The organism is Amycolatopsis sp. NPDC041971 (genome assembly GCF_055588925.1).
In genome coordinates, this window is record NZ_JBVJCE010000008.1 from 164,896 (window position 1) to 221,429 (window position 56,534).

Below are 56,534 nucleotides of genomic sequence, written 5' to 3' on the forward strand. Positions count from 1 at the left end.
GACCCGTCGGGGCGGACGTTGCTGCAGCTTTCGGGTTATCCGCGCAACATCATCCCGTCGACGATCGTGCTGGACAAACAGCACCGCGTCGCGGCCGTGTTCCTGCGGGACCTGCTCGCGTCGGACCTGCTGCCCGTCGTCGAACGCCTGGTCGCCGAACCCGCCTGACCCCTCCCGCGTTTCGTCCTCTGAATGCGGTAGTTGCGTGGGCAACTACCGCATTCAGAGGACGAAACGCAGTGAAGCGGGACGGGACCAAGGTCCTGACCGGGTGCGACGTAGGTCCCGTTGAGGGCGCCCCGGCGTTTTCACCTCGACCACACTGCCTACGCTCCTTTGCGTGAACGGTGTTACCGAGCTGGCGCTTTCCGGGCCGCTGCTGCTCGCCGCGGCTGTCGCGCTGCTGGCCGGGACGATCTCCTTCGCGTCACCCTGCGTCGTGCCGCTGGTGCCCGGGTATCTCGCGTACCTGGCGGCGCTGGTCGGCGCGGACGCTCCCGCGGTCAGCGCGGACGAGGAGCGCAAGAAGGGCCGGTACGCCGTCGTCGGCGCGGCGGCGTTGTTCGTGCTCGGGTTCACCGTCGTCTTCGTGGTGACACTGGGGACGCTGGTGTGGATCGCCGACGCCGTCCAGCTCAACATGGACCTCCTCCAGCGCCTCGGCGGCGTGCTGACCATCGCGATGGCGATGGTCTTCCTCGGCTGGATCCCGGGGCTTCAGCGCGAGTTCCGTTCGCATCACGTGCCGCGCGGCGGTCTGTGGGGCGCGCCGGTGCTCGGCGCGGTGTTCGGGCTCGGCTGGACGCCGTGCATCGGCCCGACGCTGTCCGCGGTCACCACCCTGGCCAGTGCCACCGGGGGCGCCGCCGTCCGCGGGTACGCGCTGATCCTCGTGTACTGCCTCGGCCTCGGCGTCCCGTTCCTGCTCATCGCGGTCGGCGCCCGCTGGGCCGTCCGCGCGACGGACTGGCTGCGCCGCCACGGCCGTCAGGTGCAGATCTTCGGCGGCGTCCTGCTGATGATCGTCGGCATCCTGCTGGTGACCGGGCTGTGGGGCGACATGATCGGCTGGATCCGGAACACCCTCGTGAACGACCTCAGGCTGCCCTTGTGACCACCCGATACCGTCCGACGCCGCTCAAGCGCGTCCTCGCCTTCCTGCGCAACACCTGGCGCGGGTTGACGTCGATGCGCACCGCGCTGGTGCTGCTGTTCCTGCTCGCGCTCGCCGCGATGCCCGGCGCGCTGCTGCCGCAGCGGAACCTCAACGTCGCCAAGACCGACGAGTACATCGCCGCGCACGGCTGGTGGGGTGAACTGCTCGACCGCACGCAGTTCTTCGAGGTCTACGGCAGCGTCTGGTTCTCCGCGATCTACATCCTGCTGATGATCTCGCTCATCGGGTGTCTCGCGCCGCGCAGCTTCGAGTACGCGAAGGCGATGCGCGCGAAGCCGGTCCTCACGCCGCGCAGGCTCTCGCGGATGCCGCATCACGTGTCCACCACGACCGACCGGACTCCTGAGACGGTCATGAAGGACACGCACGCGCTGCTCAAAGGCTGGCGCCGTGTCGAGCACGAAGACGCCGACGGAACCCGAAGCATCTCCGCCGAACGCGGGTACCTCCGCGAGACCGGCAACCTCGTCTTCCACTTCGGCATGCTGGGCCTGATCATCTTCTTCGCGCTGGGCAAGCTGTTCGGTTACGAAGGCCAGGTCATCGTCCAGGCCGACAGCAGCCCGTGGTGCAACTCCGGCATCCTCGGCTTCGACACCTTCAACGCCGGGCTGCGTGTCGACGGCACCGACCTCAACGCCTTCTGCATCCGGCTGAAGGACTTCGAGGCGCGCTACACCGAGAGCGGGCAGGCGAATTACTACCACTCGAACATGGAGTACCAGTCCGGCGAAGACCTGAAGACCGGCGCGTGGAAGCCGTACGGGCTCGAGGTCAACTCGCCGCTGCGCACCGCGGGCGACCGCGTCTACCTGCTGAACTTCGGTTACTCCCCGAAGTTCACGGTGACCTTCCCCGACGGCACCGTGCGCACCAACATCACTCCGTGGCGGCCCGCCGACGAGCCCACGAAGCTCTCCGAAGGCGCGACGAAGATCGACCAGCCGGGTATCGCGGATCCGATCGAACGCCGCACCCGGCAACTCGCGATCACCGGTCTGCTCGCGCCGACCGCGTTCCTGCACGGCAATGTGCTGACGTCGTCGCGGCCCGAGGCGAACAAGCCCGCCGTGGCCGTGGACATCTACCGCGGCGACCTCGGCCTCGACGCGGGCCGGGGCCAGTCGATCTTCCAGATCGACCAGTCGCTCGTCGCGGACGGCAGGCTCAAGAAGCTCACCCGGCAGAACCTGGACCAAGGCCAGGAGACCGTGCTGGACGACGGAACGAAGGTCCGCTTCGACGGCGTCCAGGAATGGGTGGCGATCCAGGTCTCCCACGATCCCGTGCAGGGCTGGGTGCTGGTCTGCGCGGTCGTGATGCTGCTCGGGCTGGCGGGATCGTTGCTGGTCAAACGGCGCCGGGTGTGGGTGCGGGTGAGCCCGGCGCGTGAAGGTGAGACGGGTACCGTGATCGAGGTCGCCGGGCTGGCGCGCACCGACCAGGCGGGCTACGGCGAAGAGTTCCAGCGGATCAGCGCCAAGCTGGTCCAGGAGCAGAGAGGCAACTAGAGGTCATGCCGATCAACGAGACGCTGTCCCAGTACAGCGACTACTCCTATACCACCGCGACGGCGATCTACGTCATCGCGTTGATGTTCGCCCTCATCGAGCAGGGTTTCGGCGCGAAGGGCCGCCTCGCGGCGGAGCGCAGCATCCAGCGTTCCCGTGACCTGGTCGGCGCGGGTGGTCCGCCGTCGACGCCGCCGGCTTACGGGACGCCCATCGAGCCCTCGCGCGAGATCGGCCGCCCCGAGCGCATCGGCCGCATGGGCGCCGCGCTGCTGGTGCTGGCCGCGCTGCTCCACCTGGCCGCGATCGTGCTGCGCGGGCTCGCCGTGCACCGCGCGCCGTGGGGCAACCTCTACGAATACGGCATGGCCACGACCTTCGTCGCCGTCGTGACCTGGCTCGTCATCATGCGGAAGTTCCCGGTCCGCCACCTCACCGGCTTCCTGCTGCTGCCGGTCGTGATCCTGATGTTCGTCAACGGCACCATGTTGTACACGACGGCCGCGCCGGTGCAGCCCGCGCTCCAGTCCTACTGGGTGATCATCCACGTTTCCGCGGCGATCATCGGTTCGGGTGTCTTCCTGGTGCCGGGTGTCGCGAGCGTCCTTTACCTCTTCCGCGCCGCCCACGACGACAACCCGGCGAAATTCGCCAAGTTCGGCCCGAAGCTGCCCGCCGCGGACGTCCTCGACCGCATCGCCTATCGCACCACCATCTTCGCCTTCCCGATCTTCACCTTCGGCGTGCTCTGCGGCGCGGTGTGGGCCGAGGCGGCGTGGGGCCGGTTCTGGGGCTGGGACCCGAAGGAGACCGTCGCTTTCGTGGCGTGGGTCGTCTACGCGGCGTACCTCCACTCCCGTGCCACGGCGGGCTGGCGCGGGCAGCGAGCCGCGATCATCAACATCGTCGGGTTCTCCGCGACGATCTTCAACATGTTCTTCGTGAACCTGGTCACGTCGGGTCTGCACTCCTACGCCGGGGGCTGACCGTCACCACTGCACGCGAGCCGACTACCGTCAATACTGAGGTAATGGGGGAAGACGTGCGCGGAGGAGGAATTCAGCGGTGACCGGACCCAGCGAAGAATCGGCTCCTGGCCACCCCGAACCCACCGAGAGCGTCCAGCCCTCGGAGTTGTTCTCCGAGGACAGGACGGATTCGGCGCCGCATCCGAACGCGGGTGGTTTCGAGGCCGAGCCGACCCAGGTCGTCCAGCCGCACTATCCGCCGCAGGGGCAGTACCCGCAGCAGCCTGCTCAACAGCAGCAGCCGCAGCCGCCTCAACAGCAGCCGCCGCTGCCGCAGCCTTCGCAGGGGCAGTACCCGCAGCCCTATGACCAGAACCTGCCTCCGCTGCACCCTCAGCAGGCGCAGCCGCAGCAGGCCGCCCAGTACCCGCCTCAGCAGCAGTACGTGCCGCCGCAGCAGCCCATCCAGCAGCCCGCGGTGCCGGGGCTCCCGCAGCCGCAGGGCAGGCACGCGCTCCCGGACGAACTCGCCACCGCGAGCCTGGTGAAGCCGCAGAAGCGCAAGCCGCAGTCGGGCTGGCGCAAGGCGCTCTACGTGGGCACCGGCAAACTCGTCAACCCGGGGGAGAGCCCCAGGGACACGCGCAAGCGTGAACTGATCGCGCAGATCAACCAGCCGCTGCGCGGGTGCTACAAGATCGCGATGCTGAGCCTCAAGGGCGGCGTCGGCAAGACCACCACGACCACCACGCTGGGCTCGACGTTCGCTTCGCTGCGCGGTGACCGGGTCGTCGCCGTCGACGCGAACCCGGACCGCGGGACGCTGTCGCAGAAAATCCCGATCGAGACCACCGCGACCGTCCGGCACCTCCTGCGGGACGCGGACAAGATCACCAGGTACAGCGACGTCCGTTCGTACACCTCGCAGGGCGGGAGCCGGCTGGAGATCCTCGCCAGCGAGCAGGACCCGGCGGTATCGGAAGCCTTCTCCGAGGAGGACTACCGGCGCACGGTGAACCTGCTGGAGCACTTCTACAACATCGTGCTCACCGACTGCGGGACCGGTTTGATGCACTCGGCGATGAAGGGCGTCCTGGACGTCGCGGACGCGCTGGTGGTGGTCTCCTCCGGCTCCGTCGACGGGGCGCGCAGTGCGTCGGCCACGCTCGACTGGCTGGAGGCGCACGGCTACGGCGACCTGGTCAAACGGTCCGTCGCGGTGATCAACTCGGTGCGGCCGAAGGGCGGCTCCGTCGACCTGGACAAGCTCTCCGCGCACTTCGGCGCACGGGTCCGCTCGGTCTGCCGCATCCCGTTCGATCCGCACCTGGAAGAAGGCGCCGAGATCGAGCTGGACCGGCTCGACGAGGACACGCGACTGGCGTTGCTGGAACTGGCGGCCACCGTCGCCGACGGCTTCGGCGGCCAGCAGTACCAGCCGATTCAGCCCTAGTCTTTGCCTTTGTCCTCGTCTTTACCTTTGCGCTGCTGCTCACCGAGCTTGCGCAGGAAGTCGGGGTCGTCGTCCGGGGCCAGCGTCGGCCGCGACGAGGGCACCCCGACGCGCTCGATCCCGAACGCGCGCCACAACACCACGGCGACGGTGAGCGCTCCGATGGCCGCGAGCAGATAGATCATGCTCGGCCCCTTTCCGCGTGGAGGACGTTGCTCAGTCCCACGAGGCTAGCCCCTTTGCCGCGCGCGGGGGGACTCATGGATACCCCAATGTGACGAAGGGCGATTTCCTGCCCTTCGTCACCGGAGTCCTTTTTAAGGGAAGTACCAGGTCAGACCTTGCGAGCGGGCTCGCTGGCGTCGGTGGTCAGCTCGGCGAGGAGCTCGTTCACCTCGGCCTCGCGGAACCGGCGGTGTCCACCGGGAGTGCGGATCGAGCCGATCCGGCCCGCGGTCGCCCAGCGGGTCACGGTCTTCGGGTCGACCCGGAACAGGGCCGCCACTTCACCGGGGGTGAGCAACCTACCGCCCATGGTCGCGGTCATTTCCGCCTCCTTCACGGTTCCAGTGCTAAACCGGAGGCGGGCCCAATGCCCGTCGTGCCGGGTAGCCAACGCGGCAATCGTTGCATCTCACCCGTCAGGTACTCGAACGGTTGTCCAACAGTAAAGAGCCCTTAAAGGTCAAAACCGACAAGCGAGACATGCGCACGCGGCTACCGTGGTCTTGTCACCGAGGTACGAAAAACGCGCCCTGGTCATGCGAATGGACGTATGCCGCCTAAGGTGTAGCGGTGGATCAGGTGGATCGGAAGATCATCGCGGCATTACGGGAAAACGGGCGGGCTACCTACGCCGACCTCGGCCGGTCTGTCGGGCTCTCGGCTTCATCGGTGCACGAGCGGGTCGGTAAACTCGAGGCCGCCGGCGTGATCACCGGCTACCACGCCATGGTCGACCCCAGCACGGTCGGCCTCGGGGTGACGGCGCTGGTCGGCATCCACCCCACCGACACCGCGACCGAAGACGACGTCGCGGAGGCCCTCGGAGCCCTGGACGAGGTCGAAAGCTGCTACGCCGTCGCGGGTGACGAGGCTTTTGTCGTCAAGGTGCGGGTCTCGACCGTGGACGATCTGGAGCGGACGCTCGGCAGGTTGCGGCGGATCCCCGGCGTCGGCCGTACGAACACCACCGTCGTGCTCTCCACCCGCTTCGAAGGGCGGCCCAACAACGCGGGCCTGGAGGACGGCCGCAACGGCAACGCGTAGCCTGCGTTGATGTGAGCGATAATCAGCTTCCCCGTGACCTGACGCTGTACGTACTGGCCAGGTTTCTCCTGGTCGGAGTCATCGCAGGCGGGTTACTGCTGGTCAACGTCCCGTTGCTGGTCGCGCTGCTGATCGGCCTGGTCGTGGGGCTGCCGCTGGGTCTGCTGCTGTTCCGCCCGCTGAACGCGCGGGTGACCGCCGGACTCGCCCGCCGCAACGAAAAGCGCGCTCGCGCCCGTGCCGAACTGCGCTCCCAGCTGCGCGGCGACCGAGCGGACGGCACCGCGTGAGCCGTCTGCACAGCCGCAGCTGGGTCCGCGAAGCCGTCCGCATCATCGAGGCCGACGCGAACCGCAGCGCCGACACGCATCTGCACGTCTTCCCGCTGCCCGTCGAATGGGGCATCGACCTGTACTTGAAGGACGAGTCCGTCCACCCGACCGGCTCGCTCAAGCACCGGCTCGCGCGTTCGCTGTTCCTGTACGGCCTGGTGAACGGCCAGATCGGGCAGGACACCGTGCTCGTCGAGGCGTCCAGCGGCTCGACGGCGGTCTCGGAGGCGTACTTCGCGCGGATGCTCGGCCTGCGGTTCGTCACCGTGGTGCCACGCAGCACCTCGCCGGAGAAGATCGCGCTCATCGAGTTCTACGGCGGCGAATGCCACTACGTCGACCGCGCGCCGGACATGTACCCGGAGGCCGAGCGGCTCGCTTCGGAGTGCAACGGCCACTACCTCGACCAGTTCACCTACGCCGAGCGCGCGACGGACTGGCGCGGGAACAACAACATCGCCGAATCGGTGTACGCGCAGATGCAGTCCGAGCGGCACCCTGTGCCGACCTGGATCGTGGTCGGCGCCGGAACCGGCGGCACGAGCGCGACCTTCGGCCGCTACGTGCGCTACAAGCGGCACACCACGAAGATCGCCGTCGTCGACCCGGAGAACTCGTCGTTCTTCGGCGCCTGGCAGACCGGGGCGCTCGACTACAGCACCGGCATGCCTTCACGGATCGAGGGAATCGGGCGGCCGCGCGTCGAGCCGTCGTTCGTGCCCGGCGTGATCGACGAGATGCTGCAGGTACCGGACGCCGCCTCGCTGGCCGCGATCCGCGTGCTGCGCGAACGGACCGGGCATTGGGCGGGCGGCTCGACCGGCACGAACCTCTTCGGCGCGTTCACGCTGATCTCGCGGATGGTCTCGGAAGGCCAGGCGGGCAGCGTCGTCACGCTGCTGTGCGACGGTGGCGAGCGGTACGCCAACACCTACTACGACGATGAGTGGCTGGCGCAGAAGAACATCGACATCGTGCCTTACCTGGACAGGTACCGGGAGTTCCTGGTGAGCGGGAAGCTCGCCCCGGAGGCCTGAGGTCCTGGGCGGCCTACCTCAGGTTCGCCGGATCACCAAAAGAGCAAGGGACCTTTGCTCTCGCCTGGACTGCATTTAGTGGTCGCCCAGGCGTCGGAGCACTACCGGCGGTGGTCCGAGGCGGAAAACTCAAGGGATGAACGGTGCGTTCATCCCCGCTCGCGCTGTCCGGGCCCGCAGTGAGCCGATAGGTCGTCACTGTGTGGATTTCGGGTCATCCAACGCACCGAAATCCACACGGTCCCGCATCAGAGGTCCGGTGACGGCTCAAAGCGCGAGGGCAACCGCGGTCAGCACGGCCCACCCCAGCATCGCGAATCCGGTGTCCCGCAGCGCCGGGATCAGTGCCCGCCCCCGCGCGCCGCCGCCGACGGCCTTGACCGACTTCAGCAGCAGCGGCGCGGTCAGCAGCCCCAGCAGCGCCCACGGCGTCACGAAGGCCAGCAGCACACTTACGACGTACGGGATCGCGACCAGCGTCAGGTAAAGGCGCCGGGTGCCGTCGTCGCCGAGCCGGGTGGCGAGCGTGCGCTTGCCGGACTCGATGTCGGTCGGGATGTCGCGGAGGTTGTTGGCGGTCAGTACTCCGGTCGAGAACGAGCCGACGGCGACCGCGCAGCCGAGCGCCGTCCAGCTGAGCTGTCCGGCTTGGACGTACACGGTGCCCAGCACGCCGGCCAGCCCGAAGAAGACGAAGACCGCGATTTCGCCGAAACCGTAGTAGCCGTAAGGCTTTTTGCCGCCGGTGTAGAACCAGGCGCCGAGGATGCAGACCGCGCCCATCGCCAGCAGCCACCACAGACCGCTGATCGCGACGAGGACGAGCCCGAGGACTCCGGCGAGTCCGAGGGCCACGAGGGCGGCCGTCAGGACGGCCTTCGGCTTTGCCACCCCGGAGCCGACCAGCCGCAGCGGGCCGACGCGGTTCTCGTCGGTGCCGCGGATGCCGTCGGAGTAGTCGTTGGCGTAGTTGACGCCGACGATCAGGGCCAGCGAGACCAGCAGCGCGAGAATCGAGCGGGACCAGGAGAAGCCGTCGAGCGCGACCGCCGCGCCGACTCCGGCGACCACCGGCGCCACCGCGTTGGGCAGCGTCCGCGGGCGCGCCCCTTCGATCCATTCACCAGCAGTCGCCATGTCGCCATTCTGGCCCTGGCGACTACCCGCCGGTATGCGGGGCTCGTCACCTGTTCGAGTCATCGCGAGCGGGTGACGAGTCGCGTTGCTTCAGGTCGTCGATCGTGTCTTCCAGGGTCCAGGTGAGCGTGCCGCTGTCCGGAACGGCGGTTTCCGGTTCGTCCGCCGGCACGGGCCCGGCCGAAGCGACCAGACCATCGTGACGGCCGATACTGTGCGTGTCCAGCGCGTCATGCCTGGACTTAAACCCGCGGGTAATGACCGGGTCAGCAACGTCCCCGGCAATCGGTGGAGAATTCACGACCTTCGTAGGAGGTTCCGGACGGCCGTCCTGTCGACCTTCCCGGGGCCCCGCAGCGGGAGTTCTTCGGCGAACTCGACGCGCTTCGGAGCGGCCGCGGCACCGGCCTCTTCGCGACACGCGGCCCGCAGCGAATCGACGTCGCAGCCTGCGCCGACGACGAGCGCGACGACGGCTTCGCCCCACTCGGGGTCAGGTACCCCGACCACGCACGCGTCCCGGATCCCGGGCTGCGCGGTCAAGATCCGTTCGACGGTCGCGGCCGCCACCTTCACCCCGCCGGTGTTGATCATGTCGTCGATCCGCCCGAGGATCTCCAACCGCCCGTCGGCCGCCCACCGGCCGCGATCGGAAGTGCGGAACCTGCCGTCCTCGAAGGCCTCCGCGGTGAGGTCGGGTCGCAGCCGGTAGCCGTGCGCGAGCACGTCACCGGTGATCCAGACCCGCTCGTCTTCGAGTTCGACGTGTACTCCGTCCAGGGGTACGCCTTCGTAGACGCAGCCGCTCGCGGTCTCGCTCATGCCGTACGCGGGCACGATCTTCACGCCCGCTTCGGCGGCGCGCTCCCGCAGATCCGCGGTGGTCGCCGCCGCGCCGACGATGATCGCGTCGAAAGCGCGGGCCGCCGCCAGACCGGGTCCGCCCGCGTCGAGCAGCCGTCCGAGCTGGGTCGGCACGAGCGCGGTGTAACGCGGCCCGTCCAGTGACAGCAGCGGCGCGGCGGCCTCGGCGAAGTCGTCCGGCCGGAAACCGGGGGCGGACAGCACGGCGGGCGTCGTCCCCGCCAGCAGCGAGCGGATCAGCACCTGCAGTCCGCCGATGTACTGCGCCGGGGTCGCGAGCAGCCAGTGCCCCGGACCGCCGAGCCGCGCATGGGTGGCTCGCGCCGACGCTGTGAGCGCCGACGCTGACAGGAGCACGCCCTTCGGCTCACCGGTGGACCCGGAGGTGGCGATGATCACCGCCGTCCCGGGTTCGGCCGGGCGCGTCGGCTCCATCGCGTCGCGCAGGGCCTCGGACGCGTAGGGGAGGACGGCCGGACCGCCGCCGAGCGCCTCGGCCAAGGCCGAGGTCAGCCCGTCGATCGACGCCGGACTCCCGTCCATCCCTACTGCACGCATCCCGCCAGCCTACGGCCCGCATTTCGTCCTCTGAATGCGGTAGTTGCGTACGCAACTACCGCATTCAGAGGACGAAATGCGGGGGGCTAGTAGTAGTAAGGGAAGGCCGACCAGTCGGGGGAGCGCTTCTCCAGGAAGGAGTCGCGGCCTTCGACGGCTTCGTCCTGCATGTACGCCAGCCGGGTGGTCTCGCCGGCGAAGAGCTGCTGGCCGACCAGGCCGTCGTCGGTGAGGTTGAACGCGTACTTGAGCATCCGCTGCGCGGTCGGCGACTTGCCGTTGATCGTCCACGCCCAGTCCAGCGCCTCGGCCTCGAGCTGCGCGTGCGGGACGGCCGAGTTGACCGCGCCCATCGCCTGCATCCGCTCGGCCGTGTACTCGCGCCCGAGGAAGAAGATCTCCCGCGCGAACTTCTGCCCGACCTGCTTGGCGAGGTACGCAGACCCATAACCGCCGTCGAAGGAGCCGACGTCGGCGTCGGTCTGCTTGAACCGCGCGTGCTCGGCCGACGCGAGCGTGAGGTCGCACACCACGTGCAGCGAGTGCCCGCCGCCCGCCGCCCAGCCCGGGACCACGGCGATGACCACCTTCGGCATGAACCTGATCAGCCGCTGGACCTCGAGGATGTGCAGCCGTCCGGCCCTCGCCGGATCGATCGTGTCGGAGGTCTCCCCGTCCGCGTACTGATACCCGGAGCGTCCGCGAATACGCTGGTCACCACCGGAACAAAACGCCCAGCCGCCGTCCTTCGGCGATGGACCGTTGCCGGTGAGCAGGACGCAGCCGACGTCCGAGCTCATCCGCGCGTGGTCGAGCGCGCGGTACAGCTCGTCGACGGTGTGCGGACGGAAGGCGTTGCGGACCTCGGGACGGTCGAACGCGATACGCACCACCCGTTTGCCTGAGCGGCTCTCAGCGGAGCGGTGATAGGTGATGTCGGTGAAGTCGAAACCGTCGACTTCGGTCCACAAGGCCGGGTCGAACAGCTCGGAAACCTGGGCGTCATCCACGTTTGGGAGAATAGGACGTGTGGCCGTGAGTCGTAGTGTGAAACCCGAGGTCTGCCGGTGAACCCTTCCACCGCGCAGGCCAGGGTCATCGTCGACGAACTCGTCCGCAACACCGTCTCGCACGTCGTCCTCTGCCCGGGCTCACGCAACGCCCCGCTGTCGATCGCGCTGTACGACGCGGCGGCAGCCGGACGGCTTCGGCTGCACGTCCGCATCGACGAACGCGGCGCCGGCTTCCTCGCCCTCGGCATCGCCGCGCGCACCGGTCGCCCCGTGGCCATGCTGTGCACCTCGGGGACCGCGGCCGCGAACTTCCACCCCGCCGTGCTGGAGGCCGACCGCGCCGGCGTCCCGTTGATCGTGCTGACCGCCGACCGCCCGCCCGAGCTGCGGGCCGCCGGTGCGAGCCAGGTCATCGACCAGCACCAGCTCTACGGCAACGCCATCCGCTACTTCGATGAGCTCGCCGTCGCCGAACGCCGCGCCGGGCAGAACTCGTACTGGCGCGGCCAGATCTGCCGAGCCTGGAACGCCGCGTACGGCGAGTGGCGCTGCGGGCCGGTGCATCTGAACATCCCGTTCCGCGAGCCGCTCGTGCCGGATGTCGACGATGACGGCGAGTGGTACGAGTCACTCGAAGGGCGTCCCGACGGCGCTCGCTGGACCGAACTACCCGACTTCGGCGCGCTTCCCTCGTTCGTGGTGCCCTCGGCCCGGTCCGGCCTGGTCATCGCTTGCGACACCGGCGTGCAGGCGGCCAGCGAATGGGCCGAGCTGCACGGCTGGCCGGTCGTCTCCGAGACCGGCGGTATCGGACTGGCCGGCGCGACGGCGATCTCGTCCGGCGCGTGGCTGCTCGGCGTCGAGGAGTTCATCTCGCGGCACAAGCCAGAGCAGGTCCTGTGCATCGGGCGTCCGACGGTGTTCCGGCAGGTCCAGCGCGTGCTGTCCGATCCCGAAGTCGAGGTGCTGCTGGTCCGGCCGGATTCGGACTGGCCCGCGCCCGCGCACAACGTCCGCCAGGTCGGCCAGTGGTTCGACGAGCCGACCAAACCGGCTGATCCGGAGTGGCTCGCGAGCTGGCAGCGCGCGGACAAGGCGGCGTCGGCGGCGGTGGCCGAAGCTCTGGCCGCCGAACCGTGGCCGAGTGGGCTGCGCCTGGCGACCGAGCTGGTCGACGCGGTCCCGGAGGGGTCGCTGCTGGTCGTGGGCTCGTCCAACCCGACCCGTGACGTCGCGCTCGCCGGACGGCTGCGGCCCGACGTCCTCGTGCACCGCAACCGCGGCGTCGCCGGGATCGACGGCATGGTGTCGACCGCGATCGGCGCCGCGACCGTCCACAGGGGACATTCGTACGCCCTGCTCGGCGACCTGACGTTCCTGCACGACGCGAGCGGCCTGCTGACCGGGCCCGCCGAACAGCGTCCCGACCTGACGATCGTGGTGCTCAACGACGACGGCGGCGGCATCTTCTCCCTGCTGGAGCAGGGCGCGCCCGAGCACGATGCCAGCTTCGAACGCGTCTTCGGCACGCCGCACGGCGCCGATCTCGGTGCCCTGTGCGCCGGCTACCGCGTGCCGCATGTCGTCGCCGAGACGCTCACCGAGTTCCGCGCGGCGCTCAAGCCCGCGCCGGGCCTGCGGGTGGTGGAGGTCCGGGTGGACCGAACGCGTCACCGCGAGCTGCACGCGCGCCTCCGTACGGCGGTGTCGTCGGCCGTGCGTGCTGTCTAGCCGTATTCCGTCTCAGTCCAGAGGGTAGGAACCCCTCCTTCGGCCGTGTCTGCGCGACGATCGTCTGGCTACGTTCGAGCGCGCTGACAAATCCTGGGAGGATTCGCAATGCGCTTGAAGACTCGCGCCGGCTTCGCCGGATTGACCGCGGGCGTCGTCTCGGTGCTGCTCGTGGGCACCGCGGCCGCCGCACCCGCGCCCGGCTCGATCGGCATCGGCGACCCGTACTACCCGCACGCCGGGAACGGCGGCTACGACGTCGGTCACTACGACCTCCGGCTGAGCTATCAGCCGTCCACCGACCTGCTGTCCGGTGCCACGACGATCCTGCTCACCGCGACGCAGGACCTCTCGGCGTTCAACCTCGACTTCGGTCTGAAGGTGTCGAGCGTCCGGGTCAACAACCGGCCCGCGCGGTTCGCGACGTCGACCGACGGGACCGGTGAGCTGACCGTCACGCCCTCGACGCCGCTGAAGAAGGGCCAGACGGCGACGGTCGTCGTCGCCTACGCGGACACGCCGTCGAAAGTGAAGATCGACGGCTTCACCGCCTGGAAGAAGACCCCGGACGGCGCGCTGGCCGTCGACGAGCCGCAAAGCGCGGCCTGGTGGTTCCCGTCCAACGACCACCCCACCGACCTGGCGACCTACGACATCTCGGTCGAGGTCCCGAACGACGTCGCGGCGCTGTCGAACGGCACGCTCGTGCGCAAGACGGTGCAGCGGCCGGGCTGGACGCGCTGGAACTGGCGCAGCACCAAACCGCAGGCGACGTACCTCACGTCGCTGGAGGTCGGCAAGTTCGAGGTGAACGAGCAGACCACGCCGGACGGCAAACCGTTCATCACCGCCTACGGCGCCGACCTCGGCGAATCGCTCGGCGCGGCCAAGGCCAGCATCGAGCGGACACCGGAGATCACCGAGTTCCTCGCCTCGAAGTTCGGGCCTTACCCGTTCGAGGCGCAGGGCGGCGTCGTCACCACCGGCATCACCTTCGCGCTGGAGAACCAGACGCGGCCGGTCTACGGCGCCAGGGCCTTCCGGTCCGGCTCCAACACGTCGATCGTCGCGCACGAGCAGGCGCACCAGTGGTTCGGCAACAGCGTCACACTCGGCAAGTGGAGTGAAATCTGGCTGAACGAGGGCTTCGCCTCCTACGGCGAATTCCTGTGGTCGGAGGAGACCGGCGAGGGCACGGCCGACGAACTCGCCCAGTACATCTACGACTCCGTGCCGGCCGAGGACCCGTTCTGGCAGGTCCTGCCCGCCGACCCGGGCGCGGACAACCAGTTCGACGCGGCCGTCTACGACCGCGGCGCGCTCGCGGTGCACGCGTTGCGCAAGGCTGTGGGTGACGACACGTTCTTCCGGATCCTGCAGACCTGGCAGCAGGTGAAGAAGGCCAAGTCGGCGGTGATCGGAGAGTTCATCGCGCTCGCGGAGAAGATTTCGGGCAAACCGCTGTACGACCTCTTCCAGACGTGGCTGTACACCAAGGGCAAGCCCGCGGTGAGCCCCAACGGCGCGCCTGCTCTCCGGGCCGCTGTGGCGCCTGTCGCACCGAAGTCCTACCCGCAGATCAAGGCGACCCATGAATTCCTCGCCGAGCGACACGCCCACTGACGGGTAGCGCTACGCTCGCGGCGTGACGGCCAAAACGGAGCGGGTGAGGCGCATCGGGTGGTATGCCACCCTCGTTGTCGCCTCACTCGTCACCGTGCTCGGCGTCTCGCTGCTGTTCGCCGCCATCCGCAACGACAACGCGATCGAAGCGGAACTCGGGCAGGCGACGGCGCAGGTCGAATCGGTGATGTTCGACCGCACGATCATCAATTACGCCACCCCCGACGGCATCATGCACAGCCCGGCCAACGGCGTACTCTACCCCTCCGGGCTGGCCGCCGGGCAGCTGGTGAACATCGAGTACGACGTCGGCGACCCGGAACTCGCGCGGGTGGCAGGCCGCTCGGCGGCGACCACGTTGCTGCCGCTGGGCAGCATGATCTTCTTCACCTGGCTGATCGCCGGCCCGCTGCTGTGGTGGATCCGGCGGCAGAACACCCGGTCGCGGGCCGAGTCGTCCGTCTGATCACGTGAGTCCCGCGCTCGATCACGTGAGTCCCGCGTTCGATCACGTGAGTCCCGCGTTCGATCACGTGAGTCGTCCGGATCAGTTCCGCGAGTTCGCTGTGCGGAACCGGCGAACTCGCGTGATCAGAAGCGGAACTCGCGTGATCAGAGGCGGAACTCGCGTGATTGGAAGGCGAACTCAGCCGACCGACTCCTGCCACCAGCCCAAGACCTCGTCGGCCACCCCCGGTGCCGCCACCAGCAGCGCGTCGACCGGCAGGGCCGAGTCTTCCCCGTGCCGGTCCAGCACCACGGCTCCGGCCTCGATGGCCAGCGCGACCGATCCGGCGACGTCCCATTCGCGGTAGTTGTGCAGTACCGCCGCGGCCGCGTGTCCCAGCGCGACCTGCGCGATCGCCAAGGCCGCCGAGCCGAGCACCCGGACCCCGGCGTGCGCGGCGGCGGCCCGTTCGATGAACTGGCCCATCCCCGGCCAGACACCCTTGCGGGTGAGTTCCGTGCAGACGATCGCGCCGGCGATCCCGCGGCGGTCTCTGAGCATGATCGGTTTGCCGTTCGCCCTGGCCCCGCGGCCGCGCGCGGCGGCGTAGATCTGGGCGCGGTACGGGTCCGCGACCACGCCGACCACCGGTCCCGAGGCGTCGATCAGGGCGAGGCTGTACGCGCACCAGGGGACACCGGCGACGTAATTCGCGGTGCCGTCGACCGGGTCGACCACCCAGCGGTATTCGGCGACGTCGGCCCCGTGGTCGGCGCCGAATTCGCCGCCGACGACAGGGATGCCGGGGAATTCCGCGGTCAGCACACGGCGGGTGTGGCGTTCGAGGATCCGGTCCGTGTCGGTGACCCAGTCGAAGGGCGAGTCCTTCGGGTCGGGCTGGGCGCCGCGGCCCGCGGTCGCGGTGATCACGTCGGTCGCGTCGTTGGCCAGCCGCCCGGCCACTTCGAGGGCCCTCGACACCAGCCCTGGCTCGACGGGCTGAGGCGGCCTTGACGACAGGAGGGTCATGCCTGACTAGTGTGGCCGAGTCTGGTTTACGGAACACGACCTTGAGATGACATGTCGTCTGTTCCGTTTCTGTTGGCGTGGGCGTCACAACCGGATGCGACAGTGATCCGCGTGCGAGTCGCGATAGTCACCGAGAGTTTCCTGCCCCAGGTGAACGGCGTGACCAACTCCGTGCTCCGCGTCGTGGAACACCTCCGCGACCGCGCGCACGACGTGCTGATCATCGCCCCGGGGCCGGGTCCCGTGGAGTACCTCGGCGCCCCGGTCGTGCGCATTCCCGCCCTCGACTTCCCCGGTGTGAACTCCCTCCCGATCGGCGTGCCGACCAGGACGGTGCTCACCGCCCTTGCCGATTTCGGACCGGACGTGGTGCATCTGGCGTCGCCGTTCGTGGTCGGCGCCCGCGGTCTCGCCGCGGCCAGACGGCTGCGGGTGCCATGTGTGGCGGTGTACCAGACCGACATCGCCGGTTTCGCCGCCGCGTACGGCTTCGGCATCGCGGCCCGCGCGGCGTGGCGCTGGGTGTGCCGTCTGCACTCGCGGGCCGACCGCACGCTCGCGCCGTCGACGGATTCGGTGGAACAGCTGAAACTGCACGGGATCCCGCGGGTGCACCGCTGGGCACGCGGCGTCGACATCGAGCGGTTCTCGCCGGTCCACGCCGATCCCGCGTTGCGCGCGGAGCTGGCGCCCAACGGCGAACTGCTGGTCGGTTTCGTCGGCAGGCTCGCGCCCGAGAAGGAGGTCGAGCGGCTGACCGCGCTCGCCGGGGTGGACGGGATCCGCGTGGTCGTCGTCGGTGACGGACCGGAGTTGCCGATGCTGCGCGAACGGATCCCGGGCGCGGCGTTCCTCGGTGCCCTTTACGGCGAAGAGCTCTCCGCCGCGTACGCGAGCCTCGACGTGTTCGTCCACACAGGACCACACGAGACGTTCTGCCAGGCCATCCAGGAAGCGATGGCGTCCGGGCTGCCGGTACTGGCGCCGAACGCGGGCGGTCCGAAGGATCTGGTCCTGCCCGGCCGCACGGGATACCTGCTGCCCGCCGACCGGGCCGGGTTCGCGACGACGCTGGTGGACAAGGTGAACGACCTGCGCGACGAAGCGCTGCGCGCCAGGCTGGGGGAGAAGGCGCGCAAGGTCGTGCTGGGCCGGACTTGGCCCGCCGTCTGCCGGGAACTGGTCGGCCATTACGAGGCCGTTCAGGGCAAAGTCGCTCGAGCGGCTTAACGATGCACGGGCCGGGAAAGACCGGGCGCAAGGCGGACTCGAAATGCACATAGTCCAGCTGGCCAACTTCTACGGGCCACGCTCGGGCGGTTTGAAGACCGCGCTGCACCATCTCGGCGCCGGCTACGTGGCGAGCGGCCATCAGGTGACCCTCGTGGTGCCTGGACAGTGCTATGCGGACGAGACGCTTCCCTCGGGAGTCCGCCGGTTTTCCCTTCCGGCACCGCGGATCCCGGGCACCGGCGGCTATCGCGCGGTCGATCCGCACCGGGTGCGCGCGGTGCTGAACCGCTTGCGGCCGGACAGACTGGAAGTGTCCGACAGGCTCACGTTGCGCGGCATGGGCGGGTGGGCGCGGCGCAACGGCGTGCCCAGCATGGTGATCTCGCACGAGCGGCTGGACAGGCTGCTGGAGCAGTTCCTGATGCCGGAACCGGTCGCGCGGCGTGTCGCGGACGTCGCGAACCGGCGGATGGCGCGGCGTTACGACACGGTCGTCTGCACGACGGCGTTCGCCCGCGCGGAATTCGACCGGATCGCCGCGCCGAACGTGCGGCGCGTCCCGCTCGGCGTCGACCTCACGACGTTCACCCCAGGCCGGCGCGACGACGGCTGGCGGCACACGCTGACCGGGAACGCCGACGCGCTGATCGTCCACTGTGGACGTTTGTCGCCGGAGAAGCACGTCGAGCGCAGTGTGGACACCGTCGCCGAACTGACCGAGGCAGGGCACCGTGTGCGGCTCGTGATCGCGGGTGACGGCCCTCGGCGGCGGGCGCTGGAACGGCGGGCGCGCGGGCTCCCGGTGACCTTCCTCGGCTTCCTTGCCGGACGCGGCGACGTCGCCCGCTTGCTGGCCAGCGCGGACGTCTCCCTCGCACCCGGTCCACACGAGACGTTCGGGCTGGCCGCGTTGGAGGCGCTCGCTTCGGGGACGCCGGTGGTGGTCTCGGCGTCGTCGGCACTGCGGGAGATCGTGCGCCCAGGCTGCGGCGAGGCGGTGGACGATCGCGCCCCCGCTTTCGCCGGTGCCGTCACTGGTCTGTTGGAGCGTCCCGAGGACGCAAGGCGGGCGGCGGCGCGGGCGCGAGCGGAGGAATTCGCCTGGCCGCGGTCGGTGCAGGGAATGCTCTCCGCACTCGCCTGAATACCATCCACGCCCCCGCCACCACCCTCAGCGGAGGAGCCTCGCTCCCAGGCTTGTGTCTTTGTATCTCTTTTGTACAACCGGCATTCATCGTCCCCTCACGCCATCGAGCGAGAGGACGGCACGTGAGGTTCGAAGTACTGGGCACGTTCAGCATCTCTTCCGGTTCGCGGTCGGTCCCGCTGCACGGCCGGATGAGGAGAACGCTCCTCGGCGTGCTGCTGGTCCGGGCGAACACCTTCGTGCCGGTGAACGTGCTCACCGAGGCCCTGTGGGAGACCAAGTGGGAGCCGCGGGCGGTGCCGAAGCTGCACTGGCACGTCCACAAGCTGCGGCAGGCCCTGCCCGAAGGAGACCGGCTCGGCTTCGACAACGGCGGCTACCGGCTGGAGGTCCACCCCGGCGAACTGGACGTCGAGACCTTCGAGACGCTGGCGGGCCAGGCGCTGAAGTCCGCGGACCCCGCGCAGCGCGCCTCGCTGATCCGGCAGGCACTCACGCACTGGCACGGCGCGCCCTACGACAGCTTGGACGTCCCGCTGCTTTCGGACGAGACGATGCGCCTCTCGGAGCACCGCCTGGTCCTGCTCGAAGAGCTCTACCAGGCCGAACTCGATCTCGGACGACACGCGAGCGCGGCCGTCGAACTGGCGGATCTGGTGCGGCGGCATCCCTTGCGGCAGCGTGCCCAGTACCTCCTGATGGACGCTCTTTGGCGCGCCGGGCGCACCTCCGACGCGTTGGCGGCGTACCGGCGGGCGCGCCGGGTGTCGGTCGATCAGCTCGGCCTCGAACCGGGGCCGGAACTGCGGTCGCTGGAGCGGAGGATCCTCGCCGGTGAGAGCGCGGGGGCCGGTGCGCACCGTGCCCCGGCGTTGCTTCACCGAGCCAGGTGAACCTACGGCGCGTCGCTTTGCTCCCGCTTGGCCGACCCGTCTCAGGACCTCGGGGTTATGGTTCGAGGCATGTCCCGAGCGAGTCTTGACAAGGATCCGCACGAAGTCGCCGCCATGTTCGACGACGTCGCGGACGGCTACGACCGCGCGAATTCGTTCATGACCTTCGGCTTCGACCGCCGCTGGCGTACCGTCACCGGCCGGGTTCTGGACGCCAAACGCGGCGAGAAGGTGCTGGACCTCGCGGCGGGCACCGGCGTGTCCACCGTCGAGTACGCGCGCAACGGCGCCTGGTGCCTCGCGGCGGACTTCTCGGTCGGCATGCTCAAGGCGGGCAAGCACCGCGGCGTCCCCATGGTGGCCGCGGACGCGATGAAGCTGCCGTTCGCCGATGAAAGCTTCGACGCGGTCACCATCTCGCTCGCGCTGCGGAACTTCGTCGACACCAAGGCCGCGCTCACCGAGATCGCGCGGGTGGTCAAACCGGGCGGCCGGCTGGTGATCTGCGAGGTGTCGACGCCCACATTCCCGCCGATCCGGTTCCTGCACCGGAAGTTCATCGCGAAGCTGCTCACCTGGGTCGGCGCCCGGACCTCGTCGAACCCCGAGGCCTACTCCTACCTGGCGGAATCCATGCTGGCCTGGCCGGATCAGCGGACGCTCGGGGAGATCATCGCGAGCGCCGGGTGGACCGAGGTGGAGTGGCTGAACCTCACGTTCGGCGTCGTCGCCATCCACCGCGCCAAAAAGCCCTCCGTAACTCCGCCTTCCTCCCCACCTCCACCCGCAACGGACGGGCTTCGCCCGGCTGTAGATTCGAGTCATGACACGTCGCAACCCTGACCACGACGCCGAGGTCATCGTCGTCGGTGCCGGACCGGCCGGCTCCACCGCCGCCACGTACCTCGCCCGCGCGGGCGTCGACGTGCTGCTGCTGGAGAAGACCGAGTTCCCGCGCGAGAAGGTGTGCGGCGACGGCCTGACCCCGCGCGGCGTCAAGCAGCTCATCGACCTGGGGATCGACACGAGCGAGGACGCGGGCTGGGTGCACAGCCGCGGTCTGCGGATCCTCACCGGCGAGCTCACGCTGGAGCTCGACTGGCCGGATCTGACCAGCTACCCGCCGTACGGCGTCTCGCGGACCCGGCAGGACTTCGACGACCTGCTCGCGAAGACCGCGGTCAAGGCGGGCGCGCGGCTCTACGAGCGCACCACCGTCACCGGTGCCATCACCAGCCCGACCGGCCGCGTGATCGGCGTCGAGGCGAAGGTCGGCCCGGAGAAGACGCCGGTGAGCTATCGCGCTCCGCTGGTACTGGCCTGCGACGGCGTCTCCGCACGGCTCGCGCTGAGCGTCGGCATCCAGAAGAACGAGAAACGCCCGATGGGCGTCGCGGTGCGGCAGTACTACAAGAGCCCGCGCCACGACGACCCGTTCATCGAGGGCCACCTGGAACTGTGGGACCGGTCGGACCCGCGCGACCCGAAGCTGCTGCCCGGTTACGGCTGGGCGTTCCCGCTGGGCGACGGCACGGTGAACGTCGGCCTCGGCATGCTGTCGACGTCGGCCGCGTTCCGCAGCACCGACTACCGCGCGCTGCTGCGCCAATGGCTCGACGGAACGCCCGAGGAATGGGGCTACCGCGAGGAGAACGCCGTCGGCAAGGTCGGCGGCGCGGGCCTTCCGATGGGCTTCAACCGCACCCCGCACTACCGCGACGGCCTGCTGTTGCTCGGCGACGCGGGTGGCATGGTCAGCCCGTTCAACGGCGAGGGCATCTCGGCCGCGATGGAGTCCGCGCAGCTGGCGTCGGAATTCGTCGTGCAGGCGCTGGCGCGACGCGAGGGCCCGTCCCGTGAGCGGGCGCTGGAGGGTTACCCGCGTGCGGTCGGTGAGCTGATGGGCGGGTACTACCGCCTCGGCAACGTGTTCGCGAAGCTGATCGGGAAGCCGAAGGTCATGCACGCCGCGACGAAGTACGGACTGCGGATCAACTCGATCCTTCCGTTGGTCTACAAGGGACTTTCGGGATGCTACGACGCCAAGGGCGGGGACGGCGTCGACCGGCTGATCGCCGCGCTGGCGCGGGCGACGCCCTCCCCGCGCTGACACCTCCGGAACTCGCGTGAAGGCCTCCTTCCTTGCGTCAGGCGCAAGGAAGGAGGCCTTCGCTGGGACTCGCGCGGGTGCTCACGACCCACCTGACCTACGCCTCACCGCGCGCGGCATCTCCCGTCCGTTCCACACGTCTGGACCAGTCACGGGTACTCCGGGCAGTGGTATCGGTCACAGGGCGAAGGTGGCCTAACGGCGCCGGGAAGCCGATCTTGGGGACGACGTCGCAGGTCATCGGTACCGCACGCCGGAAGTAACCGTACTGGCCGTGCGGTCAAGTTAGGGCAGCCTTATAGCACGGGGCCTAGGGACAAGAATGTGAGTCACGTCCTACACTCGCCCCATGCTTTGTGAATCGCTTCACATCCTCGACGGGAGGCTTGTGAACTATTTCACAAGCAAGGGGGCCGTCATGCACGGCCCGTAAGGGTTGCCTAACCCTCGGCGGTGTGACCCAGGTGACTTAGGGTGCCGACCGTGGGAAGCGGTGAACCCCGACTCGAAAACCGCAGCGGCGCGGAAAGGATGGCGAAAACCCCGTGCTGATGTTGCCCGTGCTGACCCAGGCAGGTACTCCCGCAGTACCCAACCTGAACATGTACCTCCCCCTGGTCCTCTTGTTCGTCCTCGCTCTCGGCTTCGCGGTGCTCTCGGTGCTGCTCGGCCCGCTGGTCGGCCCGAGCCGCCCCAACAAGGCGAAGACCGCGGCCTACGAATGCGGTATCGAACCGTCGCCGCAGCCGGTCGTCGGCGGCGGCCGGATGCCGGTCGCGTACTACATCACCGCGATGCTGTTCATCCTGTTCGACATCGAGATGGTCTTCCTCTACCCGTTCGCGGTCTCCGCGGACGCGCTGGGCATGTTCGGCCTGGTGGAGATCGTGCTGTTCATCGCGACGGTCGGTTTCGCGTACGCCTACGTGTGGCGTCGCGGCGGCCTGGATTGGAACTAGAGAAGCATGGGCCTCGAAGAAAAACTCCCCAACGGCATCCTGCTCGCCAGCCTTGAAGGCCTGGTCAACTGGGCGCGCAAGAACTCGATGTGGCCCGCCACCTTCGGTCTCGCCTGCTGCGCGATCGAGATGATGACCGTCGGCGGTTCCCGCTACGACATCGCGCGTTTCGGCATGGAGCGCTTCAGCGCGACGCCGCGCCAGGCGGATCTGATGATCGTCGCCGGCCGTGTCACGCAGAAGATGGCGCCGGTGCTCCGCCAGATCTACGACCAGATGGCCGAGCCCAAGTGGGTGCTGGCGATGGGCGTCTGCGCCTCGTCCGGCGGGATGTTCAACAACTACGCCGTGGTGCAGGGCGTCGACCACATCGTCCCGGTCGACATGTACCTCCCCGGCTGCCCGCCGCGCCCCGAGATGCTGCTCGACGCGATCTTGAAGCTGCACGCCAAGATCCAGGACGAGCCGATCAACGCCCGCCGGGCCGCGATCCGCGCCGCCAGCGGTGAGCGCACCGAGCTGATCGCCTCCTCGATCAAGTACGCGAAGAAGTGAGCGACGTGCCCGACGACAACACAGCCAACACAGCCGACACCCCCGAAGAGACCCCGGAAACGGGCGGCGAGCAGTCCAGCGCCGACAGGCCCGAAGGCGGCCTCGAACCGCAGGGCACTCGCCCGGCCGAACCGGTCGTCACCGGTAAAGAGCGCCAGGGAATGTTCGGCGTGCGCGGCACCGGTGACACCTCCGGTTACGGCGGCGTCCGCCTCCCCGCGTACAGCCCTGCGCCGGCGGAGCGCCCGTACGGCGGCTGGTTCGACGAGTTCGCCGACGAGTTCTACGCGGCCTTGGCGGACAACAAGATCCCGGCGAACGCCATCCAGCAGACCACGGTCGACCGCGGCGAGATCACCTTCTACGTCGCCCGCGAGCACCTCGTCGAGATCGCCAAGGTCCTGCGCGACGACACCGGTCTCCGCTTCGAACTGCTCAGCTCCGTCTCCGGCGTGGACTACGGCGTCGACGTCCCGCAGCGGTTGCATTCGGTCTACCACTTCACGTCGATGACCTACCGCCGCCGCATCCGGCTCGAGGTCACCCTCGACATCGAAGACCCGCACGTTCCGTCGCTGGTCGGGGTCTACCCGACGGCCGACTGGCAGGAGCGGGAAACCTGGGACATGTTCGGCATCGTCTACGACGGCCACCCGGCGCTGACCCGCATCCTCATGCCGGACGACTGGGACGGCCACCCCCAGCGCAAGGACTACCCGCTCGGCGGGATCCCCGTCGAATACAAGGGCGCGGAGATCCCGCCGCCAGATCAGCGGAGGTCTTACTCGTGAGCACCGAAAACCTCTCCGACGTCACGACAGGCACCGCCACCGGCCCCCAAGGCGCCGACAGCACCGACGACGTCAACTACGCCGACTCCCGCGAGACCACCGAAGGCCGTGTCTACACCGTTTCCGGCGGTGACTGGGAAGACCTCATCGAGGACTCCCGCCACGACGAGCGCATGGTCATCAACATGGGCCCGCAGCACCCGTCGACGCACGGCGTGCTCCGGCTCGTGCTGGAGATGGAGGGCGAGACCGTCACCCAGCTCCGCTCGGTCATCGGCTACCTGCACACCGGGATCGAGAAGAACTGCGAGTACCGCACGTGGACCCAGGGCGTCACCTTCGTGACGCGCATGGACTACCTCGCGCCGTTGTCGACCGAGATGGCGTACTGCCTCGGTGTCGAGAAGCTGCTCGGCATCCAGGCGCCGCGCCGCGCCGAACTGCTGCGCGTGATGTTGCTGGAGATCAACCGCATCGGCTCGCACCTGGTCTACATCGCCACCGGCGGGATGGAACTCGGTGCCACCACGGCGATGACGCTCGGTTTCCGTGAGCGCGAAGAGGTCCTGCACCTGCTGGAGCACCTCACCGGTCTCCGGATGAACCACGCGTTCATCCGGCCCGGCGGTCTCGCCCAGGACATGCCGGACGACTACCAAGAGGTCGTCAGCGCGTTCGTCAAGACGATGGACGAGCGGCTTCCCTTGTACGACAAGCTCTTCACCGGTCAGCCGATCTGGCGCAACCGGCTCAAGGGCGTCGGGTACCTGCCGGTCGACGCCTGCCTCGCGCTCGGGGTCACCGGTCCGGTGCTGCGCAGCGCCGGTCTGCCGTGGGACATGCGCAAGACCGAGCCGTACTCCCGCTACGACGAGTTCGAGTTCGACATCCCGACCTCCACCGACGCGGACTGCTGGGCGCGCTACCTGCTGCGCGTCGAGGAGATGCACCAGAGCCTGCGGATCATCAAGCAGTGCCTGAAGAAGCTCGAGCCGGGCCCGGTCATGGTCGAGGACAAGAAGGTCGCCTGGCCGGCGCAGCTCTCGATCGGCAGCGACGGCATGGGCAACTCGCTCGAGCACGTCCGCAAGATCATGGGCCAGTCGATGGAATCGCTGATCCATCACTTCAAGCTGGTCACCGAGGGCTTCAAGGTCCCGCCGGGCCAGACCTACACGTCGGTGGAATCGCCGCGCGGCGAACTCGGCGTGCACCTGGTCTCCGACGGCGGCACCCGGCCACTGCGGGTCCACGTGCGCGAACCGAGTTTCGTGAACCTGCAGTCGATGCCCGCGATGGCCGAAGGCGGCCTGGTGGCGGACGTGATCGCCGCCATCGCCTCGATCGACCCCGTTATGGGGGGAGTGGACCGTTGAGCACCCAGCCCGGAACGACACCGACGCCCGAGCCCGGCACCAGCCTGGCCGAGCAGACCCACATCGCCGCCGGTGGCGACGTCGACGTGATCGCGATCGCGCCGGATTCCGCCGAGGCGGCGGGGATCCTGGAGAACGCGAAGCTCGAAGACATCTTCGATGCCGACACCTACGCCAAGGCGCAGAACCTGATTTCGCGGTACCCGCAGTCCCGGTCGGCGCTGCTGCCGATGCTGCACCTGGTGCAGTCGGTGCAGGGATACGTGAGCCAGGAGGGCATCGCCTTCTGCGCTTCGCAGCTGGACCTGTCCGACGCCGAGGTCAGCGCGGTCGCGACGTTCTACACCATGTACAAGCGCCGCCCGTGCGGCGAGCACCTGGTCAGTGTGTGTACGAATACCCTCTGCGCGGCCATGGGCGGCGACGCGATCTACAAGAAGCTCCAGACGCATCTCGGCTCCGAAGAGAAGCCGTTGGGGCACAACGAGACCGCGGGCACGCCGAACGAGCCCGGCTCGATCACCCTCGAACACGCCGAATGCCTCGCGGCCTGTGACCTCGCCCCGGTCATCCAGGTCGACTACGAGTACTTCGACAACCAGACCGAGGACAAGGCCGTCGCGCTGGTCGACGCGTTGCGGGCGGGCAAGAAGCCGGCCCCGACGCGCGGCGCGCCGCTGACGAGCTTCAGGGGCGCCGAGCTGCAGCTCGCCGGGTTCTTCCCGGAGGACGCGCAGCAGTACCGGACGGACGTCGACGGTCCTTCACAGGCCGTCGAAACCTTGCGGGGCGCGCAGGTCGCGCAAGACCGCGGCTGGACCGCGCCCGCGATGCAGGACGTCCCACTCCCCGAAGTGGAGAAGAAGTAATGGCAGATCCCATCACTCCGGTCCTCACGAAGCGCTGGCTTTCGCCCAACTCCTGGACGATCCAGTCCTACGAAGCCCTCGAGGGCTACACCGCGATCCGCAAGGCGCTCAAGGGCACTCCCGAGCAGATCGTCCAGCTGGTCAAGGACTCCGGCCTCCGCGGCCGTGGCGGCGCGGGCTTCCCCGCGGGCATCAAGTGGTCCTTCATGCCCCCCAACGAGGACAAGCCGCACTACCTCGTCATCAACGCCGACGAGGGCGAGCCGGGTACCTGCAAGGACATCCCGCTGATGATGGCGGACCCGCACTCGCTGATCGAGGGCTGCATCATCGCCTCGTACGCGATGCGTTCGCACCGCTGCTTCATCTACGTTCGCGGTGAGGCGCTGCACTGCATCCGCCGTCTCAACGCGGCCGTGCGCGAGGCCTATGAAGCGGGCTACCTCGGCGAGAACATCCTCGACTCCGGATTCGCCCTCGACATCACCGTGCACGCGGGCGCCGGCGCGTACATCTGCGGTGAGGAGACGGCGCTGCTCGACTCGCTGGAAGGCCGTCGTGGCCAGCCGCGGCTCAAGCCGCCGTTCCCGGCCGCCGCGGGGCTCTACGCCGCGCCGACCACGGTGAACAACGTCGAGACCATCGCCAGCGCGCCGTACATCATCAACGGCGGTTCGGACTGGTTCCGCCAGATGGGCCGTGAGAAGTCGCCCGGCCCGAAGATCTACTCGATCTCCGGCCACGTCGAGAAGCCCGGCCAGTACGAATGCCCGCTCGGCACCACGCTGCGCGAACTGCTGGACATGGCCGGCGGCATGAAGGACGGCATCCCGCTGAAGTTCTGGACGCCGGGCGGTTCGTCCACGCCGATGTTCACCGCCGAGCACCTCGATGTTCCGCTGGACTTCGAAGGCGCGGCGGAAGCCGGGTCGATGCTGGGCACGACGGCCGTGCAGGTCTTCAACGAGACCGTTTCCGTGCCGTGGGCCGTGATGAAGTGGACGCAGTTCTACGAGCACGAGTCCTGTGGCAAGTGCACGCCGTGCCGCGAGGGCACGTACTGGCTGGCGCAGATCCTGGAGCGCATGGTCGAGGGCCACGGCACCGAGGAGGACATCGACACCCTGCTCGATGTCTGCGACAACATCCTCGGCCGCTCGTTCTGCGCCCTCGGCGACGGCGCGGTCTCGCCGATCCAGAGCGGGATCAAGTACTTCCGCGAGGAGTTCCTCGCACTCTGTGAAACCAACAAGCGCGAACTGGTGGGGGCGCAGGCATGACGATCGCACCCGACAAGCCGGGAACGTCCACGGAGGACACCCCGGTCCCCGAGGGCCATGTGAAGCTGGTCATCGACGGTGAAGAGGTCATCGCGCCCAAGGGCGAGCTGCTGATCCGCACCGCCGAACGGCTCGGCACGGTCATCCCGCGCTTCTGCGACCACCCGCTGCTCGACCCGGCGGGCGCCTGCCGCCAGTGCCTGGTCGAGGTCGAAATGGGCGGCCGTCCGATGCCGAAGCCGCAGGCCTCGTGCACCATGACGGTCGCCGACGGCATGGTCGTGAAGACCCAGCTGACCTCGGCCGTCGCGGACAAGGCCCAGCAGGGTGTGATGGAGCTGCTGCTCATCAACCACCCGCTGGACTGCCCGGTCTGCGACAAGGGCGGCGAATGCCCGCTGCAGAACCAGGCGCTGGAGCACGGCCGCGCGGAATCCCGGTTCGTCGACGTGAAGCGGACGTTCCCGAAGCCGCTGCCGATCTCCTCGCAGGTGCTGCTGGACCGGGAGCGTTGCGTGCTCTGCCAGCGCTGCACCCGGTTCTCCCGCGAGATCGCCGGTGACCCGTTCATCGAGCTGCTCGAACGCGGCGTCCACCAGCAGATCGGTACGGCGGAGACGGCGGATGTGCTGGACCTGGCCTCCCGGACGACGTCGGGGCAGCCGTTCCAGTCGTACTTCTCCGGCAACGTCATCCAGATCTGCCCGGTCGGCGCCCTGACGTCGGCCGCGTACCGGTTCCGCTCGCGGCCGTTCGACCTGGTGTCCGCGCCGAGCGTGTGCGAGCACTGCTCGTCCGGCTGCGCCGAGCGGACCGACTTCCGCCGCGGCAAGGTCATGCGGAAGCTCGCGGGCGACGACCCCGAGGTCAACGAAGAGTGGATCTGCGACAAGGGCCGGTTCGCCTTCCGCTATGCCACCGCCGATGACCGCATCCGCCGTCCGCTGATCCGCAACGCCGAGGGCGTGCTCGAAGAGGCTTCCTGGACCGACGCGTTGCGCGCGGCCGCCGCCGGGCTCGCCGAGGCGCGGAACGGCAAGGGTGCCGCGGTGCTGACCGGTGGCCGTCTGACCGTCGAGGACGCCTACGCGTACTCGAAGTTCGCGCGGATCGCCTTGGGCACCAACGACATCGACTTCCGGGCCCGCCCGCACTCGGCCGAGGAACTGAGCTTCCTCGCTTCGCACGTGGTCGGGACGACGCCGGAAAGCGGCGTCACCTTCGGCGAGATCGAGCGGGCGCGCACGGTGTTGTGCGTCGCGTTCGAGCCGGAGGACGAAGCGCCGATCGTGTTCCTGCGGCTGCGCAAGGCGGCCCGCAAGAACCGCACCCGCGTCGTCCACTTGGGACAGTGGACCACCTCCTCGGTCCACAAGACCTTCGGCGAGCTGCTGGCCTGCGCGCCGGGTGCCGAGGCCGCCGCGATCGACGGCATCGCGCAGCACGCGCAGGACGTCGACCAGGCGCTTTCGGCCGAAGGGTCGGTGATCCTCGTCGGCGAGCGCGCCGCGGAGGTCCCCGGTCTGTTCTCGGCCCTGCACCGGCTGGTGGAACGCACCGGCGCCCGGCTCGCGTGGATCCCGCGTCGCGCGGGTGAACGCGGTGCCCTGGCGGCGGGCGCGGCGCCGACGCTGCTGCCGGGTGGCCGTCCGGTCACCGACGCCGCGGCGCGCGCCGAGATCGAAAAGGCTTGGGGCGTCACGCTTCCCGCTGGTGAAGGGCGCGACACCACCGCGATCCTCGAGGCCGCTTCCGCCCACGACCTCGACGGCCTGCTCGTCGGTGGTGTGGACCCGGACGACCTGCCGGACCCGGAGCTGGCCCGCCGCGCGCTCCAGCACGCGAAGTTCGTGGTGAGCCTGGAACTGCGGCACAGCGGGGTCACCGAGCACGCGGACGTCGTCCTCCCGATCGCCCCGGCGGTCGAGAAGGCGGGCAGCTACCTGAACTGGGAAGGCCGCCGCCGCGAGTTCGCCGTCACCCTCGAAGGCACCGGCGCCCTACCGGACTGCCGGGTGCTCGACACCCTCGCCGTCGAGATGGACGCGGACATCTTCACCCAGACTCCGGCCGCCGCCGCTGCCGATCTGGCCAAGCTGTCTGCTAGGAACGGCTCGTTACTTGCAAATTTTGCAAGTAACGGACCGTTCATTGCACGCGCCGAGCCCAAGGACGGCCAGGCCCTCCTCGCCACCTGGCGGCAGCTGATCGACAACGGTTCGCTGCAGGACGGCGAGCCGCATCTCAAGGGCACACAGCGCGAGGTCGTCGCCAAGCTCTCGGCGAAGACCGCCGAAGGCCTGGGCAAGACCGTGCAGGTCTCCACCGAACGCGGTTCCATCACGTTGCCGATCGAGGTCGCGGACCTGCCGGACGGCGTCGTGTGGCTCCCGGGCAACTCCGACGGTTCAGCCGTCCGCGCCGCACTCGCGGCCGGTCACGGCTCCGCCGTCACCCTCACCGGAGGTGAGAAGTGACTCCGTTGCTCAGCCAGATGCCGGACGCCGCCGAGCGGGCGGCGCTGCTGGCCGACGACCCGTTGTGGCTGATCCTGATCAAGACGGTCGTCATCCTGCTGATCGGCCCGATCCTGACGATCTTCCTGATCGTCTGGGAGCGCAAGGCCGTCGGCCGGATGCAGAACCGTCCCGGCCCCAACCGGGTCGGGCCCGGCGGCTATCTGCAGTCCCTGGCGGACGCGATCAAGCTGCCGTTCAAGGAACAGATCATCCCGGACACGGCCGACCGCAAGGTGTACTTCCTCGCGCCGGTGATCTCCGCGGTGCCGGCGCTGATCGCGCTGGCCGCGATCCCGTTCGGCCCGGTGGTCTCGATCTTCGGTGAGCGGACCACGCTCCAGCTGGTCGACCTGCCGGTCGGCGTGCTGGTGATCCTGGCCTGCTCCTCGATCGGCGTGTACGGCCTCGTGCTGGCCGGCTGGTCCTCGGGTTCCCCGTATCCGCTGCTCGGCGGACTGCGAAGCGCGGCTCAGGTGATCTCCTACGAGATCGCGATGGGTCTGTCCATTGTGGGCGTCATCCTCTACGCGGGTTCGATGTCGACCTCGGCGATCGTCGAGTCGCAGCAGACCGGCTGGTACTTCTACCTGCTGCTGCCGAGCTTCGTGATCTACCTGATCTCCATGGTCGGTGAGACCAACCGCGCCCCGTTCGACCTCCCCGAGGCCGAATCCGAGCTGGTCGGCGGTTTCCACACCGAGTACAGCTCGATGAAGTTCGCGATGTTCTTCCTCGCCGAGTACGTCAACATGGTGATCGTTTCGGCGTTCGCGACCACGTTGTTCCTCGGCGGCTGGAAGTTCCCGTTCGTCGGCGCCGACCACGCGCTCAACCAGGGTTGGCTCCCGCTGCTGTGGTTCACCGCGAAGCTCTTCATCCTGCTGTTCGGGTTCATCTGGCTGCGCGGCACGCTCCCACGGCTGCGGTACGACCAGTTCATGCGGCTGGGCTGGAAGGTCCTGGTCCCGGTCAACCTGGTCTGGATCGTCGTGATCGTCACGGTCCGCGCGATCAAGAACTCGGGCGGCCTCTCCACCCCGCAGATCCTCATCGGCGGCGGCGCGCTCATTCTCGTCGTCGTCATCCTGAGCCTGCTGCTGCCGGACAAGAAGGTCCCGGACGACGACTACGTCCCGGTGACCGGTGGCGGATTCCCGGTGCCGCCGCTCGACCTGCAGGTTCCGGACCAGACTCCCCGTCAGAAGGCCCTCGCGAAGGCCGAAGCCCGGGCTGCCAAGCGCAAGCCCGCGGCGGTTTCCAGTGGAAGGGAGGCCGGCGATGGGGATGTTTGATCCCATCAAGGGTTTCGGTGTCACCTTCGGGATGATGTTCAAGAAGGTCGCCACCGAGGAGTACCCGGAGGCGGGCGCCCCCGCCGCTCCGCGTTACCACGGCAGGCACCAGCTGAACCGGCATCCGGACGGGCTGGAGAAATGCGTCGGTTGCGAACTGTGCGCGTGGGCCTGCCCGGCGGACGCGATCTTCGTCGAAGGCGGTGACAACACCGAAGAGGCACGCTTCTCGCCCGGTGAGCGGTACGGCGCCGACTACCAGATCAACTACCTGCGCTGCATCGGCTGCGGGTTATGCGTCGAGGCCTGCCCGACCCGGTCCCTGACGATGATCAACTTCTACGAGCTGGCCGACGACGACCGCCAGCGGTTGATCTACACCAAGGAAGACCTCCTCGCGCCGCTGCTGCCCGGTATGGAGCAGCCGCCGCATCCGATGCGGCTGGGCGACAACGAGCAGGACTACTACGTCAACGGCCCGGAACTCGCACGGCAGCCTGCTGAGCCGAAGGAGCCGGTCAAGTGATCACGGCATTCCTCGCGCAGACGGACGTTTCGGCCGGGGTCACCACCGGCGAGACCATCGCGTTCTGGGTGCTCGGCCCGCTCGCGCTGCTCGGCGCACTCGGCATGATCTTCTCCCGCAACGCCGTGCACTCGGCGTTGTGGCTGGTGCTCACGATGCTGTGCCTCGGCGCGCTGTACATGATCCAGCAGGCGCCGTTCCTCGGCTTCACGCAGATCATCGTCTACACCGGCGCGATCATGATGCTGTTCCTGTTCGTGCTGATGATGGTCGGCAGGGAGAGCTCGGACTCGGTCGTCGAAGTGCTGCGCGGGCAGCGGGTCATGGCGACCCTGCTCGGCATCGGCGTCGGCGGGCTGCTCGCGGCGGGTCTCGCCCGCTCGCTGGCCAACGTCACCCCCGCGCTGCCGCTCGACCCGGCGAGCCTCGACGGCGGTGGCCCCGGCGGGCTGGGACGGCTCATCTTCACCAAGTACCTGTTCCCGTTCGAGCTCACGTCGGCGCTGCTGATCACCGCCGCGCTCGGCGCGATGGTGCTCGCGTTCACCGACCGGCACGCCAAGGGCGGCAAGAAAAACCAGAGGGAACTCGTCGTCGACCGGTTCACCGGCAAGCACGACAGGCCTTCGCCGCTGCCCGGCCCGGGTGTGTTCGCGACCGCCAACTCGATCGCCACCCCGGCGCTGCTGCCCGACGGTTCGATCGCGCCGGAGTCGCTCTCGGACATCATCGAGTCGACTTCGGCCTCGCGGCTGGAAGACGAGCGCAAGCAGGTCGCCGGGACCGGCGACGGCCCCGACGCACACGCTCTCGTGGGCAAGCCTGAAGGGGAGAAAGAATGACCCCGACGTACTACCTGCTCCTGTCCGCGCTGCTGTTCACCATCGGCGCGGTCGGGGTGCTGGTGCGCCGCAACGCGATCGTCGTGTTCATGTGCATCGAGCTGATGCTGAACGCGGCGAACCTGTCCCTGGTCACGTTCGCCCGGATCAACGGGTCGCTCGACGGCCAGGTGATGGCGTTCTTCGTGATGGTCGTGGCCGCCGCGGAGGTCGTGGTGGGGCTGGCGATCATCATGGCGATCTTCCGCACCCGGCGCTCGGCCTCGGTCGACGACACCAACCTGCTGAAGTACTAGGGGTGCCACCTCATCCCCGCCGCCCACCCTTGTTGGACGCGCTCCGCGCGACTGATTGGATTTCAGAGTGACCGCATCATCGTGGCTGCTGGTGGCCTTCCCGGCTCTTGGCGCACTGATTCTTCTGCTGGCCGGTAAACGAGCCAGGGGCTGGGGACACCTCCTCGGCAGCGCGACCGTCTCACTGTCCTTTGTGTACGGCCTGATCCTGTTCTTCACCGCCGACACGAAGAGCATCGCGGACGTCAAGCTGTTCTCGTGGATCCCGGTTTCGGCGCTGCAGGTCGACTTCGGGCTACGGATCGACGCGCTGTCGCTGACGTTCGTGCTGCTGATCACCGGCGTCGGCATGCTGATCCACTTCTACTCGATCGGCTACATGGCCGAGGACCGCGACCGGTCGAGGTTCTTCGCGTACCTCAACCTGTTCGTCGCCTCGATGCTGATCCTGGTGCTGGGCAACAGCTTCGTGACGTTGTACCTCGGCTGGGAAGGTGTCGGTCTCGCGTCGTACCTGCTCATCGGCTGGTACCAGGACCGCCCGTCCGCGGCCACCGCCGCGAAGAAGGCGTTCCTGATGAACCGCGTCGGTGACGTCGGGCTCGCGCTGGCGATCTTCCTGATGTTCAAGTACGTCGGGAGCACCGGATACGCCGAGGTCTTCGGCGCGATCGACCGGATCCCGCCCGGTGCGATCACCGCGATCGCGATCCTGTTGCTGCTGGGCGCCTGCGGTAAATCCGGTCAGTTCCCGTTGCAGGCCTGGCTTCCGGACGCGATGGAGGGCCCGACCCCGGTCTCGGCCCTCATCCACGCGGCGACGATGGTGACCGCCGGCGTCTACCTGGTCGCCCGCGCGCACGAGATCTTCAACGCCACTCCGGACGGCCGCCTGATCGTCACCCTCGTCGGTACGGTCACGCTCCTGATCGGATGCGTCATCGGCTGCGCCTACGACGACATCAAGAAGGTCCTGGCGTACTCCACGGTCAGTCAGATCGGCTACATGATGCTCGCCGTCGGCCTCGGGCCGATCGCCTACGCGCTCGGCATCATGCATCTGGTGGCACACGGTTTCTTCAAGGCCGGGCTGTTCCTCGGGGCCGGTTCGGTGATGCACGCCATGAACGACGAGGTCGACATGCGGAAGTACGGCGGGCTGCGCAAGCACATGCCGGTCACCTTCTGGACCTTCGCGCTCGGCTACCTGGCGCTGATCGGCATCCCGCCACTGTCCGGCTTCTTCACCAAGGACGCGATCATCGAAGCGGCGCTCAGCCAGGGCGGCTGGCGTGGCTGGGTGATGGGCGGCGCGGCGCTGCTCGGCGCCGGGCTCACCGCGTTCTACATGACGCGCCTGATGGTGATGACCTTCTTCGGCAAGGAACGCTGGAAGGAGATCAAGAGCAGCGACGGCCGCGACTTCCACCCGCACGAGTCCCCCGCGGTGATGAAGTGGCCGATGATCATCCTGGCGATCGGTTCGGTCGGTGCCGGTGCGTTCTTCGCCCTCGGCGACCGGTTCGCCGAGTGGCTCTCGCCCGTGGTCGGCCCGCTCGAAGAGGGCGGCCACAGCGTCATCCCGCACGCGCTGGTCCCGATCCTCACCGTGGCGCTCTCCGTACTCGGCGCGGTGGCCGCGTGGCTCTTCGTCGGTCGTAAGGACGTTCCGGTGGAACGCCCCGAGCGGGTCTCCGGCGTGGTCAAGGCCGCGCGCAACGACCTCTACGGCAACACTCTGAACGAAACGCTGGTCGCCCGACCGGGCACCTGGCTCGCCCGCGCGCTGGTCTACGTGGACAACCGCGGGGTCGACGGCGCGGTCAACGGCCTCGCCGCCGCGCTCGGCGGCGGATCCGGGCGCCTGCGCCGCCTTCAGACCGGCTTCGTCCGCTCGTACGCACTGTCCATGCTGGGCGGCACATTCCTGCTTCTGGCGGCACTTCTGCTGGTGAGGTTCTCCTGATGACTTGGGTTCTCGCAACCATCCTGCTGCCGCTGGTCGGCGCCGCGGTCGTCGCGGGGATGAGGAAGAACGATCACCTGGCGACGCTCACCGCGCTCGTGGTGTCGCTCCTGACGTTCCTGCTGGTGATCCCGATGTGGGCGAGTTACACGCCCACGGGGGACCGGATCCAGCAGAAGTCCTCGATGGACTGGATCCCGAACTTCGGCATCCACATCTCGTTCGGCATCGACGGCATCGCGCTGGTGATGATCGCGGTCATCGGCCTGCTGGTGCCGATCGTGGTCGGCGCGCTGGGCCTGACCGACAAGCTCCCGGCCGGGCGCTCGGCGGGCGGGTTCCTCTCGCTGATCCTGGTGCAGGAGGCACTGACCATCGCGGTGTTCGCCGCGACCGACGTCTTCCTGTTCTACGTGCTGTTCGAGATCATGCTGATCCCGATGTACTTCCTGATCGGTGGCTACGGCGGCGCGAACCGGCAGTACGCGGCGGTCAAGTTCTTCCTGTACTCGTTCCTCGGCGGCCTGATCATGCTGGCCTCGGCCATCGGGGCGTACTCGATGGCGTCGGACGAACTCGGCAAGGGCACCTTCGACTGGGAAACGCTCGTCACGGTCGTCCGCGACGCCCCGCTGGGGACGCAGATCTGGCTGTTCATCGGGTTCTTCCTCGCGTTCGCGATCAAGGCCCCTTTGGTGCCGTTCCACACCTGGCTGCCGGACGCCGCGGGCCAGGCGCCCATCGGCGTCGCGGTGCTGCTGGTCGGTGTGCTGGACAAGGTCGGCACGTTCGGGTTCCTGCGCTACTGCCTCCCGATGTTCCCGGACGCCAGCAAGGAACTCGCGCCGTGGGTGCTGGTACTCGCCGTCGCGGGTGTCCTTTATGGATCGATCCTCGCGGCCGGGCAGCGCGACATGAAGCGGTTCATCGCCTACGTGTCGATCGCCCACTTCGGGTTCATCGCGCTGGGCATCTTCACCTTCAACGAGCAGGCGATGGTCGGCTCGGTGTCGTACATGCTCAACCACAGCCTCGCCACCGGCATGCTGATCGTGGTCGTCGGCCTGATCGTGATGCGCGGCGGATCCACCAGGATCTCCGACTACGGCGGCATGGCGAAGGTGACCCCGCTGCTCGGCGGGATGCTGCTCATCGCCGGTCTGTCCACCTTGTCCCTGCCCGGCACCAACTCCTTCATCAGTGAGTTCCTGGTGCTGCTGGGGTCCTTTGTGGACCACCCGGTGTACACGACCATCGCGACGGTCGGCATGGTGCTGGCCGCGGCGTACGTGCTCTGGCTCTACCAGCGCGTCATGCAGGGCCCCGTCCGCGGTGATGCCCTGATCGGTGCGGGTGGAGGCCCCGGCACGGCGATCGCTCCCGAACTCGGGGCGACCAAAGCCATCAAGGACCTCGGCGGCCGGGAGATCGCGATCCTGGCGCCGATGGTCGTGCTGATCATCGCGCTCGGGTTCTACCCCAAGCCGGTGCTCGACACGATCACCCCGTCGGTGCAGCAGACCATGTCTGCCGTGCAGGGAGGCAAGTAAACCGTGCTCTTCTCGACTCAGGCGCCACCGGTGCAGGTGCCGTCGATCGACTACTTCGCTGTCACACCGATCCTGATCATCCTCGGGGCGGCGTGTGTCAGCGTGCTGTTCGAGGCGTTCCTGCCCAAGCACATGCGGTGGCCGTCGCAGGTCTTCCTGTCCCTGCTCGGGATCGGGGCGGCGGGCGTCTTTTTGGTCTGGTACGCCAGTTCGTCCGCGCCGAAGAACGGCATCACGACCTTCAGCGGCGCGATCGCCGTCGACCGGCCGTCGCTGTTCCTGTGGGGCACGCTGCTGGCGCTGGCGCTCGGCGCGGTACTGCTGATCGCCGATCGTTCGGTCGAACCGGGCGGCGCGTTCGTCGCGCAGGCGGGCATCCGTCCCGGCACGCTGCAGGACCGCGCGCAGGTCGGCACCACCGGCATGCAGACCGAGGTCTTCCCGCTGACACTGTTCGCGCTCGGCGGCATGATGTCGTTCGTCGCGGCCAACGACCTGCTCACCATGTTCATCGCGCTCGAGGTGCTGAGCCTGCCGCTGTACCTGATGTGCGGTCTCGCGCGACGTCGTCGCCTGCTGTCGCAGGAATCCGCGGTCAAGTACTTCCTGCTCGGCGCGTTCTCGTCGGCGTTCTTCCTCTACGGTCTCGCGCTGCTGTACGGCTACGCGAACTCCGTGAAGCTGTCGGACATCGCCAACGCGGCGGCCGGTTCGGACCGTTCGGACACGCTGCTGTTCGCCGGGCTCGGACTGCTCGCGGTCGGCCTGCTGTTCAAGGGTTCGGTCGGCCCGTTCCACACCTGGACCCCGGACGTCTACCAGGGCGCGCCGACCCCGGTCACCGCTTTCATGGGCGCCTGCACCAAGGTCGCCGCGTTCGGCGGGATCCTGCGGGTGTTCTCGGTGGCCTTCGAGTCGACCAGCTGGGAATGGCGCGGCGTCCTGTGGGGTGTCGCGATCATCTCGATGCTGATCGGCGCGGTGCTGGGCCTGACGCAAACCGACGTGAAGCGCATGATCGCCTACTCGTCCATCGCGCACGCCGGGTTCCTCCTCGTGGGTGCGATCGCGATGACCGAGGAAGGCCTGTCGAGCACGCTGTTCTACCTGCTGGCCTACGGTTTCACCACGCTCGCCGCGTTCGGTGTCGTCTCGCTGGTGCGGGACTCGAACGGCGAGGCGACGCACCTGTCCGCCTGGGCGGGATTGGCGAAACGGTCACCGGTGCTGGCCGCGGTGTTCACCTTCCTGCTGCTCGCACTCGCCGGTATCCCGCTGACCAGTGGTTTCGTCGGTAAGTTCGTGGTGTTCTCGGCGGCCCTGTCCGACGGGATGGCGCCCCTGGTCGTCGTCGCGCTCGTGTTCAGCGCCGTCGCCGCGTTCTTCTACCTGCGCGTGATCGTGCTGATGTACTTCTCCGAGCCGGCTCCCGACGGCCCGACCGTCACCGTGCCCGGCGCGTTCACCACCACGGCGATCACGCTCGGCGTCATCGTCACGCTGGTACTCGGCCTCATCCCGGCGTTCGCCCTCGATTGGGCGGGCTCTGGCGGCTTCGCCCTCAAGTAGGTCCTCTTCGCGCGTGAAGGCCCTTTCCCTCGGGAAGGGGCCTTCACGCGTTTCGGGTACGCGCACTCGCCGCGAGACTTCGAGCCGCTCAGTGGTCGAGGCTCGCTCGTAGCGCGGCGACCTTTTGCGCCAGCAGCGCGGGTTCACCAGGCAGGACGGTGATGTACCGGTTCCGGGGAGAACCGCTCACGTGCATGACCACCCGTCCGGCGTCGAGGTCCAGGTATGTCAAGCCGTCGGTGGCCTCTGTGCGTCTTCCTCCGTCAGGACGCTTGGCCGCCGCGAAGAACCCGACACCGAAGTAGGGCTGCTCGAAGACGTCGTCCAGCCACCGCGCGTCCCTGCTTCGTGACTGGGGTTCGTCGTAGAGTCCGCTCCCGCCCTCGAGCTTGAAGTCGTCCTGAGGCAAGGAGAACGGCGCGAACCGCGCCGGCGGGTACTCAGGCAGGTTCATTACGAGCGCTGCCGCGCGGTCGGTGGTCCGTACGCCTTTCAGCCACACCCGGTTTCCTTCGCAGATTGCGGTCACCGCGCCACGTCCACGCACGGCGACGAGCACGTTGTACTGCTCCGCGTCCGTTCGCACGGTCGCGTAATACTCGGTGTTCGGCCGGTCGAGTATGTGCAGGACGTCTTCGAAGTCGCTGGTCAGCCGCTTGCCCTCGGTGAAACCGAGCCCGCCGAGTTCCTCGAACGCTGCCCGGTCTTCGCCGTTTCGCGACGACGGCGGGATGTAGCGCAGGCCGCCCGCGAAGATCAGGTGCGGATCTCCGCAACCGGCGTGACGTAACGCGGTCAACAGAGTGTCGAGCGTGATCTCGACCGGGCGCGCGAGCACCGTGTCTCCTCCCCTGGGACTGTGGTGCTACTTCTTGGTCTCGCCGATCACCGGCGGCATCGGCTTTTCGGTGTAGCCACCGAAGGTCTCGTCCGGATCCGGGTTCTGGAGGTACGCCGGAGCTTTCTTCTCCTTGTCCTCCTCGCCCTTCCCTCGGGCCGCGCCGGGCGCCATCGGCACCCCGTTCACCCCGCCACGGCCCGTCGCCCCGGCCGTTCCCGCCGCACCTCGGCCGCCGACGCCTTCGCCGGGCATCCCCGCACCGCTCCGGCCGCCCATGCCGGGCTGCCCGGTGCCGCCTGGTCCGCCTCGATACCCGCCTACGGAGCCGGGCCCGCCCCCGGTTCGCCCGCCTGGCCCGCTGGCGGGGCCTTGTCCCGGCCCGAACGAGGTGTCCCCGGGTGGGAAGGTTCCTGGCTGGTTGAAGGTGGTGCCCGGTTTGCCGGTCGGCCCGAAGTCGAGGTTCGCCGCCGGCGGCAGGACCGGGTTGACCTGAGATGGCGTGTACGAATTCGCGCGGGTCCCGTCGTCAGGCTGCTGTGCGACCGGATGCGGCTGGACAGGCTGCGACTGTCCGGGCTGGTCTTGACCTGGATGGGGGCCTTGCCCTGGTTGCGGCCCGTTCACGCTCGGACCACTGAATCTAGGATCGCCCGGCCCTGGCTCGCCGACGCCCGGCCCTGGCTCGCTGCCTCGCGGCCCGCGGTAGGGCTCGCCGGTGCCGGGCCGGCGTCCGTCGGAGTCGTCGCCGAACCCCTTCGCTACCGGCTTCCCGGCGTCACCCTCGTCCAGGGTGACACTGCCGCCGGGGTCGGTGAGCTGCGCGTACCGGGCGGGCAGCTCGTCACCGTTGGAGGTGCTGGCCGAGTGGTAGCTCGCGAAGGTGTCGATGTTGTGCTGGCTGTCGACCTGGTAACTCTTGAGCGCGTCGAAGTAGCCGCCGGGCTTGCCCTCCAACAGACCGACCACGTCCTGAGCGGTGGGCTGGGGCTGCTCCGGCGGCACCGGCTTGACCGAGTTCTTCGCCGAGCCGAACGCGTCCAACTGTGCGCTGATGGCGGTCTGAGCCCTCGACAGGTGCATCGCGTCGTCCGCTGCCGCCTCCACGACCGGCGTCGTCGCGTCGAACGCGGCGATACTGGCCCCGCCTTGCCAGCCGGCGAGAGTCTTCTGGGCGAGCGCGGCGAGCCGCTGCGCCCGTTCGTGGTGCCGTTTGGTCAGGTTGTAGCCACTGTGCTGGGCATCGGACAGCGATCCCGGCCCTGCACCGCCGGTGACCTGCTCATAGATCTGGGCTGCGGTGAGCGGACCCGCCGTCATCGGTTGCCCCCTCGGATGGTGGCCAGCACTCTGACTGCGGCTTCACGTACGACGGCACAGGGGTCCTTCTTGCCGACGTTCGCTTCGGATTGCTCCGCCGCGATGCCGATGGTTTCCGTGTCGCTGGTCCCCAGCGCCGCTGAGCATCGGCCGACGGAGCGCTCGTCCTTGATGCCATAGGCGGTCAGCGGGTACCCGTCGACCGGTTCGAGCGGCTCCATGAGTTCGTAGGACTTGCCCTTGGCCGCATAGATCCTCGCTGTACCGCTGTCCTGCGTATTGCTGAAGACCACGCTGACCAACGGTCGGGTGGTCGAGGGGGCGACCCACGTGCATGCAGGTCCCGCTGCGCCGTCTCGTGCTTCGCCATCCGGCGTCGTACCCAGGAGTTCTTCGACCTGGGTTTTGGTGAGGGCATTACAGGGCGCCTGCTTCGACCTGGTGAGATCGATCGGGTTTTCGACTTTGGGTACGTCAGGAGGCGCACTGACCGAGTTCGACGGGCTCAGGCCTGTTCCACCGGCGGTGGGCGTGGGGGTGCCGTTCGTGGTGGGGGTCGAGCAAGCGCTGAGGACGAGCGCGAACGCGCCGACCATGAGAACCGTTCGACGCATCAGGCGATGCCTTTCGGCTGTTGGTTGATGACTGTGGTGGCGTGCTCTTCGGCCGTTGAGTATTTGCCGAGGGCTGACAGGTACTTCTTGGCCATGTTCTCGCAGTAGTTGATGCGCTGATTGAGGGCTTCGACGAGCGCTTCGCCGGACTGCCGGGTTATCGATGCGTTGTCCCCGCTCGCGTACTCGAGGCCCGGAGGCTGGGCGAAGGCGATTCTGTTCGCGTCGATCAGATCGTTCTTGTACTCCACCGCCAGGTCGGACCACTCTTGGGCCAGCTCGTGAAGGGTCGCCGCGTCGTACTTGAACCCTGCACCTTCCCCGACAGTCGTCCCGTAGGAGCCCCCTGTGGGGCGGAACCGATCGACTTCACTCCAGCGCAATCCTGGCTCATAGGTCGGCGAGCCCTCAGGCATGGCGATGCACCTCTGGCGCCTCGAATCGTGCCGCGTTGAATGGTCGAAGCCGTCCCGAAATCACCGTCGTCATACGCCCCCTCCCGTGGCTATAAGGCGCGTCTTCTCGATGCACCCTGCGTAATCCGACGCCGGGAAGATTACCAGGGTTCCCGGGGACAGGACCCTGTCCGCATAAAAGTCCCGTTCCTGCTGAATAGCATTACAAACCCGGTGACCATCCGTGAAACCGTTCGTGTGAATGTTTCCAGGAAACGGGGTTCTGTCTGATGGTCGACCCGGCAATTCGCGCACTCTGCGTAACAAAGTTCCAAAGAGTGATTCCCGGCGCAGTTCTCACCTGCCGTTGGCGACTGTACGGATTCCGTGGAAACAGCTCCGCCGCGACCGCGGTTTTCGCAATGGCATCCGAAGCGGCCGCGGCCTGCGAGCCGTGCCGAACAGGTCGTCAATGCGGCGCTTGAGGCACTTGATTTCTGCGAGCTGATCGAACTGGCGGCCTACGACCGTCGGCGGGCGGCTACGCCCGCCCCGTCACGGGCGGGCCCCAAGGCTGAAGTACGGCACGCTTCTTCGCGACGGCTATGAAGCCCTCGTGCCATGTCCGTTTGCAGCTCCCGCCACAGCGGGAGCGCGGGATAGACGCCGCGATGGTCACCCACTTTCGGGTGGCCAGGTGAAGTCCTCGCCGTCGTAAGCTTCCTTCATGTACATCGAGCGGGTCCGGCTGGAGAACATCCGCGGCTTCAGTGGTGCCCGCACCGTCGACCTCCGCTTGCCCGGCCCCGGCTGGGTGGTGCTCGCCGGGCGTAACGGTTCGGGCAAGACCTCGCTGCTGCGGGCCATCGCGGTCGCGGCGGCGCCGGACGTGGCCTGGGGGTTGCTGTCGGACGCCGGGAGCTGGATTTCGACGAACCAGACATCCGGGTCGATCGAGCTGTCGGTGATGCGCGAGGGGGGCCCGGCGCCGGTCGAGGTCCGCTGGCTCGACTCCGGTCTGCTGCCGATCTCCGGACTCCCGCCGGGACAGCCGTTCTGCGCGGCGTATGGGCCCTTCCGGCGGCTCGCGGGCGGCAGCGGGGAGGCCGAGTCGTGGATGCGCGGCGCGGGGTCGCTGGCGCGGATGGCCAGCCTGTTCCACGAAGACGCCTCGCTCGCCGAGGGGGTCACCTGGCTGATCAATCAGCATCTTCGTGCTCTGGAGGGAAAAGCGGGCGCGCGTGAGCTGAAGGACGCGGCGCTGGAGATCCTCGGCGACGGTCTTCTGCCCGGCGGTTACCGGATCCGGGACGTCGATTCGGACGGGCTCTGGGTCGAATACCGCGGTGACAGGTTCCCGTTGCGCGAGATGAGCGACGGCTATCGCACGGTGACCGCGCTCGTGGTCGACCTGCTCAAACAACTCAACGGCGCCGGTCTGGATCACGAGAGCCCCGGCGTCGTGATCATCGACGAGGTGGACGCGCATCTCCACGTCTCGTGGCAGAAACGCATGGGCCCGTGGTTCAAGGCGCATTTCCCGCGGATCCAGTTCATCGTAACCACGCACAGCCCTTACGTCTGCCAGGCCGCCGACCCCGGCGGCCTCATCCGGCTTTCCGGGCCGGACGAGGAGGTGCCACCGCGCGTGGTTTCCGAGGAGCTGTACGAGCGGGTCGTGTTCGGCTCCGGGGACGACGCCGTGCTGTCGGACCTTTTCGGCTTGGACACGCCCTATTCCCCGCAGGCGGTCGAGCTGCGGGAGCACCTCGCCGAACTCGAGTTCCAGGTGGCTTCCGGCCGGGCGGACGCGAACGACGTCCGGGAGTGGGAACGCCTCCGGGACATGTTGAGCAGTTCGCCGCCGAGCCGGGTCGACGAGGTGGCCAGGCGGTTCGAGGCCGACGATCGGTGATCGGGATCCGCCGGATCGCGCTGCCGGGGCGGGTGGTGGCCGATCTCGAAGAGCTGACCGCGCGGATCCCTTCCGGTGACAGCAAAGAAGCGCGACGGCTCTGGCGAGTTTCCCGTGCCGTGCGGCGTTCTTTGCGGGCGAGCCTGGACGTCATGGCCGCCGGCCGCGGCTACTGCATGTACTGCGGTGACGGTCTCGGGTCCACTGTGGACCATTTCGAGCCGATCGCGCGGAATCCGGGCCGCGCGTTCGACTGGCTCAATCACGTGCTCGCGTGCGAATACTGCAACAGCCACCACAAACGCGACCTGTTCCCGGTGGACGAAGACGGCGACAGCCTGTTGATCGACCCGACCGCCGAAGACCCGCTGGACCACCTGTTCCTGGTGCTGTCGATCGGGACTTATCGCGCGTTGACCCCAAAAGGTGAGCAGACCATCAAGGTGTGCGGGCTGAACCGCGCACAACTGGCGCGCGGGCGGGAAACGGCGGTCAACCAGGTGACCGCGCTCGTCGTGGGCTGGTGGACCGCACGCGAACTGGGGGATGACGCGAAGCGGCGCGCGATGGTCTGGACCCTGCTCGACCAGCCGCACGCCGACGTCCTCCACGCGATGCTCCGGCAGGCGGACATGCCGGGAGCCCGCGCCGTGTTCCGGGCGGACGAGGAGCTCATCGACCTGCTTCGCGCCCCGGAGCTCGCCAAAGACCTTCAACTCTCCGGAGGCGTGGTGTAGGCGGCCAAGGTGGCGTCGGCAAAATATCAGCGCAAACTTATACAAGCCAGAATGGAAAAGGGGCGCCCGGTCGATCCCGGACGCCCCTTTCCCGGCGGGTTGGCTTACGGAGTGGGGGAGCAGGCCGTGCGCCCGACGACCACTTCACCGGTGATGTTCGAGGCCGGGGCGAATTTGATCCGCAGCATGGTCAGCGCGATGCTGCCGTTGCCCGGCAAGGTCTGCTCGTTGAAGATCGCCTCGGCGAGCAGGGTCCCGTTGGATGTGGTGATCGGCTTGACGTAGCCGACCGGCACCGGAGACGGCAGGGTGCCGAGCCCGGTCGCGCCGCCGTAGGTCCAGTTCGCGTTCGTGCTGGTCTGCGTGGCCGTGCAGCTGACCGAGTAGGACCTGATCTCGATCCGCGGGCCGATCGAGGAGACCAGCGCCGACAGCTCGAAGTTCTGTCCCTTGGCCTCCGACTTCGTCGAGGTCACGCCGGTTTCGGGGTCGACAACGGTGGTCGTGCACGTCGACGTGCCGCCACCGAACGTGATCCCGTTCCTGGTCACGGCCCCGGACGAGTTGCTCGTCGGTCCCCCGACCGCGCAGTCGGCGAGCGACGAGATCGAGATCGGCGCCGAGGTGCCCTTGGTGAAGGCCGCGGAGCCGAGCGAGGCCACGCCCGCCGGATTCGACGCGGCGGCCGGTGTCACTCCGGCGCCGAGACCCGCCAGCAACAGCACGCCGACCAGGCCGGCCCGGCTCGCGATGGTGATGCGCATTCCACGTTTTCCTTACCTGACGGAGAGCGGACCGGATCGGCCGTTCTTCCTTTTGTCATCACTATCTGCGTGTCGGATTCGCCCGTTGCACGCGTGACGGTCGTTTCACTCGGCCGTGGATCATGGGCACCCGTTGGATATTCGGATTCGTATCCGGATACAGGTCTGTATATTCGGACTCATGCCGACCTATCGCGTCCTCGTCAGGGGCAAGTTCGACCACCCCGACGCCGACACCCGTGCCCGGCTCCTTGCCGAATTGAGCCACCACCAGGCGATGGGGTTCACCGAGGACGGCCTGCTCACCTACAGCGCGCACCTCGGCGCGTTCACCTTCCGCATCACATTGCGGGGCGACGAGGAACGCGACGTGCTCGACGAGGCCGAGCTGAAGGTCATGGAACTGCTGGACGCCAAGGGCTACCCGTACCGCGACGTCGCGGGGAAGGCGACCTGCATGGACGACATCAAGATCCGCCGCCGCTGACCAGGGACTCTCAGGAGACCTCGTTCGCCGGGACGGCGAAAGCGTTGCACGCTGAGGTGTCCTTCGTCGTCAAGCCGCAGTTTTGCCGCAACGCCGCGTCCGGGATACTCGGCGGGGGTGTCATATTCGTCACCGTTTCCCCTGGACAGCACGTCAACAGGCCTCAGCGACTAGCCACTACGCTGGAAGCAACCCCGAACGGTGTCAAAGAGAGCGGAGCCGACGTGTCTGTGTCTTCACCTGCCCCAGGTGGTGCCATCGAGGACCTGCGCGCGTCCGTGGGGCTCCAGATCGCCGACGAGCAGCTCCTGCGTACCCTCGCGACCGGTCTCGCCGACGTCGAGACCCTGCTTCGCGAGGTCGTCCGCAGTGACGTCAAGGCCGTCGAGGACGCCGCTTCGCACCTGGTCGAGGCGGGGGGCAAACGTTTCCGTCCGCTGTTCACGCTGCTGGCCTCGCAGTTCGGGCCGAAGCAGGGCGACCAGGTGGTCACCGCCGCCGCGGCCGTCGAGCTGGTGCACCTCGCGACGCTCTACCACGACGACGTGATGGACGAGGCGACGATGCGCCGCGGCGCGGAGAGCGTCAACGCCCGCTGGGACAACACCATCGCCATCCTGACCGGCGACTTCCTGTTCGCGCACGCTTCGCGGCTGGTCGCGGACCTCGGCACCGACGCGGCCCGGATCATCGCCGAGACCTTCGGCGAGCTGGTCACCGGCCAGATGCGCGAGACGGTCGGCCCGGCCGACGGCGACGACGCGGTCGAGCACTATCTCACGGTCATCGCCCAGAAGACCGGTTCGCTGATCGCCACCTCCGGCCGGTTCGGCGGGATGATGTCCGGCGCGCCCGACCACTACATCGACGCGCTCCGCCGCTTCGGCGACATCATCGGGACGGCGTTCCAGATCTCCGACGACGTCATCGACATCGCGTCCGCCTCGGACGAGCTCGGCAAGGCACAGGGCACAGACCTGCGCGAAGGCGTCCGTACGCTTCCGATGCTGTATGCGGTGGCCGACCCGGCCACCGACCCACGCCTGGTCGAGCTGCTGTCGGGACCGATCTCCGACGACAAGCTCGTCGCCGAGGCCCTGGACCTGCTGCGGGCCTCGTCCGGACTCGAACGCGCACGCGAAACTCTTTCCGACTACGCTCGTCGGGCGCGTGCCGAACTCGCGGCGCTGCCCGCGTCGCCCGCCCGGGACGCCTGCGAATCGGTCGCCGACTACCTGGTCGCACGAACGCATTGACAAAGGGCAGGTTAGATGTCCATTTTCGGACAGGTTTGGCTGTGGAGTCTGCTGGCGTTCGTCGTCGGCGCGCTGCTCACCTGGCTGGTGCTGGTGATCCCGGCGCGCAAGCGCGTCCGTGAGCTGGAAAGCTCGCTGGCCACCGCGCACGCCGAGACGTCCCGGCTGCCCGCCGGGGTGAGCCTCGGCGCGGGTGCCGCGGCCGCCGCCGGCGGGACCGCGTACCTCACGAAGCCGTCGCGCGACGAGCTGGACGAGGAGTTCACGGCGGTCGAGGAGCCGAAGCCCGCGTACCCCGAGACGCTCACCGAGCAGGAACCCGCGCAGCAGTGGACCGAACCTGCCGAGGAGCCTGCCCAGGAGGTCGTCGAGGAGCCGGAGTCCGTCGCCACCACGACGCAGACCTTCGAGCCCGAAGAAGAGTACGAGGCCGAGTACCGTACGGCGCCCCAGACGGACCAGGAGCCCGACCCGGAGCCCGACCGGGAGCACGCGGCCGAGCGGACGCAGTACATCCCGGCGGCCCAGCCGGAGCCGGAACTCGAGCCTGAGCCGGGGAACTCGTACGTCGCCGCGGCGACCGAGTACCTCCAGCCCGCGTCGAAGCTGGACGTCGAACCGGAACCCGAGCCCGAACCCGAACCTCAGCCGCCTTCGCCGAGCGAAGGGCCGTACCGGTCCCGCCTGGAGATGCAGTTGGACCCGGAAGGCGTCGAGACGCAGCCGGAGCCGGTTTCGCTGTTCAGCCCCGCGTCACGTGTGGAGACAGAGCAGGCGCCCGTCGAGACCAACTGGTTCGAGCGCGAAGAAGAACTGCACAATCCGCCCGCGTACGCCTTCGGTTCCGACGAAGAAGCGCGGGCCGGTCTCGGCGACTCGGAGCCCGAGACGCCCGCCGAAGCCACCCAGGTGCTGCCCAAGCGCACGCCTCGGGGCGCGGTCCGCGGTGGTTTCGAGCCGCCGCAGCCGATCCAGCCGTCCATGCGGGCGATCGAACGCCGTGAGCCGGAACTGTCCGGTGGGCAGAGCGGCTCGCTGTTCGAGCCCGCCGTCCAGCCGGGCGACGCGATGCCGGCGCCGGAGCCCCCGCCCGCGCGACAGGTCGCCGCTCCCGTGGCCGAGTCCGTTCCGCCCGGCCCGTTCGGCCCCGGATCGGCGATGCCGCGGCCGGGCGGTGGCCGTCCCGCCGACGACTTCGCGGTCAAGGCCAGCGTGACGGCCCTGCGGTACTGCGCCGAGGACTCGCCGCAGTTCCCGAAGATGGTCGCGGAGGTCTGGTTCCGCTCCGCCGCCGACGCGGAGCGCGTGGGCTTCCGTCCCCTCTCCTGACAAACGCCATGAACGGTCCGTTACTTGCGAAATTTGCAAGTAACGGACCGTTCATGGCGTTCGGGACCGGCTAGCTGACGACGGTCCAGGTGTCCTTGCCGCGCAGCAGCCCCTGCAGATCGCGCTTGCGGGCGGCCTGGGCCTCCGCGACCTGGGCGCGTGCCTGGTCGTCGTAGGTGGGCCGCTCGACCTGCCGCAGGATGCCGGTCGGCACGTGGTTCAGGTTCTGGTCGCCGATCCGCGAAAGCGCGAACGCGTACGAGGTGTCCTCGATCGTCGGATCGTGCACGACGAGGTTCTCGTCGCCGATGTTCGCGACCTTCCCGACCTCGAGTCCGCCCCAGCCGCTCCTCGTGACGCCGAATTCGCCCTGCGGTCCGAACCTGATCGGTTCGCCGGTCCGCAGCGGGATGAGCCTGCCGGCGGCCTCGTCCTTGTCCTTGAGGACGTCGAAAGCGCCGTCGTTGAAGATCGGGCAGTTCTGGTAGATCTCCACCAGTGCCGATCCGCGGTGCTTCGCGGCGGCCTCCAGCACCTCGGTCAGGCCCTTGCGGTCCGAATCGAGCGCGCGGCCGACGAACGACGCCTCGGCGCCGATCGCCAGCGAAAGCGGGTTGAACGGGGTGTCGACCGAGCCCATCGGGGTGGACTTCGTGACCATGCCCGGCCCGGACGTCGGCGAGTACTGGCCCTTGGTGAGGCCGTAGACCCGGTTGTTGAACAGCAGGATCTTGATGTTCACGTTGCGCCGCAACGCGTGGATCAGGTGGTTGCCGCCGATGGAGAGCGCGTCGCCGTCACCGGTGACGACCCACACCGACAGATCCGGCCGCGCGGTCGCGAGCCCGGTCGCGATCGACGGCGCCCGGCCGTGGATCGAGTGCATGCCGTAGGTGTTCAGGTAGTACGGGAACCGGGACGAGCATCCGATACCCGAGATGAACACGATGTTCTCGCGTTTGAGGCCCAGCGTCGGCAGGAACGACTGCACGGCGTTGAGCACGACGTAGTCCCCGCAGCCGGGGCACCAGCGGACCTCCTGGTCCGACTTGTAGTCCTTGGCCTTCTGCGGTTCGGTCTCGGTCGGCACCAGGTCCAAGCCGCCGAGGGTGGGGATCCCCAGGTCGATCGCGGTCACTTCGCCCCCTCCGTACTGGTGATGATCTCCGTGAAGACGCCTTGCAGCTCTTCGGCCTTGAAAGGAAGCCCGGCGACCTTCGTGTACGACTTCACGTCGACGAGGTACTTGGCCCTCAAGAGCATCGAAAGCTGGCCGAGATTCATTTCAGGGACCACCACGATGTCGTACGAACGGAGTACGTCACCGAGGTTGCCCGGGAACGGGTTGAGATGCCGTAGATGCGCCTGCGCGATGGGCATCCCGTCCTTGCGGACGCGGCGGCACGCGGCGCCGATCGGCCCGTAGGAGGAGCCCCAGCCGAGCGCCAGCACCCGTGCCCTGCCGCCGCTCGGGTCGTCGACGACGAGGTCGGGGACGTCGACGCCGTCGATCTTGGCCTGGCGCAGGCGGACCATCTTGTCGTGGTTGTCGGGGTCGTAGGAGATGTGGCCGGTCTTGTCGGCCTTCTCCAGCCCGCCGATGCGGTGCTGCAGTCCGGCCGCGCCCGGCAGCGCCCACGCGCGGGCGAGGGTCTCGGGATCGCGTACATACGGCCAGAATTCCCCGGAACCGTCCTCGGCATTCGGCTCGGTGGCGAATTCCACGCGCAGATCCGGCAGCTTTTCGACGTCCGGGATCAGCCACGGCTCCGAGCCGTTCGCGATCGCGCCGTCCGAGAGCAGGAAGACCGGCGTGCGGTACTTCAGCGCGATCCGGGTGGCCTCCAGCGCCGCGTCGAAGCAGTCCGCGGGGGACAGCGGCGCGATGATCGGCACCGGGGATTCGCCGTTGCGGCCGAACATCGCCTGCAGCAGGTCGGCCTGCTCGGTCTTGGTCGGCAGCCCGGTCGACGGGCCCCCGCGCTGGACGTCGACGACGACCAGCGGCAGTTCGGTCATCACCGCGAGGCCGATGGCCTCGGACTTCAGCGCGACACCCGGCCCGGACGTCGAGGTGACGCCGAGCGCGCCGCCGTAGGACGCGCCGAGCGCCGCGCCGATGCCGGCGATCTCGTCCTCGGCCTGGAAGGTGAGGATGCCGTAGTTCTTGTGCTTGGACAGCTCGTGGAGGATGTCCGACGCCGGGGTGATCGGGTACGTGCCCAGCAGGATCTGCAGGCCCGACTGCTGCCCGGCGGCGACCAGCCCGTACGCCAGCGCGGTGTTCCCGGTGATCTGGCGGTACGTGCCCTGGTTCAGTTTCGCGGGCGCGACCTCGTACGTCGTCGCGAACGACTCCGTCGTCTCGCCGTAGTTCCAGCCGGCGCGGAAGGCCAGGATGTTGGCCTCGGCGATGTCGGTCTTCTTCGCGAACTTCTCGCGCAGGAACCGTTCCGTGCCTTCGGTCGGCCGGTGGTACATCCAGGAGAGCAGCCCGAGCGCGAACATGTTCTTCGCGCGTTCGGCGTCCTTTTTGGACAGTCCGGTCTCTTCGAGCGCGCCTCTGGTCAACGTCGACATGGCCACCCGGTGGACTTGATAGGCCGAAAGGGTGTCGTCGTCGAGGGGGTCGTTCTCGTAACCGACCTTGACCAGGTTCCGCTTCGTGAACTCGTCGGTGTTGAGGATGATCGTCCCGCCCGACGGGACGTCGGCGACGTTCGCCTTCAGCGCGGCGGGGTTCATGGCGACCAGGACGTCCGGCCGGTCGCCCGGTGTCAGGATGTCGTAGTCGGCGAAGTGCACCTGGAAGCTCGAGACGCCCGGGATGGTGCCCTGAGGCGCGCGGATCTCCGCGGGGAAGTTCGGCATGGTCGACAGGTCGTTGCCGAACGCGGCCGCTTCCGAGGTGAACCTGTCGCCGGTCAGCTGCATGCCGTCACCGGAGTCGCCGGCGAACCGGATGACCACCCGGTCCAGCTTGGCGACCTCGGTGGGCCTGACGGCCGACAAGGAGCCGTTGCCGTTCGCACTGGTGCTCATAGGTCAGGGATTCCCTCTCTCCCGACGTGCCTCGCCCGGCGATGTCGGCCAGGTCACAGGTGCCATGTCCCAAGGCTAGTCCTCGGCACACTTCCCAGGTTGCCGCAAAAACGGCCCGGACCTACTTCTCGAGTGTCCTGAGCTCGTCGCTGAGCGGGGATTTCCCGGTTTATCTGTTACCGATGGTAACGGTTAGCGGTACGCCTCGATTGTGAGCCGTATCTCCTTCGAGCGTAGTGAAGTCCGGTCGGAGAACGGTCATCGGCCGGTCATGGTCGCGCGCAGCCGGGCCAGTCGTTCGGTGAACGCGGGCGCGGTGAGCGACGCGAGCTGCGGCTCGATCTCGGCGTCGATGGCGGCCGAATGGTCGGTCAGCGAAGCGGTGTGCCGAAGCGTGCGCTTCGTCGCCAGAAGGACGTCGCGCGGGGCATCGACGGCGGGTTTCGCCAGCTCACGGGCGGCCTCGACCAGATCCCCGTCGACGAGCTTGAGCGCGAGTCCGGTTGCGACAGCGGCTTCGGCGCCGACGACCTCACCGAAGAGTGTCATCGCGGCCGCCTTCTGCGGGCCGACGAGTCGCTGGATCATCCACGTCATCCCGCCGCCGGGATGGATGCCGAGATCGAGAAATCTGGCCACGAACTTCGCCCTCGGTCCCACGATGCGGACGTCCGCGGCGAGTGCGAGGTTCAGTCCGGCACCCACGGTGGCACCGCCGACCGCGGCGATCGTCGGCAGGGAACACCGCGCAACCGAGAGGAACCCGTCGTAGATGGCGCGGAGCCCGTCTTCGCGGGCATCGGCGAGCGTGTCCAGGTCCGCGCCCGCGCAGAAGGCCGGTGGAGCGCCGGTGACGACCAAAGCGTGGACGCTCTCGTCGGCTTCGGCGCGCGAAACGGCCTCGGCCAGCTGCGCGGACAGGTCGAGGGTCAGGGCGTTGCGGGTCGCGGGCGCGTCGATGGTGAGCACGGCGACGCCGCCGTCGTGGCTGGAGCGGATCTGATCGGTCACGGGATCGAGGGTGTCACGCCTCGGGGGTGGGCGGGCGTTCCAGTAAGCGGGACAGGACGACGGTGGAGACCGTGCGGTCGACGATCTCCAGTCCGCGCAGCCGTTCCAGCGCGGTTTCCAGATGGTGGATGTCCGACGCGCGCAGGTGGACGATCGCGTCGGCCGCGCCCGACACCGTGTACGCCGCGACGACCTCCGGCAACGGCTCCAGCCGGGCGCGGATCCGGGCCGGGGTGATGTTGCCGTTGCAGGTCATTTCGACGAACGCCTCGGTGCCCCAGCCCAATGCCTCGGGGTCCACGACCGCGGTGAAACCGCGCAGGACGCCGGTTTCGAGCAGTCTGTCGACCCGTCGTTTCACCGCCGGCGCGGACAGACCGACGACTTTGCCGATGTCGGCGTAGCTGGACCTCGCATTGGCCATCAGGCATGAAACGATTCGCTGGTCGATGGTGTTCACACGCAATGTTTAGCAGGTATACGCGCAGCGAACAGCGATTGATTGCGGAATTAGGTGAGCCTTACCCTTCGGGTATGCCGGAACTGGAGCAGCAGCCCCGTGTACCCACGACGCGCCGCTACCTCATGTGCCCGCCGCGGTACTTCGCGGTGGATTACGTCATCAACCCCTGGATGGACCCGTCCGTACCGGTCAGCGTCGACACCGCGATGGCGCAATGGACCGAACTCCGTGACACCTACCGACGCCTCGGCCACACCGTCGAGGAGATCGACGCCCAGCCCGGTCTGCCCGACATGGTGTTCGCCGCGAACTCCGGCACCGTCGTCGACGGCCGTGTCCTCGGCTCGCGGTTCCGCGCCCCGCAGCGCACCGCCGAGGCCGAGCACTTCCGCCGCTGGTTCGTCGAGCACGGCTACCGCGACATCACCATGCCCGAGAAGATCAACGAGGCCGAAGGCGACTTCGCCTGGACCGGCGAGATCCTGCTCGCCGGCACCGGCTTCCGGACCGACCCGGCCGCGCACGCCGAAGCGCAGGAGGTCCTCGGTGTCCCGGTCGTCTCGCTGCGGTTGATCGACCCGAGCTACTACCACCTCGACACCGCGCTGTTCGTGCTCGCCGAGGCCACCGACAGCACCTCCGCCCAGATCGCCTACTTCCCGGAAGCGTTCTCGGCCGGATCGCGGAAGGCGCTGGAGCGGATGTTCCCGGACGCGGTAATCGCGGACCGGGCCGACGCGGAGTGCTTCGGGCTGAACGGGGTGTCCGACGGCCGAAACGTCGTCCTGCCGGTCGAGGCGACCGGATTGGCGGCGCGGTTGACCGAACGCGGCTACGAAGTCGTCTTCCTGGACATCTCCGAGCTCCGGAAGGCGGGCGGCGGCCCGAAATGCTGCACTCTGGAGATTCGCAAGTAATCCGTTCGTGGACACCTTGCGGGATCATGTAACTACTCCGTTCGCCAACTCGATTAATCGGGAAACACACTCGGTCCCGGATGAGGCGCGGATGATGATCCTGGCGATAGGCGGCGTGGGCAGGCCCGTGCGCGCGCTGGATCCAGGCGAGAACGAATCATGGGTGACCGTCGAGCAGTTCGAGCGCGTGCTCGACACGGTGGCCGGACGGGAAGACGTCGGGCTCACCTTCGACGACGGCAACTCCTCCGACGTCGAGATCGCGCTCCCCAGACTGGTGGAGCGCGATCTCACCGCGGAGTTCTTCCCGCTGGCGGGCCGGATCGGGCAACGGGGTTTTCTCGACGCCGACGGCCTCCGGCGGCTGGTCGACGCGGGGATGTCGATCGGCTCGCACGGCTGGGAACATCGCGACTGGCGGCGACTCGACGGCAGGCACGCCCGGCGCGAACTCGAAACCGCGCCGAAACTGCTCGCCGACTTGAGCGGGGAACCCGTGCGCGCGTACGCGCCGCCGTTCGGCGCCTACGACCGCCGGGTGCTCAGCAGGCTTCGGCGTTCCGGCGCGACGAGGGTCTACACGACCGAAGGCGGCGCGGCTTCGCGCGACGGCTGGCTGCGGCCGCGGGTCGAGATCCGGCACGACGTCGACCAAGAGTGGCTCGACAGCGTGCTCGCTGAACGGGACGGCCTGTACCGTCGAGCGGGACGGGTCATCGCGCGAGTCGCCAGGCTTGCCCGCTTTTGACCGTTTTTCTTGGTATAGTGGGAAAACAACACCCCGTCGGCTCTTGAGCCGGGTCGTGCGCGGCGGCATCCTGAGCATCCTCGGTAAAGAAGTCTTATTAACTTAGGGGTGCTCGGTATGCGGAAACTGATCCTGTCCTCGGCCATGGTGCTGGTCGCGGGACTGGTCCCCGCGGCGATGGCCGTGGCCGCCCCTTCGGTGCAGGCGGCCCCGACCGCCCAGCAGTTGCTGGCGAAGACCGCCGCCTGCAAGCAGATCTCGAACGGCAAGTACAAGACCGACGACGAGACCGGCCGCACGATCGCGGTCTGTGACGCGGGTGGCGCCGTGTTCTGGAAGGCCGACATGGACATCGACTGCGACGGGCAGCCGACCGCGCGGTGCAACAAGAACACCGACCCGTGGTTCTATCCCGATACCGCGTTTCCGCGTTCCGACGGCAAGGCACTGATCGCCGACCAGACGCCCTACATCGTCGTGCCGAGCATCAGCGGCACGTGGAACTTCGAGAAATCCGGCCTCAAGGGCGCGGGCTCGTGTGCGGTGATCTACAACGACAAGGTGTTGTACACCGTCGTCGGTGACACCGGCCCGAAGGACATCATCGGCGAGGCGTCCTACGCGACGGCGAAGTCCTTGGGCATCAATCCGGACCCGAAGAACGGCGGCGTCGACTCGGGCGTGACCTACGTCTGCTTCAAGAATTCGAAGGTGTCACCGATCGAGGACCACGGGAAGGCGACCTCCGTGGGGGAGGGCCTGGCGGCGAAGTTCGTTCAGGGATAACGGAAGTCGACGGCCCCGGGAGCTTTCGCCCCCGGGGCCGTCCGTCATTCAGCGTGAGATCAGCGCGGGACCACGTGCTTGGTCCACTGGCCAGGGTTGTAGGGCGGTGCGATGACATCGACGGTCGAACCGGGTTCGTCCACCCGCCAAGTTCCGAGTACGGCGAACCGGTAGACGCCGACCGCGACGTCGGGGAAGGTCAGGAAGCCGTTGGCGTCGGCTTTGGCGAGCGACACGAGCTTCTTGTCGGTGGTGCTCAGGGTGACGGTCGCGTTCGCCACTCCTTCGCCTGACTCGAACCGGTGGTTGCCGTTCTCGTCATACCAGAGCTGACCGCGGGAGTCGGCCCGTGCGCCCGGCACCTTCGCTTTTTGGTAGGCATACGGCCCGGAACTCAAGGAGTTGTCGTTGTCGAACCAGCAGTCGAGCCCGGTTTCACCGAAGGCGCCTGCTTTCGCGGGCACCGTGCCGGTGACCTTCAGGACCACGCTCTGCCCCGGAGCGACCTTGCCCGCCTTGTTCACGTGACTGAACGCGCCCCACTGGGCTGCCGGGACTTCCAGACCCCGTTCGGAGCCCACGGGATCGCAGCCCGCGTACAGGCCGGTGACTTCTACGCCGGTGACGTGGCCCTCGTTGAACCCATGGTCGAGATGCGTCGCGAAAGCCACTTTCGCGACGCCTGATGTCCCGAAAGTGGCTTTCGCGACACCATCGCCCCGCGACCGAATCCCCGCGACCCGACACCTTTGCGTTACCCCCTAAATCCCCGAATCAGTCTCGGCACCGGCGGCAAGTCGTCTCCCGTGCCCCGGCTGGATTCCAGCCCTCTCGGATCAGGACCGTCCGGGCTTCGGCGGCGACTTGGCACGGTGAGTGGCGCACGTCCTGCCAGCCGTAGACGAGGCGTGCCCGGCCGGCCAGCTCGGCCGCGTTGTCCCGGTTCCGGTCACGGAAGGCGATGTCCGCCATCGCGTGGGTGGCACGGCCATCGAGTCTGACCGTTACCGCGGCGCCATGGGGGTCGTAGGTGACGTCCTCCCAGAGGACGTTGCCTTTCACCTCGAATGGTGTTTGCCGACTACCTGGTGGGAGACCGTGCGCGTCTTCGACCGCTTCTTTGTATTCCACTTCGAGCACAGACATCAGTCCGCCGCCGAGAAGCGCGAGGCCGTGCCGGATGGCGGGCCGGTAGCGGAAAGGTGGCCGGAAGAACACGCAATCCTCCATCGCGGCCAACGGGACTTTGCTTCGGCTGACGAGGTCGACCACGGTATCGGTCGCCATTTTCGGCGTTCTTTGCGCGGTGGCCAGATCTATGATCGTGTCGGTCACGCGGGTCCGTGGGGGAGAGGTCCCGATCGCGATATGCGGCAAGGCGCGTGAACGGTGCACGATTACCAGAGGTGGGCACGAAACCGCCGAGGATGTGTACGGAACCGTGATCTCCACCGGGCCTTCGATGACGGGCAGCAGTCCCCACTCTTCGGCGGCGGTGCGGTGGCTCAAGACCGCATGGCCGCTGCCGTACTTCAACGCGGCCTGGATCTTGGCCGACCTCGAGAGCGTGCCGGTGAACATCGCATAGACGCGTGGCAGCACTCGTTGCCAGCGTCCGGCATCGAGGTTGGCCTCTATGTCGGCGACAGAGTGGCCGTAGGCACGAAGCTGCCGGGTGTTGACGACTCCGTGCTGCTCCGCCAGGAGGACCGTCCAGCTCGGGCGTTGTTCGGCCGGGATGGACTCCTCCGACCAGCGTTTGTGAAGAGGCACCCTTCGACGATCGCCCCTGGACCACGACCACGGAGGGGGCGGAGCGAATCTGTGGATAAACGAGATGCGAGGAGCGCTGGCTGTGGATAACTGGGTTGGGTGGGTCGGGGGGGGGGGGGGGGGGGGTTGGTGCGCCCCCCCCCCCCCCCCCCCCCCCCACCCCACCCCCCCCCCCCCCCCCCCCCCCCACCCCCCCCCCCCCCCCCCCCCCCCCAC

Annotated in this window: 56 protein-coding genes (1 of these 56 running past the window's edge); 38 read left to right on the forward strand and 18 right to left on the reverse strand. The window is 68.2% G+C overall.

What is annotated here, in order from left to right:
* The 5 genes from ACZ6DT_RS18420 to ACZ6DT_RS18440 form a co-directional block, all read left to right on the forward strand.
* On the forward strand, window positions 1–168 hold the final stretch of the coding sequence (locus tag ACZ6DT_RS18420; RefSeq protein WP_465596152.1) for a TlpA family protein disulfide reductase. Its footprint begins 414 nt before the window's first position; 168 of the gene's 582 nt are visible here — the last part of the coding sequence; the start codon falls outside the window, past its left edge; its stop codon occupies window positions 166–168.
* Window positions 169–340: 172 nt separating this feature from the next.
* The gene (locus ACZ6DT_RS18425) at window positions 341–1,114 is read left to right on the forward strand and encodes a cytochrome c biogenesis CcdA family protein (RefSeq protein WP_465596155.1); all 774 of its coding nucleotides are present in this window, start codon (window positions 341–343) and stop codon (window positions 1,112–1,114) included.
* A 74-nt stretch (window positions 1,115–1,188) separates the two neighbouring features.
* Window positions 1,189–2,688, forward strand: a complete 1,500-nt coding sequence (gene resB / locus ACZ6DT_RS18430) for a cytochrome c biogenesis protein ResB (protein ID WP_465596575.1) — start codon at window positions 1,189–1,191, stop codon at window positions 2,686–2,688.
* Between the two features lie 5 nt (window positions 2,689–2,693).
* Entirely contained in the window at window positions 2,694–3,674 is a 981-nt protein-coding gene (ccsB, locus tag ACZ6DT_RS18435; RefSeq protein WP_465596158.1) for a c-type cytochrome biogenesis protein CcsB, read from the forward strand.
* Window positions 3,675–3,753: 79 nt separating this feature from the next.
* Window positions 3,754–5,109: a MinD/ParA family ATP-binding protein gene (locus ACZ6DT_RS18440; RefSeq protein ID WP_465596161.1), complete on the forward strand. Its 1,356-nt coding sequence runs from the start codon at window positions 3,754–3,756 to the stop codon at window positions 5,107–5,109.
* Here the strand turns inward: ACZ6DT_RS18440 and ACZ6DT_RS18445 are convergent.
* Together ACZ6DT_RS18445 and ACZ6DT_RS18450 are read right to left on the reverse strand one after the other, a co-directional pair.
* Window positions 5,106–5,294 (reverse strand): hypothetical protein, encoded by a 189-nt coding sequence (locus ACZ6DT_RS18445; protein WP_125788692.1) that lies wholly within the window; start codon window positions 5,292–5,294, stop codon window positions 5,106–5,108. The two genes, ACZ6DT_RS18440 and ACZ6DT_RS18445, sit on opposite strands and share 4 nt — an antisense overlap.
* A gap of 149 nt (window positions 5,295–5,443) precedes the next feature.
* On the reverse strand, window positions 5,444–5,656 hold the full coding sequence (locus ACZ6DT_RS18450) for a BldC family transcriptional regulator (RefSeq protein WP_005151795.1): 213 nt from the start codon (window positions 5,654–5,656) through the stop codon (window positions 5,444–5,446).
* A 248-nt stretch (window positions 5,657–5,904) separates the two neighbouring features.
* On the opposite strand from ACZ6DT_RS18450, the gene ACZ6DT_RS18455 reads away from it, so the two are divergent.
* Genes ACZ6DT_RS18455 through cds1 form a run of 3 tightly spaced genes read left to right on the forward strand, consistent with a single transcriptional unit; the run spans window position 5,905 to window position 7,747 of the window.
* Window positions 5,905–6,378, forward strand: coding sequence for an Lrp/AsnC family transcriptional regulator (locus ACZ6DT_RS18455; RefSeq protein ID WP_465596164.1), 474 nt, complete (start codon window positions 5,905–5,907; stop codon window positions 6,376–6,378).
* Between the two features lie 11 nt (window positions 6,379–6,389).
* Entirely contained in the window at window positions 6,390–6,668 is a 279-nt protein-coding gene (locus ACZ6DT_RS18460) for a DUF4229 domain-containing protein (protein ID WP_396557087.1), read from the forward strand.
* Window positions 6,665–7,747 (forward strand): L-cysteine desulfhydrase Cds1, encoded by a 1,083-nt coding sequence (cds1, locus tag ACZ6DT_RS18465; RefSeq protein ID WP_465596168.1) that lies wholly within the window; start codon window positions 6,665–6,667, stop codon window positions 7,745–7,747. Before ACZ6DT_RS18460 ends, cds1 begins: the two co-directional genes overlap by 4 nt.
* A 267-nt stretch (window positions 7,748–8,014) precedes the next feature.
* On the opposite strand, the gene ACZ6DT_RS18470 is transcribed toward cds1, so the two are convergent.
* The 4 genes from ACZ6DT_RS18470 to ACZ6DT_RS18485 form a co-directional block, all read right to left on the reverse strand.
* Window positions 8,015–8,884 (reverse strand): 1,4-dihydroxy-2-naphthoate polyprenyltransferase, encoded by an 870-nt coding sequence (locus tag ACZ6DT_RS18470; RefSeq protein ID WP_465596171.1) that lies wholly within the window; start codon window positions 8,882–8,884, stop codon window positions 8,015–8,017.
* Between the two features lie 46 nt (window positions 8,885–8,930).
* On the reverse strand, window positions 8,931–9,185 hold the full coding sequence (locus ACZ6DT_RS18475; protein ID WP_465596174.1) for a hypothetical protein: 255 nt from the start codon (window positions 9,183–9,185) through the stop codon (window positions 8,931–8,933).
* The gene (gene menE / locus ACZ6DT_RS18480; protein ID WP_465596177.1) at window positions 9,182–10,306 is read right to left on the reverse strand and encodes an o-succinylbenzoate--CoA ligase; all 1,125 of its coding nucleotides are present in this window, start codon (window positions 10,304–10,306) and stop codon (window positions 9,182–9,184) included. The genes ACZ6DT_RS18475 and menE overlap by 4 nt, the downstream gene beginning before the upstream one ends.
* 86 nt (window positions 10,307–10,392) lie before the next feature.
* Complete coding sequence (locus ACZ6DT_RS18485) at window positions 10,393–11,316, reverse strand: 1,4-dihydroxy-2-naphthoyl-CoA synthase (RefSeq protein ID WP_465596180.1); 924 nt, start codon at window positions 11,314–11,316, stop codon at window positions 10,393–10,395.
* Window positions 11,317–11,373: 57 nt separating this feature from the next.
* On the opposite strand from ACZ6DT_RS18485, the gene menD reads away from it, so the two are divergent.
* From menD to ACZ6DT_RS18500, 3 genes are all read left to right on the forward strand, one after another.
* Entirely contained in the window at window positions 11,374–13,050 is a 1,677-nt protein-coding gene (gene menD, locus ACZ6DT_RS18490; RefSeq protein WP_465596183.1) for a 2-succinyl-5-enolpyruvyl-6-hydroxy-3-cyclohexene-1-carboxylic-acid synthase, read from the forward strand.
* A gap of 108 nt (window positions 13,051–13,158) precedes the next feature.
* Entirely contained in the window at window positions 13,159–14,673 is a 1,515-nt protein-coding gene (locus ACZ6DT_RS18495; RefSeq protein ID WP_465596186.1) for a M1 family metallopeptidase, read from the forward strand.
* Between the two features lie 22 nt (window positions 14,674–14,695).
* The gene (locus ACZ6DT_RS18500) at window positions 14,696–15,139 is read left to right on the forward strand and encodes a DUF3592 domain-containing protein (protein WP_465596189.1); all 444 of its coding nucleotides are present in this window, start codon (window positions 14,696–14,698) and stop codon (window positions 15,137–15,139) included.
* Window positions 15,140–15,319: 180 nt separating this feature from the next.
* On the opposite strand, the gene ACZ6DT_RS18505 is transcribed toward ACZ6DT_RS18500, so the two are convergent.
* Window positions 15,320–16,150, reverse strand: a complete 831-nt coding sequence (locus ACZ6DT_RS18505) for an inositol monophosphatase family protein (protein WP_465596192.1) — start codon at window positions 16,148–16,150, stop codon at window positions 15,320–15,322.
* A gap of 111 nt (window positions 16,151–16,261) precedes the next feature.
* On the opposite strand from ACZ6DT_RS18505, the gene ACZ6DT_RS18510 reads away from it, so the two are divergent.
* The 19 genes from ACZ6DT_RS18510 to nuoN all read left to right on the forward strand — a co-directional run bounded on the left by ACZ6DT_RS18510 (window position 16,262) and on the right by nuoN (window position 37,923).
* The gene (locus ACZ6DT_RS18510) at window positions 16,262–17,380 is read left to right on the forward strand and encodes a glycosyltransferase family 4 protein (RefSeq protein WP_465596195.1); all 1,119 of its coding nucleotides are present in this window, start codon (window positions 16,262–16,264) and stop codon (window positions 17,378–17,380) included.
* A gap of 43 nt (window positions 17,381–17,423) precedes the next feature.
* Complete coding sequence (locus tag ACZ6DT_RS18515; protein WP_465596198.1) at window positions 17,424–18,527, forward strand: glycosyltransferase; 1,104 nt, start codon at window positions 17,424–17,426, stop codon at window positions 18,525–18,527.
* A gap of 125 nt (window positions 18,528–18,652) precedes the next feature.
* Window positions 18,653–19,423: an AfsR/SARP family transcriptional regulator gene (locus ACZ6DT_RS18520; RefSeq protein WP_465596201.1), complete on the forward strand. Its 771-nt coding sequence runs from the start codon at window positions 18,653–18,655 to the stop codon at window positions 19,421–19,423.
* A 69-nt stretch (window positions 19,424–19,492) separates the two neighbouring features.
* Window positions 19,493–20,266, forward strand: a complete 774-nt coding sequence (locus ACZ6DT_RS18525) for a demethylmenaquinone methyltransferase (protein WP_465596204.1) — start codon at window positions 19,493–19,495, stop codon at window positions 20,264–20,266.
* Entirely contained in the window at window positions 20,247–21,533 is a 1,287-nt protein-coding gene (locus tag ACZ6DT_RS18530) for a geranylgeranyl reductase family protein (protein WP_465596207.1), read from the forward strand. Before ACZ6DT_RS18525 ends, ACZ6DT_RS18530 begins: the two co-directional genes overlap by 20 nt.
* Window positions 21,534–22,084: 551 nt before the next feature.
* Window positions 22,085–22,492: an NADH-quinone oxidoreductase subunit A gene (locus ACZ6DT_RS18535; RefSeq protein ID WP_465596578.1), complete on the forward strand. Its 408-nt coding sequence runs from the start codon at window positions 22,085–22,087 to the stop codon at window positions 22,490–22,492.
* A 6-nt stretch (window positions 22,493–22,498) separates the two neighbouring features.
* Window positions 22,499–23,047 (forward strand): NuoB/complex I 20 kDa subunit family protein, encoded by a 549-nt coding sequence (locus ACZ6DT_RS18540; protein ID WP_005151847.1) that lies wholly within the window; start codon window positions 22,499–22,501, stop codon window positions 23,045–23,047.
* Window positions 23,044–23,838 carry an NADH-quinone oxidoreductase subunit C gene (locus ACZ6DT_RS18545; RefSeq protein ID WP_465596209.1) on the forward strand — a complete coding sequence of 265 codons (795 nt, stop codon included), beginning with the start codon at window positions 23,044–23,046 and terminating at the stop codon, window positions 23,836–23,838. Before ACZ6DT_RS18540 ends, ACZ6DT_RS18545 begins: the two co-directional genes overlap by 4 nt.
* Window positions 23,835–25,214 carry an NADH-quinone oxidoreductase subunit D gene (locus tag ACZ6DT_RS18550; RefSeq protein WP_465596212.1) on the forward strand — a complete coding sequence of 460 codons (1,380 nt, stop codon included), beginning with the start codon at window positions 23,835–23,837 and terminating at the stop codon, window positions 25,212–25,214. Before ACZ6DT_RS18545 ends, ACZ6DT_RS18550 begins: the two co-directional genes overlap by 4 nt.
* Window positions 25,211–26,083 carry an NADH-quinone oxidoreductase subunit NuoE gene (nuoE, locus tag ACZ6DT_RS18555; protein WP_465596215.1) on the forward strand — a complete coding sequence of 291 codons (873 nt, stop codon included), beginning with the start codon at window positions 25,211–25,213 and terminating at the stop codon, window positions 26,081–26,083. The genes ACZ6DT_RS18550 and nuoE overlap by 4 nt, the downstream gene beginning before the upstream one ends.
* A complete protein-coding gene (nuoF, locus tag ACZ6DT_RS18560) occupies window positions 26,083–27,363 on the forward strand; it encodes an NADH-quinone oxidoreductase subunit NuoF (RefSeq protein ID WP_465596218.1) in 1,281 nt (426 codons plus the stop codon). The genes nuoE and nuoF overlap by 1 nt, the downstream gene beginning before the upstream one ends.
* Window positions 27,360–29,840, forward strand: a complete 2,481-nt coding sequence (locus ACZ6DT_RS18565; RefSeq protein ID WP_465596221.1) for an NADH-quinone oxidoreductase subunit G — start codon at window positions 27,360–27,362, stop codon at window positions 29,838–29,840. Before nuoF ends, ACZ6DT_RS18565 begins: the two co-directional genes overlap by 4 nt.
* Window positions 29,837–31,174, forward strand: coding sequence for an NADH-quinone oxidoreductase subunit NuoH (nuoH, locus tag ACZ6DT_RS18570; RefSeq protein ID WP_465596226.1), 1,338 nt, complete (start codon window positions 29,837–29,839; stop codon window positions 31,172–31,174). Before ACZ6DT_RS18565 ends, nuoH begins: the two co-directional genes overlap by 4 nt.
* A complete protein-coding gene (nuoI, locus tag ACZ6DT_RS18575; protein ID WP_465596229.1) occupies window positions 31,161–31,700 on the forward strand; it encodes an NADH-quinone oxidoreductase subunit NuoI in 540 nt (179 codons plus the stop codon). Before nuoH ends, nuoI begins: the two co-directional genes overlap by 14 nt.
* On the forward strand, window positions 31,697–32,542 hold the full coding sequence (locus tag ACZ6DT_RS18580) for an NADH-quinone oxidoreductase subunit J (RefSeq protein WP_465596232.1): 846 nt from the start codon (window positions 31,697–31,699) through the stop codon (window positions 32,540–32,542). Before nuoI ends, ACZ6DT_RS18580 begins: the two co-directional genes overlap by 4 nt.
* Window positions 32,539–32,838: an NADH-quinone oxidoreductase subunit NuoK gene (nuoK, locus tag ACZ6DT_RS18585; RefSeq protein ID WP_061980060.1), complete on the forward strand. Its 300-nt coding sequence runs from the start codon at window positions 32,539–32,541 to the stop codon at window positions 32,836–32,838. Before ACZ6DT_RS18580 ends, nuoK begins: the two co-directional genes overlap by 4 nt.
* 67 nt (window positions 32,839–32,905) lie before the next feature.
* Window positions 32,906–34,804 carry an NADH-quinone oxidoreductase subunit L gene (nuoL, locus tag ACZ6DT_RS18590; protein ID WP_465596235.1) on the forward strand — a complete coding sequence of 633 codons (1,899 nt, stop codon included), beginning with the start codon at window positions 32,906–32,908 and terminating at the stop codon, window positions 34,802–34,804.
* Window positions 34,804–36,354, forward strand: a complete 1,551-nt coding sequence (locus tag ACZ6DT_RS18595) for an NADH-quinone oxidoreductase subunit M (RefSeq protein ID WP_465596238.1) — start codon at window positions 34,804–34,806, stop codon at window positions 36,352–36,354. The genes nuoL and ACZ6DT_RS18595 overlap by 1 nt, the downstream gene beginning before the upstream one ends.
* A 3-nt stretch (window positions 36,355–36,357) precedes the next feature.
* Window positions 36,358–37,923 (forward strand): NADH-quinone oxidoreductase subunit NuoN, encoded by a 1,566-nt coding sequence (gene nuoN / locus ACZ6DT_RS18600; RefSeq protein ID WP_465596241.1) that lies wholly within the window; start codon window positions 36,358–36,360, stop codon window positions 37,921–37,923.
* Window positions 37,924–38,011: 88 nt separating this feature from the next.
* Here nuoN and ACZ6DT_RS18605 read toward each other — a convergent pair whose 3' ends face one another.
* From ACZ6DT_RS18605 to ACZ6DT_RS18620, 4 genes are read right to left on the reverse strand one after another with little or no spacing between them, the layout of a single operon-like run.
* A complete protein-coding gene (locus ACZ6DT_RS18605) occupies window positions 38,012–38,761 on the reverse strand; it encodes an ESX secretion-associated protein EspG (protein ID WP_465596244.1) in 750 nt (249 codons plus the stop codon).
* Window positions 38,762–38,788: 27 nt separating this feature from the next.
* Complete coding sequence (locus ACZ6DT_RS18610; RefSeq protein WP_465596247.1) at window positions 38,789–40,081, reverse strand: PPE domain-containing protein; 1,293 nt, start codon at window positions 40,079–40,081, stop codon at window positions 38,789–38,791.
* Window positions 40,078–40,677: a DUF3558 domain-containing protein gene (locus tag ACZ6DT_RS18615; RefSeq protein ID WP_465596250.1), complete on the reverse strand. Its 600-nt coding sequence runs from the start codon at window positions 40,675–40,677 to the stop codon at window positions 40,078–40,080. Before ACZ6DT_RS18615 ends, ACZ6DT_RS18610 begins: the two co-directional genes overlap by 4 nt.
* A gap of 17 nt (window positions 40,678–40,694) precedes the next feature.
* Window positions 40,695–41,111: a hypothetical protein gene (locus tag ACZ6DT_RS18620; protein ID WP_465596253.1), complete on the reverse strand. Its 417-nt coding sequence runs from the start codon at window positions 41,109–41,111 to the stop codon at window positions 40,695–40,697.
* A gap of 706 nt (window positions 41,112–41,817) precedes the next feature.
* On the opposite strand from ACZ6DT_RS18620, the gene ACZ6DT_RS18625 reads away from it, so the two are divergent.
* Together ACZ6DT_RS18625 and ACZ6DT_RS18630 are read left to right on the forward strand one after the other, a co-directional pair.
* Entirely contained in the window at window positions 41,818–43,005 is a 1,188-nt protein-coding gene (locus ACZ6DT_RS18625; protein ID WP_465596256.1) for an AAA family ATPase, read from the forward strand.
* A complete protein-coding gene (locus ACZ6DT_RS18630; protein ID WP_465596259.1) occupies window positions 43,002–43,742 on the forward strand; it encodes an HNH endonuclease in 741 nt (246 codons plus the stop codon). Before ACZ6DT_RS18625 ends, ACZ6DT_RS18630 begins: the two co-directional genes overlap by 4 nt.
* A gap of 104 nt (window positions 43,743–43,846) precedes the next feature.
* Here the strand turns inward: ACZ6DT_RS18630 and ACZ6DT_RS18635 are convergent, their stop codons facing one another.
* Window positions 43,847–44,506 carry a hypothetical protein gene (locus ACZ6DT_RS18635; protein ID WP_465596262.1) on the reverse strand — a complete coding sequence of 220 codons (660 nt, stop codon included), beginning with the start codon at window positions 44,504–44,506 and terminating at the stop codon, window positions 43,847–43,849.
* A 181-nt stretch (window positions 44,507–44,687) separates the two neighbouring features.
* Between ACZ6DT_RS18635 and ACZ6DT_RS18640 the strand changes: the two genes are divergently transcribed.
* The 3 genes from ACZ6DT_RS18640 to ACZ6DT_RS18650 all read left to right on the forward strand — a co-directional run bounded on the left by ACZ6DT_RS18640 (window position 44,688) and on the right by ACZ6DT_RS18650 (window position 47,578).
* Window positions 44,688–44,993, forward strand: coding sequence for a DUF6204 family protein (locus ACZ6DT_RS18640; RefSeq protein ID WP_465596265.1), 306 nt, complete (start codon window positions 44,688–44,690; stop codon window positions 44,991–44,993).
* Window positions 44,994–45,223: 230 nt separating this feature from the next.
* Complete coding sequence (locus tag ACZ6DT_RS18645) at window positions 45,224–46,249, forward strand: polyprenyl synthetase family protein (RefSeq protein WP_465596268.1); 1,026 nt, start codon at window positions 45,224–45,226, stop codon at window positions 46,247–46,249.
* A 15-nt stretch (window positions 46,250–46,264) separates the two neighbouring features.
* Entirely contained in the window at window positions 46,265–47,578 is a 1,314-nt protein-coding gene (locus ACZ6DT_RS18650; protein WP_465596271.1) for a sunset domain-containing protein, read from the forward strand.
* A 70-nt stretch (window positions 47,579–47,648) separates the two neighbouring features.
* Here the strand turns inward: ACZ6DT_RS18650 and ACZ6DT_RS18655 are convergent, their stop codons facing one another.
* From ACZ6DT_RS18655 to ACZ6DT_RS18670, 4 genes are all read right to left on the reverse strand, one after another.
* Window positions 47,649–48,716: a 2-oxoacid:ferredoxin oxidoreductase subunit beta gene (locus ACZ6DT_RS18655; protein ID WP_465596274.1), complete on the reverse strand. Its 1,068-nt coding sequence runs from the start codon at window positions 48,714–48,716 to the stop codon at window positions 47,649–47,651.
* Complete coding sequence (locus tag ACZ6DT_RS18660; RefSeq protein WP_465596277.1) at window positions 48,713–50,620, reverse strand: 2-oxoacid:acceptor oxidoreductase subunit alpha; 1,908 nt, start codon at window positions 50,618–50,620, stop codon at window positions 48,713–48,715. The genes ACZ6DT_RS18655 and ACZ6DT_RS18660 overlap by 4 nt, the downstream gene beginning before the upstream one ends.
* 258 nt (window positions 50,621–50,878) lie before the next feature.
* On the reverse strand, window positions 50,879–51,631 hold the full coding sequence (locus ACZ6DT_RS18665; protein WP_465596280.1) for an enoyl-CoA hydratase: 753 nt from the start codon (window positions 51,629–51,631) through the stop codon (window positions 50,879–50,881).
* 13 nt (window positions 51,632–51,644) lie between these two features.
* Window positions 51,645–52,091: an Lrp/AsnC family transcriptional regulator gene (locus ACZ6DT_RS18670; protein WP_005151923.1), complete on the reverse strand. Its 447-nt coding sequence runs from the start codon at window positions 52,089–52,091 to the stop codon at window positions 51,645–51,647.
* A 74-nt stretch (window positions 52,092–52,165) separates the two neighbouring features.
* On the opposite strand from ACZ6DT_RS18670, the gene ddaH reads away from it, so the two are divergent.
* The 3 genes from ddaH (at window position 52,166) to ACZ6DT_RS18685 (ending at window position 54,545) form a co-directional block, all read left to right on the forward strand.
* On the forward strand, window positions 52,166–53,011 hold the full coding sequence (ddaH, locus tag ACZ6DT_RS18675) for a dimethylargininase (protein WP_465596284.1): 846 nt from the start codon (window positions 52,166–52,168) through the stop codon (window positions 53,009–53,011).
* A gap of 91 nt (window positions 53,012–53,102) precedes the next feature.
* A complete protein-coding gene (locus ACZ6DT_RS18680) occupies window positions 53,103–53,759 on the forward strand; it encodes a polysaccharide deacetylase family protein (RefSeq protein ID WP_465596287.1) in 657 nt (218 codons plus the stop codon).
* 117 nt (window positions 53,760–53,876) lie between these two features.
* Window positions 53,877–54,545 (forward strand): glycoside hydrolase family 75 protein, encoded by a 669-nt coding sequence (locus ACZ6DT_RS18685; RefSeq protein ID WP_465596290.1) that lies wholly within the window; start codon window positions 53,877–53,879, stop codon window positions 54,543–54,545.
* A gap of 59 nt (window positions 54,546–54,604) precedes the next feature.
* Here ACZ6DT_RS18685 and ACZ6DT_RS18690 read toward each other — a convergent pair whose 3' ends face one another.
* Window positions 54,605–55,216: a carboxypeptidase-like regulatory domain-containing protein gene (locus ACZ6DT_RS18690; RefSeq protein ID WP_465596293.1), complete on the reverse strand. Its 612-nt coding sequence runs from the start codon at window positions 55,214–55,216 to the stop codon at window positions 54,605–54,607.
* Between the two features lie 103 nt (window positions 55,217–55,319).
* On the reverse strand, window positions 55,320–56,318 hold the full coding sequence (locus tag ACZ6DT_RS18695; protein WP_465596296.1) for a hypothetical protein: 999 nt from the start codon (window positions 56,316–56,318) through the stop codon (window positions 55,320–55,322).
* Between the last annotated feature and the right edge of the window lie 216 nt (window positions 56,319–56,534).

Coding starts and splice junctions, on each gene's coding strand:
- nuoI (WP_465596229.1), top strand. CDS start 31,161: ATGGGGATGTTTGATCCCATCAAGGGTTTCGGTGTCACCTTCGGGATG.
- ACZ6DT_RS18640 (WP_465596265.1), top strand. CDS start 44,688: ATGCCGACCTATCGCGTCCTCGTCAGGGGCAAGTTCGACCACCCCGAC.
- ACZ6DT_RS18540 (WP_005151847.1), top strand. CDS start 22,499: ATGGGCCTCGAAGAAAAACTCCCCAACGGCATCCTGCTCGCCAGCCTT.
- ACZ6DT_RS18565 (WP_465596221.1), top strand. CDS start 27,360: ATGACGATCGCACCCGACAAGCCGGGAACGTCCACGGAGGACACCCCG.
- ACZ6DT_RS18680 (WP_465596287.1), top strand. CDS start 53,103: ATGATGATCCTGGCGATAGGCGGCGTGGGCAGGCCCGTGCGCGCGCTG.
- ACZ6DT_RS18515 (WP_465596198.1), top strand. CDS start 17,424: ATGCACATAGTCCAGCTGGCCAACTTCTACGGGCCACGCTCGGGCGGT.
- ACZ6DT_RS18595 (WP_465596238.1), top strand. CDS start 34,804: ATGACTTGGGTTCTCGCAACCATCCTGCTGCCGCTGGTCGGCGCCGCG.
- ACZ6DT_RS18525 (WP_465596204.1), top strand. CDS start 19,493: ATGTCCCGAGCGAGTCTTGACAAGGATCCGCACGAAGTCGCCGCCATG.
- nuoK (WP_061980060.1), top strand. CDS start 32,539: ATGACCCCGACGTACTACCTGCTCCTGTCCGCGCTGCTGTTCACCATC.
- ACZ6DT_RS18610 (WP_465596247.1), bottom strand. CDS start 40,081: ATGACGGCGGGTCCGCTCACCGCAGCCCAGATCTATGAGCAGGTCACC.
- ACZ6DT_RS18620 (WP_465596253.1), bottom strand. CDS start 41,111: ATGCCTGAGGGCTCGCCGACCTATGAGCCAGGATTGCGCTGGAGTGAA.
- ddaH (WP_465596284.1), top strand. CDS start 52,166: ATGCCGGAACTGGAGCAGCAGCCCCGTGTACCCACGACGCGCCGCTAC.
- resB (WP_465596575.1), top strand. CDS start 1,189: ATGCGCACCGCGCTGGTGCTGCTGTTCCTGCTCGCGCTCGCCGCGATG.
- ACZ6DT_RS18625 (WP_465596256.1), top strand. CDS start 41,818: ATGTACATCGAGCGGGTCCGGCTGGAGAACATCCGCGGCTTCAGTGGT.
- ACZ6DT_RS18450 (WP_005151795.1), bottom strand. CDS start 5,656: ATGACCGCGACCATGGGCGGTAGGTTGCTCACCCCCGGTGAAGTGGCG.
- menE (WP_465596177.1), bottom strand. CDS start 10,306: ATGCGTGCAGTAGGGATGGACGGGAGTCCGGCGTCGATCGACGGGCTG.
- ACZ6DT_RS18660 (WP_465596277.1), bottom strand. CDS start 50,620: ATGAGCACCAGTGCGAACGGCAACGGCTCCTTGTCGGCCGTCAGGCCC.
- ACZ6DT_RS18445 (WP_125788692.1), bottom strand. CDS start 5,294: ATGATCTATCTGCTCGCGGCCATCGGAGCGCTCACCGTCGCCGTGGTG.
- ACZ6DT_RS18635 (WP_465596262.1), bottom strand. CDS start 44,506: ATGCGCATCACCATCGCGAGCCGGGCCGGCCTGGTCGGCGTGCTGTTG.
- ACZ6DT_RS18535 (WP_465596578.1), top strand. CDS start 22,085: ATGTTGCCCGTGCTGACCCAGGCAGGTACTCCCGCAGTACCCAACCTG.
- ACZ6DT_RS18470 (WP_465596171.1), bottom strand. CDS start 8,884: ATGGCGACTGCTGGTGAATGGATCGAAGGGGCGCGCCCGCGGACGCTG.
- ccsB (WP_465596158.1), top strand. CDS start 2,694: ATGCCGATCAACGAGACGCTGTCCCAGTACAGCGACTACTCCTATACC.
- ACZ6DT_RS18685 (WP_465596290.1), top strand. CDS start 53,877: ATGCGGAAACTGATCCTGTCCTCGGCCATGGTGCTGGTCGCGGGACTG.
- ACZ6DT_RS18495 (WP_465596186.1), top strand. CDS start 13,159: ATGCGCTTGAAGACTCGCGCCGGCTTCGCCGGATTGACCGCGGGCGTC.
- ACZ6DT_RS18650 (WP_465596271.1), top strand. CDS start 46,265: ATGTCCATTTTCGGACAGGTTTGGCTGTGGAGTCTGCTGGCGTTCGTC.
- nuoF (WP_465596218.1), top strand. CDS start 26,083: ATGGCAGATCCCATCACTCCGGTCCTCACGAAGCGCTGGCTTTCGCCC.
- ACZ6DT_RS18530 (WP_465596207.1), top strand. CDS start 20,247: ATGACACGTCGCAACCCTGACCACGACGCCGAGGTCATCGTCGTCGGT.
- ACZ6DT_RS18505 (WP_465596192.1), bottom strand. CDS start 16,150: ATGACCCTCCTGTCGTCAAGGCCGCCTCAGCCCGTCGAGCCAGGGCTG.
- ACZ6DT_RS18615 (WP_465596250.1), bottom strand. CDS start 40,677: ATGGTCGGCGCGTTCGCGCTCGTCCTCAGCGCTTGCTCGACCCCCACC.